Origin of the sequence: Terribacillus halophilus, from assembly GCF_900101385.1 — a bacterium.
Classification (GTDB): domain Bacteria; phylum Bacillota; class Bacilli; order Bacillales; family Amphibacillaceae; genus Terribacillus; species Terribacillus halophilus.
On sequence record NZ_FMZB01000004.1, the window covers coordinates 115,344 to 171,263 of the forward strand.

General features: G+C 39.9%; 68 protein-coding genes and 2 tRNA genes (1 of these 70 cut by a window edge). 44 read left to right on the forward strand and 26 right to left on the reverse strand.

The genetic code is table 11. From position 1 onward, the window contains the following. Positions 1-980 carry the 3' portion of an oligoendopeptidase F gene (pepF, locus tag BLQ53_RS08690; RefSeq protein ID WP_425288290.1) on the forward strand. It extends 832 nt beyond the left edge of the window, so the window shows 980 of its 1,812 coding nt (coding positions 833-1,812); its start codon lies beyond the left edge, outside the window; its stop codon occupies positions 978-980. A gap of 12 nt (positions 981-992) precedes the next feature. Here the strand turns inward: pepF and BLQ53_RS08695 are convergent, their stop codons facing one another. The 4 genes from BLQ53_RS08695 to BLQ53_RS08715 all read right to left on the reverse strand — a co-directional run bounded on the left by BLQ53_RS08695 (position 993) and on the right by BLQ53_RS08715 (position 3,983). After that, positions 993-1,178: a hypothetical protein gene (locus BLQ53_RS08695; RefSeq protein WP_093726921.1), complete on the reverse strand. Its 186-nt coding sequence runs from the start codon at positions 1,176-1,178 to the stop codon at positions 993-995. A gap of 852 nt (positions 1,179-2,030) precedes the next feature. Continuing rightward, a complete protein-coding gene (locus BLQ53_RS08705; RefSeq protein WP_093726923.1) occupies positions 2,031-2,909 on the reverse strand; it encodes a ClpXP adapter SpxH family protein in 879 nt (292 codons plus the stop codon). Next, positions 2,906-3,307, reverse strand: a complete 402-nt coding sequence (locus tag BLQ53_RS08710) for a globin domain-containing protein (RefSeq protein ID WP_093726924.1) — start codon at positions 3,305-3,307, stop codon at positions 2,906-2,908. Before BLQ53_RS08710 ends, BLQ53_RS08705 begins: the two co-directional genes overlap by 4 nt. A gap of 97 nt (positions 3,308-3,404) precedes the next feature. Beyond that, the gene (locus tag BLQ53_RS08715) at positions 3,405-3,983 is read right to left on the reverse strand and encodes a CYTH domain-containing protein (RefSeq protein WP_093726925.1); all 579 of its coding nucleotides are present in this window, start codon (positions 3,981-3,983) and stop codon (positions 3,405-3,407) included. 131 nt (positions 3,984-4,114) lie between these two features. Between BLQ53_RS08715 and yjbM the strand changes: the two genes are divergently transcribed. Genes yjbM through BLQ53_RS08730 form a run of 3 tightly spaced genes read left to right on the forward strand, consistent with a single transcriptional unit; the run spans position 4,115 to position 6,425 of the window. Beyond that, positions 4,115-4,744 (forward strand): GTP diphosphokinase, encoded by a 630-nt coding sequence (yjbM, locus tag BLQ53_RS08720; RefSeq protein WP_093726926.1) that lies wholly within the window; start codon positions 4,115-4,117, stop codon positions 4,742-4,744. Between the two features lie 14 nt (positions 4,745-4,758). Further along, the gene (locus BLQ53_RS08725) at positions 4,759-5,556 is read left to right on the forward strand and encodes an NAD kinase (protein ID WP_093726927.1); all 798 of its coding nucleotides are present in this window, start codon (positions 4,759-4,761) and stop codon (positions 5,554-5,556) included. A 5-nt stretch (positions 5,557-5,561) separates the two neighbouring features. Beyond that, positions 5,562-6,425 (forward strand): RluA family pseudouridine synthase, encoded by an 864-nt coding sequence (locus tag BLQ53_RS08730; RefSeq protein ID WP_093726928.1) that lies wholly within the window; start codon positions 5,562-5,564, stop codon positions 6,423-6,425. Here BLQ53_RS08730 and prpE read toward each other — a convergent pair. Both prpE and BLQ53_RS08740 read right to left on the reverse strand, forming a co-directional pair. Then, positions 6,414-7,151, reverse strand: a complete 738-nt coding sequence (prpE, locus tag BLQ53_RS08735) for a bis(5'-nucleosyl)-tetraphosphatase PrpE (protein WP_093726929.1) — start codon at positions 7,149-7,151, stop codon at positions 6,414-6,416. The two genes, BLQ53_RS08730 and prpE, sit on opposite strands and share 12 nt — an antisense overlap. 62 nt (positions 7,152-7,213) lie before the next feature. Continuing rightward, positions 7,214-8,392: an FtsW/RodA/SpoVE family cell cycle protein gene (locus BLQ53_RS08740; RefSeq protein ID WP_093726930.1), complete on the reverse strand. Its 1,179-nt coding sequence runs from the start codon at positions 8,390-8,392 to the stop codon at positions 7,214-7,216. Between the two features lie 229 nt (positions 8,393-8,621). Between BLQ53_RS08740 and mgtE the strand changes: the two genes are divergently transcribed. From mgtE to BLQ53_RS08755, 3 genes are all read left to right on the forward strand, one after another. Next, positions 8,622-9,989, forward strand: coding sequence for a magnesium transporter (mgtE, locus tag BLQ53_RS08745; RefSeq protein ID WP_093726931.1), 1,368 nt, complete (start codon positions 8,622-8,624; stop codon positions 9,987-9,989). 18 nt (positions 9,990-10,007) lie between these two features. Continuing rightward, positions 10,008-11,843, forward strand: a complete 1,836-nt coding sequence (locus BLQ53_RS08750; RefSeq protein WP_093726932.1) for a monovalent cation:proton antiporter family protein — start codon at positions 10,008-10,010, stop codon at positions 11,841-11,843. 99 nt (positions 11,844-11,942) lie between these two features. Then, positions 11,943-12,374, forward strand: coding sequence for a CotO family spore coat protein (locus BLQ53_RS08755; protein ID WP_093726933.1), 432 nt, complete (start codon positions 11,943-11,945; stop codon positions 12,372-12,374). Between the two features lie 41 nt (positions 12,375-12,415). Here the strand turns inward: BLQ53_RS08755 and BLQ53_RS08760 are convergent, their stop codons facing one another. Further along, complete coding sequence (locus tag BLQ53_RS08760; protein WP_093726934.1) at positions 12,416-12,913, reverse strand: CotY/CotZ family spore coat protein; 498 nt, start codon at positions 12,911-12,913, stop codon at positions 12,416-12,418. 217 nt (positions 12,914-13,130) lie between these two features. Here BLQ53_RS08760 and BLQ53_RS08765 point away from each other — a divergent pair, with 217 nt between their 5' ends. Both BLQ53_RS08765 and BLQ53_RS08770 read left to right on the forward strand, forming a co-directional pair. Beyond that, positions 13,131-13,385, forward strand: a complete 255-nt coding sequence (locus BLQ53_RS08765; protein ID WP_093726935.1) for a hypothetical protein — start codon at positions 13,131-13,133, stop codon at positions 13,383-13,385. Between the two features lie 88 nt (positions 13,386-13,473). Further along, positions 13,474-13,749, forward strand: coding sequence for a hypothetical protein (locus tag BLQ53_RS08770; protein WP_093726936.1), 276 nt, complete (start codon positions 13,474-13,476; stop codon positions 13,747-13,749). A gap of 3 nt (positions 13,750-13,752) precedes the next feature. Here the strand turns inward: BLQ53_RS08770 and BLQ53_RS08775 are convergent, their stop codons facing one another. The 8 genes from BLQ53_RS08775 to BLQ53_RS08810 all read right to left on the reverse strand — a co-directional run bounded on the left by BLQ53_RS08775 (position 13,753) and on the right by BLQ53_RS08810 (position 19,839). Beyond that, positions 13,753-14,433, reverse strand: a complete 681-nt coding sequence (locus BLQ53_RS08775) for a DUF421 domain-containing protein (protein ID WP_244499304.1) — start codon at positions 14,431-14,433, stop codon at positions 13,753-13,755. 77 nt (positions 14,434-14,510) lie between these two features. Continuing rightward, positions 14,511-14,933 carry a GNAT family N-acetyltransferase gene (locus BLQ53_RS08780; RefSeq protein WP_093726937.1) on the reverse strand — a complete coding sequence of 141 codons (423 nt, stop codon included), beginning with the start codon at positions 14,931-14,933 and terminating at the stop codon, positions 14,511-14,513. Positions 14,934-14,935: 2 nt separating this feature from the next. Further along, a complete protein-coding gene (locus tag BLQ53_RS08785; protein ID WP_170829628.1) occupies positions 14,936-15,448 on the reverse strand; it encodes a 2'-5' RNA ligase family protein in 513 nt (170 codons plus the stop codon). 98 nt (positions 15,449-15,546) lie between these two features. Next, complete coding sequence (locus BLQ53_RS08790; protein ID WP_093726939.1) at positions 15,547-16,272, reverse strand: alpha/beta hydrolase; 726 nt, start codon at positions 16,270-16,272, stop codon at positions 15,547-15,549. A gap of 94 nt (positions 16,273-16,366) precedes the next feature. After that, complete coding sequence (locus tag BLQ53_RS08795; protein ID WP_093726940.1) at positions 16,367-17,230, reverse strand: metal ABC transporter permease; 864 nt, start codon at positions 17,228-17,230, stop codon at positions 16,367-16,369. Beyond that, positions 17,227-18,135: a metal ABC transporter permease gene (locus BLQ53_RS08800; protein WP_093726941.1), complete on the reverse strand. Its 909-nt coding sequence runs from the start codon at positions 18,133-18,135 to the stop codon at positions 17,227-17,229. The genes BLQ53_RS08795 and BLQ53_RS08800 overlap by 4 nt, the downstream gene beginning before the upstream one ends. Positions 18,136-18,139: 4 nt before the next feature. Then, positions 18,140-18,886 (reverse strand): metal ABC transporter ATP-binding protein, encoded by a 747-nt coding sequence (locus BLQ53_RS08805; RefSeq protein WP_093726942.1) that lies wholly within the window; start codon positions 18,884-18,886, stop codon positions 18,140-18,142. An 11-nt stretch (positions 18,887-18,897) separates the two neighbouring features. Continuing rightward, the gene (locus BLQ53_RS08810) at positions 18,898-19,839 is read right to left on the reverse strand and encodes a metal ABC transporter solute-binding protein, Zn/Mn family (protein ID WP_093726943.1); all 942 of its coding nucleotides are present in this window, start codon (positions 19,837-19,839) and stop codon (positions 18,898-18,900) included. A gap of 200 nt (positions 19,840-20,039) precedes the next feature. Here BLQ53_RS08810 and BLQ53_RS08815 point away from each other — a divergent pair, with 200 nt between their 5' ends. Together BLQ53_RS08815 and fosX are read left to right on the forward strand one after the other, a co-directional pair. Next, positions 20,040-20,651 (forward strand): HD domain-containing protein, encoded by a 612-nt coding sequence (locus tag BLQ53_RS08815; RefSeq protein WP_093726944.1) that lies wholly within the window; start codon positions 20,040-20,042, stop codon positions 20,649-20,651. Next, positions 20,648-21,058, forward strand: coding sequence for a FosX/FosE/FosI family fosfomycin resistance hydrolase (gene fosX, locus BLQ53_RS08820; protein ID WP_093726945.1), 411 nt, complete (start codon positions 20,648-20,650; stop codon positions 21,056-21,058). The genes BLQ53_RS08815 and fosX overlap by 4 nt, the downstream gene beginning before the upstream one ends. A gap of 7 nt (positions 21,059-21,065) precedes the next feature. Here fosX and BLQ53_RS08825 read toward each other — a convergent pair whose 3' ends face one another. The 6 genes from BLQ53_RS08825 to BLQ53_RS08850 all read right to left on the reverse strand — a co-directional run bounded on the left by BLQ53_RS08825 (position 21,066) and on the right by BLQ53_RS08850 (position 26,665). Then, entirely contained in the window at positions 21,066-21,935 is an 870-nt protein-coding gene (locus BLQ53_RS08825) for a polysaccharide deacetylase family protein (protein ID WP_093726946.1), read from the reverse strand. Continuing rightward, positions 21,932-22,381: a poly-beta-1,6-N-acetyl-D-glucosamine biosynthesis protein PgaD gene (gene pgaD / locus BLQ53_RS08830; protein WP_244499305.1), complete on the reverse strand. Its 450-nt coding sequence runs from the start codon at positions 22,379-22,381 to the stop codon at positions 21,932-21,934. The genes BLQ53_RS08825 and pgaD overlap by 4 nt, the downstream gene beginning before the upstream one ends. Continuing rightward, complete coding sequence (gene pgaC, locus BLQ53_RS08835) at positions 22,342-23,592, reverse strand: poly-beta-1,6-N-acetyl-D-glucosamine synthase (protein WP_093726947.1); 1,251 nt, start codon at positions 23,590-23,592, stop codon at positions 22,342-22,344. The genes pgaD and pgaC overlap by 40 nt, the downstream gene beginning before the upstream one ends. A 227-nt stretch (positions 23,593-23,819) precedes the next feature. Continuing rightward, positions 23,820-24,251 (reverse strand): hypothetical protein, encoded by a 432-nt coding sequence (locus BLQ53_RS08840; protein ID WP_093726948.1) that lies wholly within the window; start codon positions 24,249-24,251, stop codon positions 23,820-23,822. 114 nt (positions 24,252-24,365) lie between these two features. Next, positions 24,366-25,799, reverse strand: a complete 1,434-nt coding sequence (locus BLQ53_RS08845) for an MDR family MFS transporter (RefSeq protein ID WP_093726949.1) — start codon at positions 25,797-25,799, stop codon at positions 24,366-24,368. 11 nt (positions 25,800-25,810) lie between these two features. Further along, positions 25,811-26,665, reverse strand: a complete 855-nt coding sequence (locus tag BLQ53_RS08850) for a TetR/AcrR family transcriptional regulator (protein ID WP_093726950.1) — start codon at positions 26,663-26,665, stop codon at positions 25,811-25,813. A gap of 186 nt (positions 26,666-26,851) precedes the next feature. Between BLQ53_RS08850 and BLQ53_RS08855 the strand changes: the two genes are divergently transcribed. From BLQ53_RS08855 to BLQ53_RS18920, 23 genes are all read left to right on the forward strand, one after another. Continuing rightward, positions 26,852-26,924 (forward strand) — tRNA-Val (locus BLQ53_RS08855). A gap of 121 nt (positions 26,925-27,045) precedes the next feature. Further along, entirely contained in the window at positions 27,046-27,963 is a 918-nt protein-coding gene (locus tag BLQ53_RS08860) for a tyrosine-type recombinase/integrase (RefSeq protein WP_093726951.1), read from the forward strand. A 435-nt stretch (positions 27,964-28,398) separates the two neighbouring features. Then, entirely contained in the window at positions 28,399-29,175 is a 777-nt protein-coding gene (locus BLQ53_RS08865; RefSeq protein WP_093726952.1) for a hypothetical protein, read from the forward strand. A gap of 984 nt (positions 29,176-30,159) precedes the next feature. Beyond that, positions 30,160-30,378, forward strand: a complete 219-nt coding sequence (locus BLQ53_RS08870) for a BhlA/UviB family holin-like peptide (RefSeq protein WP_093726953.1) — start codon at positions 30,160-30,162, stop codon at positions 30,376-30,378. Between the two features lie 2 nt (positions 30,379-30,380). Then, on the forward strand, positions 30,381-30,797 hold the full coding sequence (locus BLQ53_RS08875; RefSeq protein ID WP_093726954.1) for a hypothetical protein: 417 nt from the start codon (positions 30,381-30,383) through the stop codon (positions 30,795-30,797). Positions 30,798-30,805: 8 nt separating this feature from the next. Next, positions 30,806-31,252, forward strand: coding sequence for a hypothetical protein (locus BLQ53_RS08880; protein WP_093726955.1), 447 nt, complete (start codon positions 30,806-30,808; stop codon positions 31,250-31,252). Further along, entirely contained in the window at positions 31,249-31,524 is a 276-nt protein-coding gene (locus BLQ53_RS08885; RefSeq protein ID WP_093726956.1) for a hypothetical protein, read from the forward strand. Before BLQ53_RS08880 ends, BLQ53_RS08885 begins: the two co-directional genes overlap by 4 nt. 15 nt (positions 31,525-31,539) lie before the next feature. Continuing rightward, positions 31,540-31,965, forward strand: a complete 426-nt coding sequence (locus BLQ53_RS08890) for a hypothetical protein (protein WP_093726957.1) — start codon at positions 31,540-31,542, stop codon at positions 31,963-31,965. A gap of 61 nt (positions 31,966-32,026) precedes the next feature. Beyond that, on the forward strand, positions 32,027-32,896 hold the full coding sequence (locus BLQ53_RS08895; RefSeq protein WP_093726958.1) for an SU10 major capsid protein: 870 nt from the start codon (positions 32,027-32,029) through the stop codon (positions 32,894-32,896). 73 nt (positions 32,897-32,969) lie between these two features. Continuing rightward, the gene (locus tag BLQ53_RS08900) at positions 32,970-33,146 is read left to right on the forward strand and encodes a helix-turn-helix domain-containing protein (RefSeq protein ID WP_093726959.1); all 177 of its coding nucleotides are present in this window, start codon (positions 32,970-32,972) and stop codon (positions 33,144-33,146) included. A 160-nt stretch (positions 33,147-33,306) separates the two neighbouring features. Further along, positions 33,307-34,119 carry a hypothetical protein gene (locus tag BLQ53_RS08905; protein WP_093726960.1) on the forward strand — a complete coding sequence of 271 codons (813 nt, stop codon included), beginning with the start codon at positions 33,307-33,309 and terminating at the stop codon, positions 34,117-34,119. A gap of 594 nt (positions 34,120-34,713) precedes the next feature. Next, positions 34,714-35,490, forward strand: a complete 777-nt coding sequence (locus BLQ53_RS08915; RefSeq protein WP_093726962.1) for a hypothetical protein — start codon at positions 34,714-34,716, stop codon at positions 35,488-35,490. A gap of 40 nt (positions 35,491-35,530) precedes the next feature. Continuing rightward, on the forward strand, positions 35,531-35,677 hold the full coding sequence (locus BLQ53_RS18915; RefSeq protein WP_170829629.1) for a hypothetical protein: 147 nt from the start codon (positions 35,531-35,533) through the stop codon (positions 35,675-35,677). Continuing rightward, positions 35,674-36,081, forward strand: coding sequence for a hypothetical protein (locus BLQ53_RS08920; RefSeq protein ID WP_093726963.1), 408 nt, complete (start codon positions 35,674-35,676; stop codon positions 36,079-36,081). Before BLQ53_RS18915 ends, BLQ53_RS08920 begins: the two co-directional genes overlap by 4 nt. A 42-nt stretch (positions 36,082-36,123) precedes the next feature. Beyond that, positions 36,124-37,722 (forward strand): terminase large subunit domain-containing protein, encoded by a 1,599-nt coding sequence (locus tag BLQ53_RS08925; protein ID WP_093726964.1) that lies wholly within the window; start codon positions 36,124-36,126, stop codon positions 37,720-37,722. Between the two features lie 12 nt (positions 37,723-37,734). Beyond that, positions 37,735-39,090: a phage portal protein gene (locus BLQ53_RS08930; RefSeq protein WP_093726965.1), complete on the forward strand. Its 1,356-nt coding sequence runs from the start codon at positions 37,735-37,737 to the stop codon at positions 39,088-39,090. A 503-nt stretch (positions 39,091-39,593) separates the two neighbouring features. Then, positions 39,594-40,307, forward strand: a complete 714-nt coding sequence (locus BLQ53_RS08935) for a DUF4145 domain-containing protein (RefSeq protein WP_093726966.1) — start codon at positions 39,594-39,596, stop codon at positions 40,305-40,307. A gap of 62 nt (positions 40,308-40,369) precedes the next feature. Continuing rightward, positions 40,370-40,645 carry a DUF771 domain-containing protein gene (locus tag BLQ53_RS08940; protein WP_093726967.1) on the forward strand — a complete coding sequence of 92 codons (276 nt, stop codon included), beginning with the start codon at positions 40,370-40,372 and terminating at the stop codon, positions 40,643-40,645. A 77-nt stretch (positions 40,646-40,722) separates the two neighbouring features. Beyond that, the gene (locus BLQ53_RS08945) at positions 40,723-41,142 is read left to right on the forward strand and encodes a hypothetical protein (RefSeq protein WP_093726968.1); all 420 of its coding nucleotides are present in this window, start codon (positions 40,723-40,725) and stop codon (positions 41,140-41,142) included. Positions 41,143-41,144: 2 nt separating this feature from the next. Continuing rightward, entirely contained in the window at positions 41,145-41,492 is a 348-nt protein-coding gene (locus BLQ53_RS08950) for a hypothetical protein (protein ID WP_093726969.1), read from the forward strand. A gap of 47 nt (positions 41,493-41,539) precedes the next feature. Further along, the gene (locus tag BLQ53_RS08955; protein WP_093726970.1) at positions 41,540-41,884 is read left to right on the forward strand and encodes a hypothetical protein; all 345 of its coding nucleotides are present in this window, start codon (positions 41,540-41,542) and stop codon (positions 41,882-41,884) included. A gap of 14 nt (positions 41,885-41,898) precedes the next feature. Beyond that, on the forward strand, positions 41,899-42,480 hold the full coding sequence (locus BLQ53_RS08960) for a hypothetical protein (RefSeq protein ID WP_093726971.1): 582 nt from the start codon (positions 41,899-41,901) through the stop codon (positions 42,478-42,480). A gap of 101 nt (positions 42,481-42,581) precedes the next feature. After that, positions 42,582-42,654, forward strand: a tRNA-Val gene (locus BLQ53_RS18920). Positions 42,655-42,979: 325 nt separating this feature from the next. Here BLQ53_RS18920 and BLQ53_RS08965 read toward each other — a convergent pair. Beyond that, entirely contained in the window at positions 42,980-43,786 is an 807-nt protein-coding gene (locus tag BLQ53_RS08965; RefSeq protein WP_170829630.1) for a site-specific integrase, read from the reverse strand. Between the two features lie 35 nt (positions 43,787-43,821). On the opposite strand from BLQ53_RS08965, the gene BLQ53_RS08970 reads away from it, so the two are divergent. From BLQ53_RS08970 to BLQ53_RS08985, 4 genes are all read left to right on the forward strand, one after another. Continuing rightward, the gene (locus BLQ53_RS08970) at positions 43,822-44,268 is read left to right on the forward strand and encodes a peptidoglycan-binding domain-containing protein (RefSeq protein WP_093726973.1); all 447 of its coding nucleotides are present in this window, start codon (positions 43,822-43,824) and stop codon (positions 44,266-44,268) included. Positions 44,269-44,322: 54 nt separating this feature from the next. Then, complete coding sequence (locus BLQ53_RS08975; RefSeq protein WP_093726974.1) at positions 44,323-44,853, forward strand: hypothetical protein; 531 nt, start codon at positions 44,323-44,325, stop codon at positions 44,851-44,853. 813 nt (positions 44,854-45,666) lie between these two features. Further along, a complete protein-coding gene (locus BLQ53_RS19430) occupies positions 45,667-45,864 on the forward strand; it encodes a GNAT family N-acetyltransferase (protein ID WP_170829631.1) in 198 nt (65 codons plus the stop codon). Positions 45,865-45,938: 74 nt separating this feature from the next. Next, positions 45,939-46,265 carry a hypothetical protein gene (locus BLQ53_RS08985; RefSeq protein ID WP_093726976.1) on the forward strand — a complete coding sequence of 109 codons (327 nt, stop codon included), beginning with the start codon at positions 45,939-45,941 and terminating at the stop codon, positions 46,263-46,265. 205 nt (positions 46,266-46,470) lie between these two features. Here BLQ53_RS08985 and BLQ53_RS08990 read toward each other — a convergent pair whose 3' ends face one another. The 3 genes from BLQ53_RS08990 to BLQ53_RS09000 are packed head-to-tail and all read right to left on the reverse strand — an operon-like array spanning position 46,471 to position 49,247. Continuing rightward, positions 46,471-46,800, reverse strand: coding sequence for a hypothetical protein (locus BLQ53_RS08990; RefSeq protein ID WP_093726977.1), 330 nt, complete (start codon positions 46,798-46,800; stop codon positions 46,471-46,473). A gap of 3 nt (positions 46,801-46,803) precedes the next feature. Next, the gene (locus BLQ53_RS08995; RefSeq protein ID WP_093726978.1) at positions 46,804-48,633 is read right to left on the reverse strand and encodes a DUF6792 domain-containing protein; all 1,830 of its coding nucleotides are present in this window, start codon (positions 48,631-48,633) and stop codon (positions 46,804-46,806) included. Between the two features lie 5 nt (positions 48,634-48,638). Further along, entirely contained in the window at positions 48,639-49,247 is a 609-nt protein-coding gene (locus BLQ53_RS09000) for a hypothetical protein (RefSeq protein ID WP_093726979.1), read from the reverse strand. An 831-nt stretch (positions 49,248-50,078) separates the two neighbouring features. Between BLQ53_RS09000 and BLQ53_RS09005 the strand changes: the two genes are divergently transcribed. From BLQ53_RS09005 to BLQ53_RS09020, 4 genes are all read left to right on the forward strand, one after another. Then, a complete protein-coding gene (locus tag BLQ53_RS09005) occupies positions 50,079-50,531 on the forward strand; it encodes a Type 1 glutamine amidotransferase-like domain-containing protein (protein ID WP_170829632.1) in 453 nt (150 codons plus the stop codon). 168 nt (positions 50,532-50,699) lie between these two features. After that, positions 50,700-51,308, forward strand: coding sequence for a TetR/AcrR family transcriptional regulator (locus BLQ53_RS09010; protein WP_244499307.1), 609 nt, complete (start codon positions 50,700-50,702; stop codon positions 51,306-51,308). Positions 51,309-51,380: 72 nt separating this feature from the next. Then, positions 51,381-51,728 (forward strand): DMT family transporter, encoded by a 348-nt coding sequence (locus BLQ53_RS09015; RefSeq protein ID WP_093726981.1) that lies wholly within the window; start codon positions 51,381-51,383, stop codon positions 51,726-51,728. Between the two features lie 2 nt (positions 51,729-51,730). Then, positions 51,731-52,045 carry a DMT family transporter gene (locus BLQ53_RS09020; protein ID WP_093726982.1) on the forward strand — a complete coding sequence of 105 codons (315 nt, stop codon included), beginning with the start codon at positions 51,731-51,733 and terminating at the stop codon, positions 52,043-52,045. Positions 52,046-52,290: 245 nt separating this feature from the next. Here BLQ53_RS09020 and BLQ53_RS09025 read toward each other — a convergent pair whose 3' ends face one another. Continuing rightward, positions 52,291-53,196, reverse strand: a complete 906-nt coding sequence (locus tag BLQ53_RS09025; RefSeq protein ID WP_170829633.1) for a DMT family transporter — start codon at positions 53,194-53,196, stop codon at positions 52,291-52,293. A gap of 116 nt (positions 53,197-53,312) precedes the next feature. Here BLQ53_RS09025 and pdxR point away from each other — a divergent pair, with 116 nt between their 5' ends. Then, positions 53,313-54,704 carry a MocR-like pyridoxine biosynthesis transcription factor PdxR gene (gene pdxR, locus BLQ53_RS09030; RefSeq protein WP_093726984.1) on the forward strand — a complete coding sequence of 464 codons (1,392 nt, stop codon included), beginning with the start codon at positions 53,313-53,315 and terminating at the stop codon, positions 54,702-54,704. A 219-nt stretch (positions 54,705-54,923) separates the two neighbouring features. After that, positions 54,924-55,592: a Type 1 glutamine amidotransferase-like domain-containing protein gene (locus BLQ53_RS09035; RefSeq protein WP_093726985.1), complete on the forward strand. Its 669-nt coding sequence runs from the start codon at positions 54,924-54,926 to the stop codon at positions 55,590-55,592. Positions 55,593-55,920: the final 328 nt, after the last annotated feature.

Sequence of the window (55,920 nt, forward strand, 5' to 3'; positions counted from 1 at the left end):
AAGCCGTGAATGAACGTCTGCCTTTATTGCATCGCTATGTGGCATTGCGCAAGAAAGTACTTGGTCTTGATGATTTGCATATGTATGATCTTTATACACCGCTTGTTAAAGACGTGGATATGAAAGTGTCCTATGAAGAGGCGAAGGAGCTCGTCCTTAAGGGACTCAAGCCTTTAGGTGAAGATTATCAGTCCATCCTGAAAGAAGGCTTTGACAACCGTTGGGTCGACGTGGAAGAAAATAAAGGTAAACGCAGTGGTGCCTATTCTTCTGGAGCATATGGAACGAATCCATATATCCTGATGAACTGGCAGGATAACGTGAATAATCTTTTCACATTGGCTCATGAATTCGGACATTCGGTGCATAGTTACTACACTCGGAATAACCAGCCATATCGCTACGGCAACTATTCCATTTTTGTTGCAGAGGTTGCATCTACTTGTAATGAAGCTTTGCTGAATGAATATATGATCAATAACGTGGATGACGAGCAAGAGAAGCTTTACTTGCTGAATCACTTCCTGGAAGGGTTCCGCGGTACTGTCTTCCGCCAGACGATGTTTGCTGAATTCGAGCATATGATCCATAAGCATCAGCAGGATGGAGAAGTGCTTACAGCAGAGAAGCTGACATCCATGTATTATGATTTGAATAAAAAATACTTTGGCGATGGTTTGACAATCGACGAAGAAATCGGCTTGGAATGGGCACGTATTCCTCACTTCTATTACAATTATTATGTTTATCAATATGCTACAGGCTACGCGGCTGCTACTGCATTATCCGCTAAAATCCTGGAGGAAGGGCAGCCTGCTGTCGAGAAATACGTCGGCTTTTTGAAAGCCGGAAGCAGTGACTACCCAATCGAGGTATTGAAATCAGCAGGGGTGGATATGACGGATAAACAGACCATCCTATCCGCACTCGATGTATTCGAAGCAAAATTGAATGAAATGGAAAAGCTCTTGCAGAAATAAGGGAAACCGACGCTATCGCGTCGGTTTTTTCATGCCTTTATATGTTCTTTTTCTGGTAAAGAAATAGACAGCAACAAACAACGACAAGAATAACACAGGCAGCGTAATCACCATGGAAACGAGGTGAAGCATGCCAAGAATGTTGAAACATAAAGCGAAAATGACCCAGGCGATCAATAGGATACCGATTCCTTTCATGGTAACACCTCCGACTATCAACACTTTATGCGGCCATGCAAAGGACTAGACTAAGCAAGCTTGTGACTTTTTTGTGAAAATGTGCACAAAGTAGTTGCTATTCCGTCTTATATTTGGTACATTATATTTGTGAGAAACATCACAAACAAGTCCCCTTTGTTTGGATTATTGTTCTCCCATCCCCTCAGTAGAAGTTATACAAGCAAAAAGGTCTGCCATTAGGCAGGCCTTTTTGTTATGGATTCTAATTTTATTTGGTGAACGGAAGTTGTGAAGTTGTTCGAATCCTCAAAATGGATGGAATGTCCGCAGTCAGCGAAATGTTCTGCTTCCACTTCAGATAAAGGCTGCTTCATTTCTTCCCATACTTCTTCTGACAAGATAGGGGAGTGGGAACCGCGCATGATCAATGTCGGACAAGTTACGTTATGGTACGTATAATCGCCATTCAGGTAATCCTAGGATGCTTTGATACCATGGGTATCAAAGAGGAGCCGCCAGCCTTCTTCGGCTTCATAGGCCTCTCAGGAGTATTATGGGTTCGATAGTGTTGCAAGCGTATTTGGCGGCTGCTGTAACTGCAGTGTGTGCACTTTAGCCATGACCTCTCAAATCATCCGTTTGTTTTGTTCATAAATGGTTTATAGAGAATCGCACGTGCGAATAAGCCATTAGGACGTGACTGGATCTGACGTGTTTGTCCTAATAAGCCAACTGTAAGCCGTTTGAATCGAAATGAAGTTGTTTCAACTATTTCAATCTCCTCTGTACAGTTTCTTCGATTCCCGATTCCAGGCAATGAAAAACAGCCGCACAGGAAGTGCGGCTGTCAGGGATGAGTGCAGCAAAATGTTATTCAGCTTTTGAAGTGATATTATATCTCCAGAAAGTATCATGTTTGATAGGAATGCGTTCTACCATCTGTTTCAGTTGAAGCTTTTTCATTTCTTTTTCCGTCTGTGCAGTCGTCCAGTCATATATCAATGAAATTTCCCTGCTGGCCACAAATTTATAGCTGGAGAGGAACTCTTCCACAGGAGGTTTCTCTGCCGGCTGCGGGTCTCTTTGCAGCATCTGGTGCAGGACGTTGACATACACATCGTAACCATACAAACCGGAAATCCTGATACCGGAATCTTCCTCGGATTCATTGAAGAATACGATAGAAGGGGATTCGTCGATTTCCAATTCTTTCGCGAGCTTCACATCGCATTGGAATGCTTTTTTCGCTGAAGCGGAGTACATATCCTCATGAAACTCCTCCAAATCGAGATTGGCGATTTTAGCACATTCGATGAGAATTTCATCCGCTGTGATATCTTGTTTATTCAAGAACAATGCTTCCTGGATTGTTCGCAGGAAGCGGGTCCCGGCTTTTCTTCCTTGCAGTTCCGCTGCTTTGATCGCAAGTGAAGTCCGCCATGGAAAAGAGACGGCGTTGTTCAATAAAATATTATCTGGCTGCAGGACAGCTTTTGGATACGTGCATTCGCTACGTTCTCGTACAAGCGGCTGATAATCCCCGGTCAATATTGGGCGCAAAGTGAAGTATTGCCCATATTCCATTGTTAGTTTCTTGAGAAAAGGCTCGAGTGACCAGCAATCTTCGCAAAGCGGATCGATAAAAACGTAAATCTCCACGGGTTTCTTTGAGGAAGGAAACAGCCCGCAAAATCCGCCACAGTCATCCTCAAGCCTTTGCTGTTTTGAATTAGAAGATTCCCAGCTCATATCGATTCTCCTTTCTCTTCATCTGGTGTGTTCATCATATGATGTGCGGTAAGCGCAAGTCGTTCAAATATTATGCTTTTATAAGGTTCCTCTATGTCAGTTTCCGCGAGGGCAGCTGCCATGCAGGAAAGCCATGCATCCTTACGCGTAGGTGTGATTTTGAAAGGGAGGTGCCGATATCTTAGCTTCGGGTGACCATGCTCTTCTGTGTAAAGCGGTGGTCCGCCGAAGAATTGTGTCAGGAACTGCTGTTGCTTGCGGCGAGTCTCCGTCAAATCTTCCGGAAAAATCGGCTTTAAATCGGGATGCTCCGCCACTCGTCGGTAGAAGGCATCCACCAGCCGTTCCAATGTGGCCTGTCCGCCAATACCATCGTACAATGTTTCAGCTTGATTCATGATTCTTCCTTTCTTATGCAAAGAGCAATCAACATAACATCTGCCCTATGGAGTTGACTGTAACTTATTTTATCAGGCTGCCATTGGGTTGGGCAACTTATCTGTTTTGGAGGCTGTCATAGAAGCGCTGGATCTTGTTTGGAGTCTTGCGCTTCCCTATGTCATGTTCGGAAAGAAGAGATAGGAAAACATTCTCTCCATGCTTATAGCTGCGGGCTTCCAGCTCCAACTCGTAATCGACAGTGTCTCCATAGATGCTTTGATCCAGGACAATCGTAGTATCATTATATGATTTCTCCCGGCGGATAGTCTCCAATGAACCTCCATAAATCAACTCACCTGCTGAGATGCCTAAGTCTTTGAGCTGTTCGCCGATTTCAGGACCAAGCGTAATTTGCCCCTGCAGCCAAGCTTTGGCTTGCTGCTCCGTCAAAGCATCGTGCGTTTCCAGCAGCCCATCACCTTGCGGCTGTTTCAAAGTGGCTTGAAACTTCCCGTTTTTTTCTCTGATTCGCAGGGCAGCTCCATGTTGTTTCAGCTGAAAGTCCTTTGTTTCAAAGTAGTGGTTCACCTGCTGGATAGCGGGTGAACTGTTCATTTCAAATGCATAATATAGTTTCTCAAATTCCGCTTCTGTGAGCAGATTCTTAAATTCGATTTCGATTTCTTGCGGCATGCTGATACCCCCTGTGCGAACATCTGTGTTTTCGATTGTTATGCCAAGCTGCTTTTATGATACACTGAAAGCAGATAGAATGCATCTGGAACAACTAGACGCTGCTGGGAAGAAAAGGGGCTATGTAGAGCATGAACTGGGAAGTATTTTTAGCACCATATGTACAGGTAGTAGAAGAACTGAAAGTGAAGCTGAAGGGGATGCGTGCTCAATTCGAAAATGAATCACGCCATTCTCCCATCGAGTTCATCACCGGACGGGTGAAGCCGATACGAAGCATTCTCCAAAAAGCAGCAAATAAGCAAGTCACTGTCGATGAGCTGCATAAGGAAATCCAGGATATTGCAGGATTGCGGATCGTGACACAGTTCGTCGATGACATTTATACGGTTGTGGGCATGCTAAAAGTACGCAATGATTTCACCATTGTCAATGAGATTGATTATATCGTGGAAACAAAGGAAAGCGGATATCGCTCGTATCATATGATCATTGAATACCCAGTTGAAACGATCCATGGAGAAAAGAAAGTACTTGCCGAAATCCAAATCCGCACACTAGCGATGAACTTCTGGGCTACAAATGAGCATTCCCTAAATTATAAATACGATGGCCAGATACCTTCAGAATTGAAGACAAGATTGAAAACAGCGGCTGAAGCAGCATTCCGGCTGGATGAGGAAATGTCCAAAATTCGGGATGAAGTGCAGGAAGCACAGCGGATTTATCATGACCAGCAGCAAATCAAAAAGCATAAATAGGGGTGTTAGCAGGGATGAAGTATACGGTTCTTTCACGGGGAGATGAGAAGTCGGACCGCATCAAAGAAACGATTATCGAACATTTGGCTCATTTCAATTTTGAGCACGATGAAAAGGAGCCCGATCTTGCGATATCCGTCGGTGGGGACGGCACATTCCTTGAGAATTTCCATACATATGTCCATCGGCTGGACAGCACGGCATTCATTGGTATCCATACCGGTCATTTGGGGTTTTATGCAGACTGGGTACCAGAAGAATTGGAAAAACTGCTTCTGCAGATCGCCAATAAGCCGTATCATATCGTGGAATATCCGCTGCTCGATATTTCCATTACCCACAAAGACGGCAGAGTGGACGAGCACCTGGCATTGAATGAATGTTCCGTCAAGACACCAGATGGTTCGGTTGTCCTTGATGTATCGATCAAAGGGGAGCATTTTGAAACATTCCGGGGGGATGGTCTTGTCATATCGACACCTTCTGGAAGTACGGCGTACAATAAAGCGCTTAATGGTGCCATCATCCATCCTTCTTTGGCATCAATTCAAGTAACGGAGCTTGCCTCCATCAATAATCGCGTGTTCCGGACGATTGGTTCTCCGCTTATTTTGCCGAGCCATCATCCTTGCACGCTCCGGCCGACATTGGATAAAAGTTTCTTGATTGCCATCGATCATATGACCGAGAATCATTCAGATATCGAGTCCATTACTTGCTCAGTCGCGAAGCAGCGTGTTCGTTTTGCCCGCTTTAGGCCATTTCCCTTCTGGAAACGGGTGCATGACTCATTCATTGCAGATAAGAGGTAGAATATATGAAATTAAGCTGGACCTTGCCCGAGGAGATCATCATCAAGGATTTCCTGAAGTCGCAAGGAGTTTCAAGAAGATTATTCAAAACATTCAAGGAGGAGCCAAAGCTGGTGATGCTCAATCAGCAGTCGGCGCCTCTTTGGCATGTTGGTAAAACAGGCGATCGCCTGGAAGTGGAGCTGCCGGAGGAAGAAGCAGGCGCTTATATGGAGGCAGAGCGGCTTGAATTGCCGATTGTCTATGAAGATGATCATGTAATCGTATTGGATAAGCGGCCTCATGTTGCGGTGATTCCATCAATGAACCAGCCAACAGGTACGATTGCTAATGGCCTGCTGTGGCATTACAAGGAGCAAGGACTTCCATATACAGTCCATATCCTGACAAGACTGGATCGTGATACGTCGGGATTGATGCTGGTAGCAAAACATCGTTATGCTCATTCACTCTTAGCTGCTGATCAAAAGCAAGGGAAAATCCAGCGCTCCTATATGGCCCTGGTCGAGGGTGCGATGACAGAATCCACCGGGACCATAAACCAGCCGATCGGCAGGAAAGAAGGCTCAATCATCGAACGGGAAGTAAGAACCGATGGACAAATGGCAGTCACATACTTCCGCCGGCAGACAACCTTCGCCGGCCACACACTGGTGGAAGTGAAGCTTGCCACTGGGAGGACACATCAAATCCGGGTCCATATGGCATTTATTGGTCACCCGCTTGCAGGCGATACCCTTTATGGTGGGAAAACAGATGTCATCAATAGGCAGGCTTTGCATTCTCAGCAGCTGCGCTTTGTCCATCCATTTACGAAGCGTCTGCTCACTTTCCATTCTCCGGTTCCAGTTGATTTCTTAATCGAATGAACGGAATTTCTCATCAACGAAGGGCTGCTGGGAGGGAACACTATGCAGACTGCGTTCCGGAAAGCGACAGGCAGTCAGCTTGTTGCCGAAAACACACCCGGTATCGATATTGATTGTATGATGGATGACGCGGGCGTTCAAAACTGGCGTATGACCATAGATGATCCAGTCTTCCCCGTGGTAATGCTTGGCCCAATCCAATCTGACTGGACGGCCCAGCTCGTCCATCTCCCCAGTCGTATCTCCATAAAGAACAAAGCTTTTCACTTTTTTCCCTTCTTTGCCGATAAGGGATTCTTTGATTCCAGCATGCGCGGCAATAGCTCCAAGCTCGGGGATCCGCTTGTAAAGCGGAGCCTTTTTATAAAGCTGCATAAACATATTGGATAGTTTCCGCCGTTGATTCGGCGAACTGTTCTGCAGTTCGGCTACCGTAGTTTCCAAGCCATGCTTGATTTGAACATTGTTGCCGAGTAAATATCGGTAAAGCTTATCACAATGGTTGCCTGGTACATAATAGCCGATTCCCTCTTCGACCAGTCGATAGACGAGTTCGATCACACCTAATGAATCGGGGCCGCGATCAGTCAAGTCACCAATAAAAAACGGCCGCCGTTTTTCAGGATGAACAAAAAGTCCGTTTTCCATCTTATAACCCAGTTCATTAAAAAGCTCCAGCAGCTCTGGCAAGCAGCCATGGACATCTCCGATAAAATCTATTTTCATCTATATCACTCCTCTATACAAAAAAGGGAAAGCTTCAGATAGCTTTCCCTTTTATGTAAGGCTTATTTCTGTGTTTCGAACATGAATGTCCGTGTCCTGGAATGAATATTGAGCACAATGCCGATAGCGATCATATAGGCAAGCGTCGAGCTTCCTCCATAACTCAGGAATGGAAGCGGAAGTCCGGTAATCGGAACCAGTCCCACCGACATCCCGATATTTTGGAATATTTGGTAGGTGAACATCCCGATGAACCCGGCTGCGAGATAACTTCCAAACGGTTCATTGCTTTCCAATCCTACTTGAATCATCCGATAGATGAGGATGAAGAATAGGAAAAGGACTAGTGCCGATCCAATGAACCCAAACTGTTCAGCGACAGCGGAGAAGATATAATCCGTATGCCGTTCCGGAATGGATACTTCGAAATTGGACGCGCCTTTGCCGAATAGTATTCCAGATCCGATCGCCATCAATCCCAAACGATACTGATAGCTGGAATCCGGATATTTCTCGGGATACAGCCAACCCAGGAAGCGACTTTCGACGTGTTTAAAGATTGTCTCCTGCAAGAATGAACCGATTTGATCCGGGAAGATGTACGACAGAATGGCAACAAATACAGCAACACCTAGTATGATTCCAAGTATCATCGACAAGAGCCGCCAGCTTATCCCGGAGACCAGAATAGTTGCCCCTAGGATGGCAGCCAATACTAAGAAACCACCAAGGTCAGGCTGTGACGCAACCAATAACATGGGCGGAAGGGCGACTGCAAGCAGTTTCCCTAGCAGGAACAAGTCCGATTTATTCGTACGGATCGTGTTTTTTTCATTGTGTGACATGATTACATGTGCCAAAGCAATGACGACAAATACTTTAACGAATTCAGAAGGCTGCATCGAACCGATACCAGGCAGGATGAACCAGCTCGTCGCTCCATTCGCAGTGTTGATGATAGCTGATGGGAACCGGAAGAAGAGCATTAGGAGCATAACCATACCGATACCATAAAAAATCCATACAAGCTGACGGAGTCTGTCGTAGTCGATCAGCATCATGACAGCAATGACAACAGCTCCCACAATGTACCACATAATCTGACGCGGCATATATTGGGTCTGGGCTGCAATACCGGATAGTGTCGGCTGCAACTCATATAGCGTGAATGAAGAGACGATACCAAGCAGTATCAAAACTAATATAATTGTTAGATCTAACCGAAATTTGTTAGAATTCATACACAAAACCTTTCTTTCGTTCCTTCCGCATCTCTAGCTGCTATAAAAGCGATTAGATTTTGCAAATGAGTGGAATATAATCTTGTTACAGTTTACAACAAAATGACGGATAAATTAAGTGAACTCTATTAAAGTTTCTTAAACCTTTCTTGGATCGGTCGATTTTCCGTTGACAAACAGCCACACGTTACTTACTATTGAAATTTCTTGCAAGCGAGGAGGCAGGCGTATGGATCATTTAGAAAACCAAGAGATTTTACTATACCAAAATAAAATCAGGGAAGCACTAGCCAACCAGCAAATCGATCAATTTCGTGCAGAATACCTAGAACTGCACCCGTACGATCAAGCAGCTGTTTTCGAGGAAGAGCCCGAAGAGATCCGCAAACAGATTTATTCCTATCTCTCACCGGATGAAACGGCAGAAATTATGGAAAACGTCGATCAGGAAAACGCGGACATTTATTTCACAGAGATGTACTCGCGTTATGCAGCGCAAGTACTGGCTGAAATGTCAGCCGACGATGCGGTGGATATCTTGAAAGAAATGGACAAAAATAAAGTTGCAAGCTTCATTACGATCATGGAAAAAGATGCAGCTGATGAAATCAAGCATTTGCTTCACTATGAAGATAAGACAGCCGGGAGTATCATGACGACGGAATTCGTCAGTGTCAGCGCGGCTGATACAGTGCGGGAAGCGATGCTGCATCTTCGAGCGGAAGCACCAGATGCTGAAACGATTTACTATACGTATGTCGTCGATCAAGATAAAAAATTGGTCGGCGTCATTTCCTTGCGTAATCTGATCATAGCCGAGAAGGACTGGCTCATTTCTGAAGTGATGAGTGACAGGATCGTCAGTGTCTCTGTCGGGGATGATCAGGAGCATGTCGCCCAAATGGTGCGCGATTATGACTTCCTGGCGCTGCCGGTCGTTGACTTCCAGAACCATATTCTTGGCATCATCACCGTCGATGATATCCTGGATGTCATGGAAGAAGAAGCAGATGAGGATTACAGTCGCTTAGCCGGTGTCAGTGACACCGAAAGAGGGGAGGACAGTGCCTTCGTTTCTGCCCGTAAACGGCTGCCTTGGCTCATTGCACTTCTATTCCTTGGTATGATAACGGCAAGTATGATAAGTCAGTTTGAAGATACACTCAGCAAAGTTGCGATTCTTGCCAGTTTCATTCCAGTTATCGGGGGGATGGGCGGTAATACAGGTACACAAGCACTAGCTGTTGCAGTACGAGGCATGGCGACGGGAGATGTAGCAAGACGAGGAAAAATGCGCATGGTGATCAGAGAGGGTTTGACAGGCATCATTAACGGCGTCACCTGTGGCATTATCATTACCTTGGTAGTAATCATATGGCAAAAAAGTTTTTACCTGGGGCTGCTTATCGGGTTATCTATCCTATCAACCTTAATAGTAGCAACTTTAGCTGGGGCTGTTATTCCGCTCATTATGCATAAGCTGAAGATCGACCCGGCTGTCGCTTCGGGTCCTTTTATCACGACGATAAATGATATCATTTCAATCTTGATTTATTTCGGGCTGGCAACAGCCTTCATGGGATTTTTACCACAATAGAAAAAAGGAGGGACCGGCATGGAGCATGAATCCATCATATCCTTAGTCGTTGTCATTTTGGCAGCATTCCTTACACCAATTCTCATGAACCGTCTGAAGCTCCGTGCGCTCCCTGTAGTTGTAGCGGAAATAATCGTCGGTCTCATCATCGGCCAAAGCGGTTTAGATCTAGTTGATCAAAGCACTTGGCTCGATACATTGTCCACACTCGGTTTCATCTTCCTGATGTTTTTAAGTGGACTTGAAATTGATTTTTCAATTTTTGCTGGGAAGGATAAACGAAAAAGCGATAAACAGCCAGCTCAATCTCCGTTTATCATCTCGGTTATTGTATTCCTTGGTATCCTCGTATTATCGGTTGGATTGTCATATGCATTCGTTCTGGCTGGCTTTATAGATAATGTCTTCCTCATGACGCTGATCATCTCGACCATTTCATTGGGGGTAGTGGTGCCGACGTTAAAGGAAGCACAAATGATGAAGTCGACATTTGGACAAACCATCCTTATGATCGCAGTCATTGCAGATTTGGCAACGATGATTCTCTTGGCAGTGTTTGCTTCCATTTATGGTGACGAAGGCGGCAATATGTGGCTTTTACTTATACTATTTGGAGTCGGTGTTCTTTTGTACTTGGTTGGCAAGATATTCCAAAAACGCTCCTTCATCGAAACAATGTCGAAGGGAACAATCCAGATAGGTACGCGAGCAGTCTTCACGCTCATCATTGTACTTGTCGCCGTATCCGAGTCTGTCGGGGCGGAGAATATCCTGGGGGCGTTCCTGGCTGGGACACTCGTTTCGCTGCTGTCGCCGAATCAGGAGCTTGTGCATCAGCTGGACAGCTTCGGCTATGGTTTCCTTATTCCCATCTTCTTCGTAATGGTAGGGGTGGAAATGGATTTGCGCGCATTGCTGACAGATCCGCAAATTCTGATCCTTATCCCATTACTCCTGATTGCACTGCTTATTTCGAAGCTCGTACCAATCCTCTATTTACGCAGATGGTATGACTGGCGTTCAGTGATCAGTGCAGGGACCATCCTGACATCTACGCTTTCATTGGTCATTGCAGCTGCTGCGATCGGGGAGCGGATCGGTGTCATTGATGCCAAAATGGAGGGGGCATTGATCCTTGTAGCTGTTATCAGCTGTATCATTACCCCTTGGTTCTTTAAGCGGTTCTATGTACGTTATGCGGATACAGACCGGAAGTACGATGTTGGTTTCATTGGTGCAAACCAGCTGACGATGCCGGCAGTGCGGAACTTGGACGGGCGCTATTATCAGACGCATCTGTATCATACAAGGCAGGACAAAATCGATGAAAGTCTTGCGCATTCAGAGTTCGATATCCAGGAACTGGAGAACTATGAACCTGCTCAGCTGGAGGTGCTGGGTGTATTTAATGTAGATATACTCGTCGTATCCACCGGTGATGAAGCCCAAAATAAAGAAATTGCTCTTTATGCGAAGGAATTGGGAGTCGAACGCGTCATCGCTCGAATTGAACAGCCTGCTTTAAGCGATGAATTAAAGGATAAAGGCGTGGAAGCATTCTCGGTTATCTTGTCTACCAATGCGTTGCTGAAAGCTCTTATAGAAGCACCGAGTGTGATGAATATCCTGACGAATCAAGATAATGCCCTCTATCAAGTATCGATGCAGAATGCTGCATATGAGGGCGTTTCGTTACGACAGTTTCCTTTTCATGGTGATTTGATCATCGTACGGATTTTCCGAGGCGAAGATTCCATCGTCCCGCACGGCGATACAGTATTGCGGATGGATGATCGACTCATCGTGACCGGATCAGGGGAATATGTCGGAGATTTACGTGAGTTGCTGGAATGAAGACTGTCTGCGGACAGTCTTTTTCTTTATGTATCTTGGGCACGCTCATCGGCTGCCTGCATATACTGGGTAAGAAACCTATGCAGAGGAGGACATCGCATGTCCAAAGAAAAGGTACGGCGCCAGCAGCCACTGCTGTTCATCGCACAGCCGAAGCTTGATCTGCCAAAAGCAGAAATGCAGCAGGCTTTTCGTACGACAAGGGATAAGAAGAAAGAGGTAAAAACAGACGATGTTAAACCGAAACCGGCTGGTGTATCTGTTGAAGAAGTGGTAGTGAAAGAAGGTGTCAAGAAATCCAAAAAGGGGGATTTCAAGGATCTTAGTATCACAGAAAAGACTAGTTACTTGTTAAATCTTCCATCTCAAATTCCTCGAATGAAATGTGAGGTAATAACGGAGGAAAATAGCTTTATTGGAACTATATCAGGGATAGAAGAAGATGTGATACAGTTCAAATCTATCAGACGCCCATTTAAACGGGAAATTAAGTTATCCAGTGTGAAGGATATTAAGTTACTTGGATTCTAAAAAAAAGTTCAATCTTGTTTTCCAAGATTGAACTTCTTTTTTTAGATAGTTGGAGCTCCCGGTGTGCCGGTAGTTCCGTTAAAAGCAGAGATGGCAGGAAGCGTTGTGATATGGCAGAAGCAGTGTAAATCGACAGTGAAGCAAAGCCCGGTTGCAGTTAAGTTTGCCACAGCTTGAACATCGATGTTATCTGGTGTCAAGTTTAAATCCGCTGGATCGCGTAGCAATTCTAGAACCGCACAATCGTCTTCATATACAGTCTTTACACGGAAATAGTAGCTTGCTGCAAGTGGTCCAAGAGTTCCTGGTGTAGCTCCCGGTACAACTCCTAATCCTCTGAAAGGTATACCGTTCTCGGTATAGATTATGAAAGGTACTGTATCGAAACCAGTAGATCCTCCCCAGTTGCCAAGAAGATCATTGATGGATTGTTCCGCACTTGTAGCACAGCATTCCGTGTAGATATCCTTTTGTGCATTAGCGATTTCTTTAAGGATGTCCTTGACGCAGCCTGTGCCTTTTTCACATCCACAGCTCATGATGTTTAACCCCTCTCGAATTGATAAAGTGATGACGTATCGTCTTTAATAAGATATGAGATGCCCTATGTTGTGTGTGGGCGAATTACATCTTTAACGAATAATTCGTGGGTGTATGTGGAAGGAAAAAAATTCAATATAGGCAAAAGCTGAACACCATAACATTAATGGAACATAAACTATCTCAGAATTGAGTTTATGAAAAAGGAGTGATATTGTGTCTGAAGAAAAAAAGGTTATCCATGTTAAAAACCTCATCATCAAAGCTGACAAAGTGGTATTGGATACTGATGATATAGAAAAAGATAAGCATGATCATGACAGAAAAAATCGTGACTTTGATTTTGATCCGATCTTCGGCCCACGCCGTAAGAGAAATGATGATCATGATGACAAACGCGATGATGACAAACATGATGATGACAAGAAAGACGACGATAAGGGCCAAGGGCGCCGAAATTTCTGGTTCTGATCAAAGCAGCTTCGGCTGCTTTTTTATATGGTTAAAAAAGGATAAAAAGAGGGAAAGAAAGAATAAGGATATAAAGGGAGGAGAGACCATGAGCTGGATAACACCTGTACCCGCTTATCAATATATGGACTATCAAAACAGGATCATCGGAGTGAAAAAGAACAGATACACGATCGAGAAGACAAATCCACTAGTGTTGGACAGGAAACAAGATACATTCGAGCAGCGAGTCCAGGAACGAATGGACGATCAAGCATCGATGCCGGATCAGGAAAGAAAACAATCAGGTAATAAAGCGCCCTTTGACAGTCATACATTCGGTCTCCTGACTGGAAAAGGGCGTTATATAGATACTCTGTGTTAGTTTTCAATGATAGGCTCGGGTAAACAATCCTTTTGAGGGTGTCCATTCTGCGTATGCAACATCTGCTGCGGCATCGAATCCTTGTTTTTTGATTTCCTGTTTCAGCCAATCAAGTGTTTTTCCGCTATTGATGACGTTATCTTCAATGATTTCTCCATCAAGGATAAAGGATACTGGAAGCGGATTGGGCTGTTCCTGCAGCTTCAGATCATCTCGCGTCGGTGTCTGATAGGCGCTTTTCTTCAATACGCTCAAACTGCCGTCCGCTTCGATGATGGCATAATCAACTTCTGATAAGGAAAAGACATTGTTGGCCCGAAGCTGATGCATCAATTGGTTAAAGTCCATTTTATTCACTTTCATGTCCTTATATTGAATTTCACCTCGTGAAATGATGACAGAGGGCTTACCTTCCAGAAGACCGCGTGTTCGTTTGAATTTTTGTGTCAATTTTTCAATGACCAGCATGAGAATTCCCCATGTAATGATGGCAACAGCAATGTGAGGGATGCCGGCTTCGGGGTCGAACAATGCATTCCCGAACAGTTCACCTGCTGCAACTGCAGCGATGAAATCGAATGGCGTAATTTGGTTCATTTGCGTCTTTCCAAGTATTTTCGTCAATACGAAAAGACCAACAAAACCAAAAATCACTTCCAAGACTATCTCTAAATAAATTCCCACGTTCGTTCACACCCCTTCAAGAGAAGCATGCCCAAGGTTGCGCGACCTATACGAAAAAGACTCCCATCAAGGGAGCCTCATAGTTGTTTTGTCATTGTCTTATGCGGAATGCCAGCATCCATGAACTCTTCGGAAACGACTGTATAACCTAATCGTTCATAGAAAGGGATTGCGCGGGTCTGTGCATTCAGCTTTGCTTTTTGCATACCGTGCTTTTTGGCTTCTTCTTCCATGGCCCACATCAGCTTATGTCCGAATTGCTTGCCTCGGAATTCCTTCCGTATACATATGCGTTCCATTTTGGCATAGCCATCGACAAGTCGCATTCTGCCTGCTGCACCAGGAACATCGTCCTCATATCCGACGAAATGGATACTTTCATTCTCCAGCTCATCAATTTCAAGGTCTGCAGGTACTTTTTGTTCCTCAACGAATACTAGTGTTCTTACTTGGAAAGCATCTTGTTGTTGGATGCTGTTTTCTGCTACGATTATGTCCATTTTTATTCTTCACCTAATGTAAAAGTTTCTTTCACAATCCATTTCTCGTCTTCTTGCTGCTCGAGCAAATGAAATTGTGCAGCTTGTTCTTCATATTGGAATTGCTTCAGCTTCAACGTTCCATACAAGTCAGCGTATTCCCCATTTGATAGATTCTGTGCAATCGTAATATGGGGGATGAATGCATATTCTTTTTCACCATCGAAAAACCCGTGGTATAACTTCTCGTGCAATGTTTTAAGCTGCTCGGAAGGAGACACCTTGAAGTAAAGTGTATTGTGAGCGGGTGCAAACGTACTTACTTTCTCTATTTTGTAAGAAAAAGGAGCTGTTTCGCGTGCAATCCGTTTCAGCTCACTCACTGCGTCGATCAGTTCTTCTGCATCCAATGTAAATGGCTGTCTCACCTTCATATGCGGTTTGATGAGAGCGTAAGCGGAATCGAATCTTTTGCGGTACGAATTGGCCTCTTGCTGAACTTGATTAGATGGGAAAATAGCTATCGTGTAGTTCATCTTAAAGTACCTCCAATTAAGAATGAATAGCATGCGTATCGTTTGCTTTCTGTCCTTTATTATACCAGAGATAGTGCGAACTGTATGCGTCCGGCATATCAGCCGAAAACGTCTGTCAATACCCGTTTCATATCACGCTGCCAATACTTCCACGTATGGTCCGCATCCTCCAATTCCCGGTACGTATAGTCCATAGTCTTTGATTGGAAGTATTCCTGTAAGCTGCGATTCGGTTCCACAAAATCCATCTCTTTACCGAAGGAAGTAGGAACAGAAGTCTCATTCGTTCCAATCGTGTGATAAATGGACAGACTATCCAGCTGCTTGGCATCACGTACTTCACGCATGACAGTTTCATCCACCAATGGGGACTGCATCACAACGCCGCCAAAAGTATGGGGAAAACGAAGGGCGGCAACTAAAGAGAGAGTGCCAGCGAGGGAATCGCCCATCAATGTCCTGGTCGCACCCATATGTAATGTCGGCAGATCATCTTCCAGTACTGGCAGTACTTCATGCAATAAGAACTGCAGAAACGCTTCATGTTTCTTCCCATCAGGATGATATTTATCAATCCGGTCATAACGATCGCGGTAGTGAATTCCGGCAAAAACCGTATTTTTAATCTGACTGTCACTATGCAGCTGATCACTTAATGTCGCTATGCGCCCCATTTGGAAATAGTCATTTCCATCCTGCATGATGCATAGCTGATATTTATACAGGGGAGAGAAGGACTCCGGCTTATACCAGCGCAATTCCAGACGCTCATCCAAATAGATGCTGTCGATCATGGCGCTTTCCATCTTACCATTTCGTTTCATCTGCTAAACCTCGCTTTTTGAAAGGGTTGTGATGTCATTTTAACATGAATGGAAGGAAGCGGAAGAAAAAAAGCAAATGGCAGCAGCCATTTGCTTAGGAGGCAGTGATGAGGAATCGGCGCAATAAACTATAACGCGGTGAAAAAATCCAAGTCAGCAAAAACAGAATACCGCTTGCTGTACTCATGGAGCCGGCAATCGAAACATCGAACAAGAGCGCTCCATAATAACCTATTATGGCACTTGATATCCCGAACAAGCAGCTGTAAAGAAGCATCATCGACAAGCGATCGGTCAGCAAGTAAGCACAAGAGCCTGGCACCACGAGCATACTGACGACAAGGATGGCGCCGACAGCGTCAAATGAACCGACGGCTGTGATGGAAACAAGTCCCATCAGCAAATAATGAATCAAGGTGACCGGCAGGCCGAGCGTCAATGCAAGTGCTGCATCGAAGGAAGTAAGTTTCAATTCCTTATAGAAAAGCAGGATGATGAGCAAAGCAAAGATAGTGATGCATAATAACATTGCTGTCGCTTTCGGTATCTCGAAACCAAGTATGTTTTGCGTATTCCATGGAATGAAGGCGATCTCTCCCATGAGCGCATGCTCGACATCCAAATGGACATCCCTTGCAAATAACGAAATAAGGATGACGCCGATAGCAAAGAAGGTCGTGAACACGATCCCGATACTGGCATCTTCCTGGACCCCGGCGTTATGAAGGGATTGGATGGCGAATGTTGTGACGAAACCGATGACTGTTGCACCGATCAGCATGTATATACCGTTAAGACTGTTAGCGATAAGAAAAGCGAGCACTATTCCGAGCAGTATGCTATGACTGATTGCATCGGCAAGCATCGTCATCCGACGGACAATAAGGAAGCAGCCAACCATGCCGCAGCTGATGCCGACGAGACAAGCAGTCAGCAAAATCCAGCCTTCGTAAGTCATATCCCTTCCCCCTTTAAGCGTTCCGTGCGAATGCGATGTGCCGTCAGTTTTTGGATAAGTCCGCGCTTTATGCCAAAAGTGAAAGATACGACAAAACAGCCGGCCGCGGTTACAACGATTAGCGGGCCAGTTGCCAAGCCGGTGCTGATCGTACTGATCAGAGCACCGGCAATGCCCGAGCAAGCCCCGATTCCACCAGCAATGATCACCATCAAGCTGAGGCGATCTGTCCAATACCTGGCACTGATCGCGGGAATGATGAGCAAAGCTGCCATAAGGATCACACCGACAGCCTGGATGCCGATCACGACTGTTACGACAAGCAGGGTGGAAAAGAGCGTCTCGAGCATGCCGACTGGCAATCCGCTGTTTTTAGCGAAGTCGGGATCGAATATCAGCAGCTTCCATTCTTTGAATAGAAGGAATGCAATAAGGATCAAGCCTCCCGCCACACCAGCCATCGTATACACATCATTTCGTGTCATGGCAGCTGCCTGACCGAAAATGAAGTTATCCAGACCGCTCTTATTGCCATCTGCCTGCCGAGTGATCCGAGTCAGCAGGACAATGCCCATTCCGAAGAAAACACTCAGTACCATACAAATGGCCGCATCTTTTTTTATCCGCGTCGTTGCGGTGATCAACTGAATCAAATAAGTTGCCAAAAGACCAGTAGCCGTAGCGCCTATCAAGAGGATCAGGAGCTGCTTTTCGCCTATGAACAGATAGGCGATACAGATGCCCGGCAGTGCTGCATGCGCTACTGCGTCACCAATCAGGCTTTGTTTTTTTAGCAGGGCGAAGCTTCCAAGGACGCCGCTGGCAATCCCAAGCAGCATCGTGCTGAGGACGACCCACTGGGTATTGGGCTGATGCAGCAGACTACTCCACATTTCCTGTATCATGTCATCACCCGCTTCTCTGTTCGCCGGGAGCTGTGAAGAATGCCAGCGTACCGCCATATGTTTTTTGCAGCAATTCTTTAGTAAAAACTTCCTCGGTCGGACCGTTCGCAATGACGGTCCGATTTAGAAGAAGTGTGTGGTCGAAGTATTCCGGAACCGTTTGAAGATCGTGGTGGACGACAATGACAGTCTTGCCTTTTTGCTTCAATTCCCGAAGCAAATCAATAATCGCTTTTTCGGTCTTGGCATCCACTCCGACGAATGGTTCATCCATGAAATAAACCTCCGCATCCTGGACGAGGGCCCGCGCCAGGAATACGCGCTGCTGCTGCCCGCCGGAAAGCTGCCGGATCTGTCTGTCCGCATATTCTTCCATGCCAAGCTTTTGCAGTGCTTCTTTCGCCATCGCGATATCTTGCTTGGATGGCCGCTTGAACCAGCCGATGTGGCCATAACGCCCCATCAAGATGACATCCAGCGCATTCGTGGGAAAGTCCCAATCAACCGATCCTCGCTGCGGTACATAGCCTACAATCCGATTTTTCGGATTATAAGGCTTTCCAAGTATAGAGATCTCTCCGGAAGAACGTTTCAGCATACCGAGTACAGCCTTGATCAAAGTTGATTTTCCGGCACCGTTCGGACCGACAATGGCCGTCAGGCTTTCCTTGGGAATGGTCATATCAACCTGTTCCAGTACGGCTTTCCTATCATAAGCGACATGTAGATTCCTTACTTCCAGTGCATCCATTTGATATCCTCCTACTTCAAAGCTTCTACAATGGTGTCGACATTGTGTCGGTACATACCGACATAGGTACCTTCTTCTGTTCCTTCCTCTCCCATGGCATCAGAATAGAGTTCGCCGCCGATTTTGACATCATGGCCAGCTTCTTTGGCGCCATCAATCACAGCATTGATCGATTTTTCGGATACACTCGACTCCACAAACACAGCACCGACTTTTCGCTCCGTCAACGTATCAACCAATCTCTGAATGTCTGCTAAACCGAATTCAGAGTCGGTTGATAATCCTTGCAATCCCATTACTTCCATATCATAAGCCTCGCCGAAGTAACTAAAGGCGTCATGTGCAGTCACAAGGACGCGCTGTTCTTCCGGAATGGAAGTCATTTGCTTCTCAGCATAGCTCTCCAGCTCATCCAGCTTCTCGAAATAAGCGGCTTCATTCGCTTCGTAATCTGCTTTATTATTTGGATCTTCTTTTATGAAAGTATCCGTAATATTACCGATGGCATCTTTCCAGATGGCGATATCAAACCAAATATGAGGGTCTGAAAGGCTGGCATCCTCAGCATCTGACAACAGCAGGGAACTATCAACAGCGTCACCGATTGCTACCGTAGGTGTTTCTTTTTGCATATTTTCAAAGACTTCAAGCATCTGACCTTCCAAGTGCAGTCCGTTGTAAAAGATTACATCCGCATCCTGCAGTTTTTTGATATCACTCTGCGTTGCTTCGTACAAATGGGGATCGATACCCGGCCCCATCAGACTTTCAACTTCCACGTGATCGCCGCCAATCTGTACCGCAGCATCCGCAATTTGAGCGATTGTCGTTGTAACTTGTAATGTATCCCCCTCAGTACCGGAACCAGAACCAGAAGCAGAATCGGAAGCACCGCAGCCAGCCAGCAAAAACACAACTAACAAGGGAGAAACGAAAGAAAATAGATTTTTCATGTAAGACACTCCTTTTCGGTAAATTAAAATACTTAGGCAAATACATATGTTTTTCCTTAGTGCAAAATTATAGTATGTGCGTGGGAAAGTCAAGTGCATATCAGCAAAAAATAATCGTTAGAGAAAGTAATTTTACCCAGGGCAAAAAACGACATATTTCACATGAAAAATATGGTAAAATGGTGGAGGGGGTGATATCAATGGAAAATTTGAATGGAATCATGCAAGTTTTGAAGCTTGCCGAGAAGCTTAAATATGAGATGAGGCACAGCTGGATGTCCACTGGCAGACAGGAGAGTGTCGCAGAGCATACGTGGCGTGTAGGTTTGATGGCTGTACTGTTGGAACCATACATAGAAGAAAAATTAGAGATGTCAAAATTGCTGAAGATGATCATGATCCACGATCTTGTCGAAGCAGAGGCAAAAGACATACCGGCATTTGATACGCTTTACGACGCAGAAAGAAAAGAACAGAAGCGTCTGGCAGAGGAAAAAGCAATGCATAATATCCGAGCGATGCTGGCAGAAGGGCCGGGGAAAGAACTGCAGGCACTTTGGCTCGAATTCGAAGCGAAAGAAACATTCGAAGCAAAAGTAGCCAATGCCTTGGATAAGCTGGAAGCGCAGCTGCAGCATAACGAAGCATCGATGGATACATGGCTAGAAATAGAAAAGGAAATGATCTATTTGTTAAAACCGCATACCGAATTCCATCCAGTACTTGAGGAGCTGCGGCAAATGATCGTTGCAGAGGCAGAAGATAAATTGAGAGCGAATGGTTTTGGCCAAACTGCAGGGCTTACAAAGTGATCAAGGGGATAAGCCATATCACTTTTGTTGTCAGGGATCTCAAGCGAACTTCTGACCTTTTCAAAGAAGTCTTGGATGCAGAAGAAGTATACGACAGCGGCGATGAAAGCCATTCCTTATATCCTGAGAAATTCTTCCTGATTGGTGGACAATGGATTGCTGTCATGCAAGCAGAGGAAATTGTGAAACGGACATATCACCATGTTGCATTTGAAGTGAATGTTGCAGATTTTGAAATGTACAAAGATAGGATAGAAAAAGCAGGTCTGGAAATAAGGCCATCACGCACCCGGATTTCCGGTGAAGGGATGTCCATTTACTTTTATGATTATGATCATAATCTTTTTGAACTGCATGCGGGAACATTGCAAGAACGGCTGAAATCATACCAAAAGGGTGAAGCTTGATTTAGCTTCACCCTTTTTCCTGATTCTCCAAGTAAGGCAATATAATAGTTTCAAATGTGTCTGGATTGGTGACAATCCGATTCACATAATAGGCATCATCTTTCGGTGTGATGGACTGCGGTGCAAGAATGGCAGCTTGTTCAAAGCCAGCATCTTTGACAATTTTAGCAACCTTGTCGTTCGTATTTCCATACGGATAAGCGAAAGTGACAGGATCGATAGCCAAATGTTCTTTGATAGCGGTTTTGCTTTTTTCTAAGTCCTTGGCGAAATCATCCACATTATCATCATTCAGGAACAAAGGCTTGTCTGCTTCCAGTCGATGCATATCATAGGTATGTGAACCGATTGTCGCCAGGCCGCTATCCACCATTTCCTGCAGCTGCGGCCAGGTGGCCATCTGCAAATTCTGGAAGTCCCTATCACCGACATGTCCAGCTATAACATACAACGTAAAAGGTACATTTTCTCTTTCCAAAATCGGAAAAGCATTCTCATACACTGTGCGATCAATATCATCAAAATTGATCCACACGCAACGATACGGAAAAGTGCCTTCTTTTTGATAGCGGGTGATATCATCAGGTGTAACGAAGGTTGCATCCAAGCTTATCAGCTTTTTGAGCTGTGCTTCAAAGTCATCTGTATAGACGCTGTAGCGTGTTAATTCGTCGGAACGAGTGACGAAAGATACGGTTTTATTAAAAAGAGTCGGCCGCCTGATTCGATGGTAGTTCAGCCCAAGGCAGCCATCTTTGTTCAAGGCATGATCGACTTTTGTTTCTTCTGCCACATCAGCCTCGAATAAGTGAATGGCGCGGAATGTTATCAATCCTACAATCACCAAACCGACTAGAATCAGCAGAATCCTTCTCATTTTTCCAGATCCCTTACTGGATTTTTTTCGAATTCAATGTAATTACTCATTTGCAGCTTCTTGATCGTTTCGATAGGGATGAGATCGAGCATTTCCAAATCTTCCACGGTGGCAGGCTTGGGCTGCTTGCGGCGTGTCTTGCTACCGAAACGTTTTTTATTATACGTCCTCCAGAATATGAGGTAGAGGAGGAAGAATAGGAAAATGCATACGCCGGTCAGCATGAACGTCCGAACCTCGTTATTCGATGTTTTGAAGGCGATTTTTAAGATGCCGCTATATCGATCGTTCGTATCGAATAAAGCAGCAGCAAAAAACCAGACAACAAACAGACTATAAATCCAAATTAGCAATGTGAATAGAAGGCTGACGATAAAACGCGGCAAGGGCTGTTTTTCCAGGATGATTACTTGTTTCTGCCGATTCCGCGGTCTGGGCTTTTCCATGTCGCATAGCCTCCTTTATAACGTGATGCAATGGCGCGTGGAAATGCACGCATGACAACACTGGTATTGACGATCCAATAAATAGCCGGATACCAGGATGCCCACAAATAAAATCGTTTTACTTGGTCGTATTTTGAATCGATCTGTAATGAAATGAACAACTGAATCAGACTCATGAATACAAGCGCAAACGAAGTGAATGTAATCCAGATGAGCATTTCCTGGAAAGCTTCTGCAGTCAGCAGAAGTGTGACCGTGACAAACAGCCAAGCAAACGCCCAGAATGTACTGATCCATTGCTCTAAGTAAACGATCCAGATGCGGCGCTGATTCCAGTGGAACAATACGCGCCAATGCCTAAGCATGACTTCCTGACCGCCCTGCGCCCAGCGGACGCGCTGCTTCCAAATTCCCTTCAGACTCTCCGGTACAAGCATCCAGCACAGCGCTCGCGGCTCATAGCGAATATCCCAGAAACGCTGCTGCAGCTTCCAGCTGACAGCGATATCCTCGGTGATCATATCCCGGTCCCATAAACCGACATCCAAAAGCGCTCGCTTACGGTAGGCCACAACAACCCCCGAAACGGTCATAACTTTCCCGAGGATTCGCTGTGTCCGTTTAATCGCACCAATAATGGAAGAGTACTCCACAAGCTGCATCCGGCTCAGCAGTGTATTGCGGTTCCGGATGCGCGGATTACCGGTAACTGCACCAAGACGCTCTCCCTTATGCAGAAAATGATGGATCAAATAGTAAGGGGCATCATTATCAAGAATCGCATCCGAGTCCAAACAAAGCAAGAACTCGCCCCGGGCAGCATGTGCGCCAAGATGCAGCGCATTCGCTTTTCCCCGGTTCTCATATGACTGGATCACCCGAATGCTCAGATGTTCCCGGCTGAGCCGTTTCAGTATGGCAGCCGTATCGTCCTTGCTGCCATCATTTATCAAAATGATCTCTTTCTTTGGATAATCCAGCCTCAGCAGATTATCCAATGTTTCTTCAATTGTATCTTGCTCATTATAACAAGGGACCAAAAAACTGATCAGAGGCCAATCGACCTTTTCAAAATCAATTTTTTGGTCTTTATCACGAAACCAAATATAGACAAGCGTACCAGCAATCCAAAACAGCGACATGATAAACGGGTACCAAAAGACGAAACTAGCGATGCCGTTCAGCCATGATACGAAAACTTCATCAAACATGTACTTGCCCACCTTAATGTATTTTGCGCTATCAAAGTATAATAGATTGCTTGAAAAAAGGCACGAGGAATTTCGTGGTTAAATATTGGGGATTTTACTACAGATAGGCAATTAAAGCAGCTATTTATTATTGAATCTGCAGAACGGGAATAGAGAGGTAGTCAATAGGATTTGTAACATAAAAACAAATCGCCCGGCAGCTGCCGGGCGATCGCTTTCTTAGATAACTAAGGATGTGTAATCTCAATTGCATCATTTTCAGGAGTCAAAAAGTTATCTTTTGCTGAGGCCATGCCGTAATCGAGTTTAACCTTAGCATATTCAAAAGAGCCGTCTTCTTTCACAACTACTAAGAGCTCTATATCATCCCTCAACGACATATCCACTGGGTCATGAAACTTTACGCCAAGTTTTTTCTTCATATCTGCTTCATCTGAATAAGGATGGAAGAAATAAGCTCTTTTCCAGTTATATGTAATAAGATCTCCTAAGGATATGGAATTACTGTGGGCTTCCTTTATTTTTTCATTCAAGCTGACTTCCAGATTATTATCATGTTTGACATAGAAGTAGGGCTGGAAAACATAAACAAGAATTCCCGCAATGAGAAGAATCCCCCCGATGATAACGATAATTTTCCTTTTCTTAACGATAAACATCAACCTCTCTTTTACAGAATCTTCCTATTATAGCAAAAACATATGGATTTTTGTCAAAAAAACAGAACACACCATAACCATTGGCATGTTCTGTCTAATTTTATATGCTACTTTTTAATTTTCCATACCGAGCTTTTTGGCTGTCGCTCTTTTGCTGCCGGTATCATTTTTCCTTCTCAAGAAAAAGGCCATGATCAAACCAATTGCTGATAGAATGACTGCTGCAAGGAACGCAGCGTCCATACCAGTCACCTGCGCATCGGCAGGATTTGTGAAATCACCATATTTGATCGTATTCGTCATGACGGTGATCAAAATTGCTGTACCGATCGAACCACCGACTTGGCGGAATGTGTTGTTCATCGCCGTCGCGTGCGGGATCAAGTGGTTTGGTAAAGCATTGATTCCGGCGGTCGTGAGCGGCATCATGACGAGCGCTGTACCGGCCATACGCAGTGCATAGATAATCACGATGAAGGAGAGGGACGTATCCAGTTCAAGGAAAGCAAACGGGATAGTCGTCACTGTCATCAAGAAGAAACCGACGATGGCAAGCAGCTTCGCGCCTATTTTATCAAATATCGCCCCGACGAATGGTGACAAGATACCCATCACAATCGCCCCTGGCAGCAGCATCAATCCGGAATGGAATGCACTCACATCACGCAGGTTTTGCGTATACAACGGCAGGATCGTTTCTGTCCCGATCATCAATCCGAAGACGAGCATTCCCATGATTGTCGTAATCGTGAAGGTGAAGTTCTTGAACACACGGAATTCCAGCAATGGTTTTTCGAGCTGAAGCTGTCTGATGATGAACATAATCAGTGACAGCGCACCCACGCCGAGTGTGCCCATGACTTCCCAATTGACCCAGCCGTTCGTACCAGCGGAGCTGAAGCCATATAAAATACCACCGAAACCGATTGAAGAGTAAACAACGGAAAGCACATCGATTTTGGATTCCTTCAATGTCGTGACATTTTTCAAAATGAAGATAGCCAAAACCAAATCGATCACAGCAACAGGGAAGACAATATAGAACAAGTAATGCCAAGAGAAACTGTCGACAATCCAGCCGCTAAGCGTAGGGCCGATTGCTGGAGCAAACGCGATGACAAGACCGAACATCCCCATCGCTGTGCCACGCTTTTCGGGCGGGAAGATCGTCAAAAAGACAGTCTGCATGAGCGGCATCATGATACCTGCTCCGATTGCCTGGATGATACGGGCTACAAGCAAAAGGCTGAACGTAGGTGCAACTGCTGCAACCAATGTCCCGATGCTGAAGGTTGCCATCGCGAACAGGAACAGCCTCCGCGTTGTATATTTCTCTATCAAGAATGCCGTTATTGGAATAAGAATCCCGTTTGTAAGCATGAATGCAGTTGTCAGCCATTGCCCTTGGTCAGCTGTGATATCGAAATCATTCATAATATGGGGCAAAGCTGTAACCAGTAATGTCTGGTTCAAAATCGTCACGAAAGCTCCGATGATGAAAATCGACACCGTCGCTTTTCGATTGATCTGAGCAGTTTGATTAGCCATTATAATCCTCCTTATAGCAGCAACCGAATGGCTCGGATACTTTCTTTTAATATGTTGTGTTGATCTAAATAAGTAAGCAGTGCATCAATCAGATAGGAAGCAGGTTCCTCTTTTGCTAGTTCCTTCCCTAGATGATCTACAGCCTCTGTCAGCGAACTATCCTGTAGATCGTTTGCTGTTATCTCATGGATTTGCAGCAAAATCGTATGCAGCAGCTTCTCTTTTCCCGGAGCTTCGGGCAAATCTGCGTGAAAATGAAGCTGGATGTGCTTCTCATTCAATAGAGGAGGGCGTGTCAGCTTATCAGCGATAATAACATCCATCACCAGCTTGATCTCGTGCGCAACTTCAGCCGGCTCACGCAAGATTGCACCATCTGCCATCATTTTTAGATACGGATTCAGCACCCCAAGCAGATTGAGCGTCATATCCCATTTGAAAGGTTCTATCTTCTTTCCATAAAGATTTAAAAGCATGTCCTGATGCCATTTAATAAGGATGCCGCGAACATTGTTCATATGCTGATAAAGACCTGACGATTCCTTGAATGGAGGAGAGAACATCAGCATTTGGATCAAATGCTTGTTTTCTCTGAAAGAATCAATCTCCATCACAATCTTCCGCTCAAAACGAATATCCGGGGTCAAGCTTTTATCTGCCTCAATCAAAGCAGCCTTATTCCTCAATTGCTCATGATTGTTTTTGATGAGCTCATTCAAAAGCTCCTCCTTGGAGCTGAACAGTTTGTAAATGGAAGCCTTCGATATCTTACAATCCTCCGCAATCGACTGCATCGACACCTGCTGGAATCCAAACTCCGCAAACTTCCGCTTCGCAACCATTAAAATTTCCGTTTTCCGATCCATCACATTCCCTCACTTAGAAAAACTAATGAGTTTTATAAAAACCCTCGGGTTACCTTTGCTACTATACGCCCCTTAAAATGGAAAGTCAATACACCTGTTTTATGTTACCCAAAATAACTTTACTTAAAAGCGTTGACAAACTTTATGTTATTTAATAGAATAATACAAGACGTTACATTACATATTGATTCCGTAGCTCAGCTGGGAGAGCACTACCTTGACAGGGTAGGGGTCGCTGGTTCAAGTCCAGTCGGAATCACTAACCGCTTTATATCAACGTTTGTTGGTACAAATTGAATGAATGAAGGGTAGTGGTTGTAGTAACAATCGCTATCAAAAATTAAGACCATTTCACAAATTCCATTGTGAGGTGGTCTTTTTTGTTGCTCAAATTTGCTTTACAGGAGTTTTATGATGACAGGGATTATAAGAATATCTCTCAAAACACCATTGATAACTACAAAGAAATACTCAAGCAGTTTGAAACATACTGCTTTGAGCATGAAATTGTTGATGTAAACGATATTTCTAAGTCAACTGTCATGGGATATTTAACAGAATGTAAAAGGAAAGGCAATAACGCAACTACCACTAATAGCAAGTTGCAGAGGATACGTGCCTTTCTAAATTATCTTGTGGAAGAAGAGATTATTAAAGACAATCCTTCCAACAAGATTAAGAAAGCACAAGAGGATATAAAAATAGAAGTGTTTTCTGATTATCACATCAAACAGATGCTTAATTATTATAGAAGGTTGAAGCAAAGGGATAAGTCCTTCTACGCCTATCGGGACTATACAATGATCGTTACTTTCCTCTCTAGTGGTATCAGGCGTACTGAATTAACCAATTTAAAATGGTCTGATTTTGACGTTACAAATGCCCGACTTAGAATCTTTGGCAAATCAAGAAAGCATGAAGTAATTCCAATTACAGACAAATTGATCAGAGAATTATCTTCTTACAAATTATACTGTCAGCAAAATTTTGGTGAGCATAACTTGAACGAATATATCTTCACTAATAGAGAAAACAAGAAACTAACTACTAACGCTGTACAGAATATCTTTAAACGACTGGCTAAAGTAATGAATTTCAAAGATGTAAGGGTAAGCAGCCATACTTTTCGGCATACGTTCTGCCAGAAGTGTATACAGGCCGGTATGTCTACATTTGCTATTCAGAAATTAATGAGACACAGCAGTATCTCCGTAACAGAAAGATACGCTGCAATGTGGGGCAATGATCTGAAGGAGCAGAACGATAAATTTAATCCTATCAATAGTATTGATGTTTAAGGATTAAGACGTATTAGAAACCTTCAAATAATCTAGTGATAACAAGGGTTGCAGAATTTTTGAGTAAAGCGGGATAGGTGAAAGGGTATGTCCAAGTTTAGAAAACTTCAACTAATCCAGTATTGACAAGGGATACAGAATTTTAGTGTTCGAGTGAATATGTGGTAGAGAAGTATTTTTAGAATTCTTACCAACCTCTAACCCCTAGATTTCCTTGTTGTAAAGGGAGTTACAAAAGATTAGCGTTCAAATGAATATGTGATAAAAAATATAAAATCAAAAAGAAAAAGCCGAGCATAAGGGACTGCAATCCCTGCTCGACTTGTGGCGTACTAAGCCAGTCAAATGTTACGTATATCATAGCCGAATTTTAAAAAATAGGCAAGTGATAGGCTTATTTAAGTGCGCCCTTTTTTCTAAAAGGGAGAATCTAATATGCAGCAAAGCAACCTTACTAATTTCAAAAGTTATAGCCAGTTTAAAACGCTAAAACAATTTAACTCATCGAATGAACAATATTTTGTTGATATAATAAAGGATAAGTTGCTTTCTAAATCGGAGATCATTGCATTAAAGGCACTCATACGCCATTGTGCAACTGTGTTTGGTGTGTCTAATGCTAGACAATGCAAGATTGTCTCAAGCACTCATAAGGACGGTATAGGCATATCTCTATCTACTTTTAAACGTGCTATCAATAAAGCAAAGAAGATAGGTATGCTAAATGTACATGCTCTTTCACGTAAAAATGGCAGTCAATCATCCAACTTGTACGTTTTCAATCCGTATCCTCAAAAACAAAAAGAACGAGTCAACAAAAGAAAGTTGACCTACCAAAATAATACTAATAATCTTTTAAATCTATCAAACTTAAAAGATAAAAAACGTAACCAACCTATTTTGCTAGCAGCATTAATTAGTGATCGAGTACCAAGAGAATTTGCCAACTTAGCCAAATCATTTTTTACAGATGGTAAGTACATCGAATGTCTATGGTCAAAAGTTGAGGTAGCAGCATATAGAAATTTATTTGAAGAAGATAGGAATATACAACTCCAAACGTCCTTATCTGCCCTTAAACAAGCAGTAAGAGGGAAGAAATTAGGTTTTATTAAGACTACATTTGTTCAATATTTTTATGGAGTATTGGAGAAGAAGTTCAATGAATTGGCTGTCCTTGAACAGTTGAGGATTTATAATTTAGGAAAATAGAAAACGCATTAAACTCCTACAAAATTAACATTCTTCATAAATTTCAAAAACACATAATTGCTGTAAGTGTTGATATTACTGGATAAATGAGTGATTTTCCTTAATGCTCGTTAAAGGAAGAATAAGAGTAGAAAAAATGAAACGCTTTGGAATTGCTATAAACCTTGATAAATCAACATTCTCTAATAAATTTCAAATTAAGGGAAGTCTTATATTCATTGATTTGAAGCCATTTATAACACTTTTTCCTTAATACTCGTTAAAGGAAGAAAAGTGAGAGCAAGACAAAATGACGGTTTTTAAATCTCCTATAACCATTGGTACTATGTAATATTTATACCAATGAGTCCGTTTTTGTAAGAGGAAGATGATACTAGCGGTTTAGAAACAACCTTAATTCCAATAGCAATAAGGCTTACAGTGTTTTTGCGTTCAATTGAATATGTGATAGATATTTATAAGCACAAAAATGACTAAATAAACACTAGCGGTTTAGACAAATTCTACAACCCTTGATACTATGTGATTTTTTGACCACCTTATCCGTTTTTGTATATGGAAAGATATAATTAGGAAAGCAGAGACACCTTATAAAACTAACTGGGACAAGGGATACAGCATTTGACCGTTCAATTGAATATATGATAAAGAAACGTGGACACAAAAATAAGATAAAAAAAGGCTATGCAATAACAATTTTGGATTATCGAGTCCGATTTTGTACATGGAAGAAGATGAAATAAATATCGTCATAAAGCATGAGCATCTTTCAAATACAGTAACAGCAAGGTATTTGAGGAATTAGCGTTTAAATGAATATATGATAGAGAGTTATCAGTCGTTTTAATCATCTGATCAAACAGGTTATTAAAAGGGTTGATAAACCCATCTTGACTTCTATTTTTCGGTGTAGTCCTAGTGGCTACTCTATTTTTTTGCTCATAATTATTAATTTATATAATTCCATAAAGGGAGGTGATTAAAATGGATTTAACGACTATTCCATTGGATACGTGGGTTGGACAAGGTATTTTCTGTGTCCTATTTGTTTGGATGCTGATGACTACAATGAAGGAATCCCGTCAACGAGAGGATAAATTGCTGAATCAAATCGAGAAACAAAATGCTGCACAAGAGAAGATAGTCAGTTCATTGGAAAGATTAGAGTTGCAGATACAGGATATTAAGAATGGAGGGAATTAATATTGGCTCAGATTAAAGATGTGGCATACCAAGATTTAAGAAAGTACATACAAAATAACTGGAAATACATAGCATTGCAAAATGAGAATGGTACAGAAGTTATCAGATTATCTCCAACGGATAATAGGGTGCAATGGATACATGATGTAACAACTGGCGAACCAGAATATGACGATTATGACAATCCCATCCCTGGCACTGGCACAACGATCATTACAACTAACATTTTAAAACTGCAAATTGTTTTGAGTGGATCTGATTCGGAAATCAATAATGGTACAACAGTTGCGCAAACTGCTATCTATAATGTTGCGGTTGGTGGAGAACCATTCACTCAAGAAGTGTTTGAACCATTTACCTTCGGAAGTGACCAAGACAAACTGACAGTTGTGCATGAAATCCTTGTACCTACCTTGTAGGTGATTGTATGGAGAGTATAAGAACAGTATCCTCGTTTGCAAATGTTATTAGTGTAAGTGTTCAATTAATTACACCGAAACTTCCCCAAAACACTCCAATAACGGCTAGTTCCACTGTATTACGTATTCATGGCAATACATCAAACAAAAAGGTATTAAATAAGGTTGTTCAAACAAGTATAGTCAACATTACATCAAATGTTAGAGCAATTCCTCTTAAGTTAAATGACGGTGCTAAAAGTATAACATCTTCCCTAAATAGCATTTCTTCAAGTATAAGAATGACTAAAACAAAAGGAATAAATGTAGAAAGTTATATAAACGTCATAGAGGGGTCTGCGAGGGTGGATGTTTACCAGAGGATAAATCCCCTTAGGGTAGAGTTGGAATCCATCCAGAATGTCTCTATGGCTTTCATTGTGGTTGGGAGTAGTTATGTGGAGGTGATGGAATGATTCAGGGGGACACTATTAGATTAAAAGTTCATTTTAAGGATTTTAATAATAAGTCAGTTGATCCATCATCTGTACTTCTTAGTATCTATGATACTAATAAAAAACAAATAGAACAAATACCTATTGAGGACACGAACAGAGAAGATGTTGGTGTCTTTTTCTATGATTACGCACCTGCCACTGAATTGACTGGATTCTTTTTTGAGTTTAGTGGCAGGCACAATAATATGCCGATTCTCGCAAGAGATGAAGTGAAAATTAACTTTAATTAAAAGGAGAGATTTGATTTGTCTGAAGCAACTTTTACGCAAGAACAGGTTAACGAAGCAGTACAGAATGCAAAGCAAGAATGGGTTGAGCAAGAATTTAATCCAATCGTTACAGAAAGAGATGAATTGTTGCAGTATAAGCCAAAAGACCTCACTGACGATGAGAAAGCAATCCAACAAAAGCAGCAAGACCTGTTCCAGAAAGAGATTAATCTTGAACTTAAAGAGAATGGATTAGAGCAATTTACTTCCATAATCAAGGTTGAAGATACCGATCAGTTGAAAGAGGTTGTTAAGTCTCTAAAACAGATTACCAATGACATCAAGATTGCAAATGGTTATATTCCGAAAGACCATGCTGCAGACGATGAATATACAAAGTTTACTAAAGAAAAGAACACTACTGGAATGATCGGTAGTAAACTAGCAAACCTATTTAAATAATTTATGGCAAAGCCATTTAATTATACATAAAAAAACTAAAACAATTTAAGGGAGAATGATTATGTTTAAATCCACTAACTTTACAGCAGCAGAACAAATTTCTTTGGCGCAGGAGATTGCTCTTATTGGAGTGCAAGCAACACCATTTACATCTATGCTAATGGCAAAAGGCAACATTGAGAAAGCACTAAGCACTGTCTACACTTGGAGAGAAACCGCACTATCACATGACGAAGATATTTCAGCGGTTGAAGGTGCTGATACAACAGAATTCCAAGAATCTGCTCGTAGAGAATTGCAAAATATGCTTGAAATCTTCAAAAAGGGTGCTTCTCTATCTGGTACTGCGGCTGCAATGAAATCTACAGAATTCGCTGAAGAGATTAATTCTCGCCTTCTTGAATTGAAGATTAATATGGAGAAGAAACTTATCAATGGTCTTAAAGCCGATGGTTCTACTGCTCCATTCAAACGCCAACTTAGTGGTCTAATTGAATTTGCTGATGATGCAAATGCTGTGGCTGCAACTGGTGCGGTAACTGAAGACACTATTAAAGAAGCGATGAGAAACCTTTGGAATCAAGACCTTTCTGAAGGTACTGTATATGCGTTTGTTAATGCTGACCTTAAAGAACAAATTGATGGTATCTATAAGGATCGTTATAACTACAACCACGCTACAACAAACTTTGGTCTACTCGTAGACAGCATTAATACTAATTACGGCACAGTACAATTTGTACTTTCCAAGCATGTACCTGCAGACAAAGTTGTGTTCTTCAATGATTCTTATGTAGACCTTGCTTACCTTCGTGAGCCACACTTTGAGCCATTGGCTAAAACTGGCGATAGCGTTAAAGGCCAGGTTATTGCAGAAGCAACACTTAAGGTCGGTTCTCCTAAAGCAGTTGCAGTTGTAACAGTAGCATAATCCATACATAACTAAAGTGGGTATCGCCTTAATTGGCGGTATCCTCTTTTTATATTCTAAAAGGAGAAAAAGGATGTTTGATGAGAAACAATTATATCTTCTGAAAAGAAGACAAAAGAAAATAAAGCACAGGCAACTGGCAGAATATCTGAAGTGCAGCCAATCACTTATCAGCAGGTATGAAACAGGTGATTGCAGTATGTCTGATTCAAAGATAGAGAAATATAAAGAGTTTATAGATAGATACTAATTAAAAAAATTAATCGAAAAGTAGAGGTGAAGATGTAGGAGTAATAAATTCGTCATGACCACTTTCCTTCTTTAGATGAGGAATGAGGAATGATGATTAGACGATTGTTTAGATGATGATTATAGAAGTTTGGTGGCAGAGTTAATCTTCTGCTGCAATTATGGACAAAAAGTTAAAAAGTCAGTTCCCGGAATGGTGTTTCAGTAATGAAAATGGACAATTTCAAACAGTTTTAACGGATGATTTAGATAGTTTGGTGGGTTGTGCCATTGAGAGTAAGGTTAGAGGAAATGAAATAAATCATTTCTACAACTTTAATCGCCTATTCATTGGGGATAAAACTGATACTAGGAAGTTATTAGGCATTGATTTAGCCCTTCATAGAGGAAGATCATGGTGTAATCACGTTGTTAGGATTGGGAGAAATGATTACGTAAATCCTCTTACAGCGAACATCAATGCCATATTTAATATTTACAGCGGTAATTACTTTCAAAAGTATGCTCTTTCCACAGCGTTACTAATGTGGTCATTTTATGATTTACCGTTACCTGAAACTAAAGAAGGTAAGATGCTGTTACTGTCTATTGATTCTGGTTTCTTAGGACACTATGACCAACGGTTTAAATCTGTGCATAACAAGTATTTACGCTTATTAGGATTTGAAGAATTAATTGATCTTCTCAATAACACAACAAAAAATGACTATTTTGTACTGCAATCTAAGTATCAAACAAAGGCAAAAATAAGGCTTGATGACTCTGGTAATCTGAAGAGTAACTTACCTTTAAATGAAATCAGCCAACTGATCGGCTTACCATTACAACTTCCTAGTATTCAATTTACGTTAAGGAATAGATGGAAAGAGAAATCAGATTACACGTACAGCACACCAACTAAAAGCAAGTTAGGGGATAATATTATATCCTTTGCATTAACAGGCAGAAACCGATTTAAATACACGTACAAATAAGGAGATAATGCATTGAGAGAAATTACAAATCATGATTTATTTTATTGCTATAGCCGTAAACTATCTGACTACATCTACGATCACTCCAAAATCCTTCCTCTTACAATTGCCATCAATCCTAAGAGCAACAATCCATTTAGCCTATATGCAAAAAGCGAGAAACTGCAGAAGGCTCTTGATGATTATAAATTACAATCTGTGACCAAATAGGGATAGGGAAATCTATAAAAACTCACTTTTTGTGACCATTCAGGGATAAGGGGGAATGAGAGATAAATGGCTTTATATCAACGATTATAAGGGTTTATTAGAAAAACTACTTTCGTTTTCGTGACCAAATAGGGTTGTGGAGATTAATGACTCGTGACCATATAGGGATATAAGTAATATAAAATAATAAATTATAATAAATAAAAAATAATAAATTCCAACCTGCAAAGTCGTAAACAACTTTTGCGGTTATGGATTATTTTAAATCTAAAATCTTAAGTTCAAAACCTTAAGTTCAAATTCAGGAGAAGGTGTGTGTTATTCATCTTCTCTTTTTTCTATTTCTAATTTTAAAATATTAATTTAAAAAGGGGCAATTTGCCAATGGAAAAGTTTTCATTAGATAGTATGAAGATTAAATCAAGTTGGTTCACAGGTGGTAAACAATCAATGTTTCAGAAGATGGGTAAAGACGAGGGTTTAAATTTATATCTTCAATTATTCCGTTTTAGAGTACATCAAGGAGATATTAATGAACATAATTTCATCTTTAGTGTATCTGAACTAAGACAATATTCAAAAGTAAATATGACTAAGAAACTAAGTCACAAACAAATCTTAGATATGCTTATTAAGATGGAGAAGTTAGGTATCATCAAGAATCATAAAGCAAAATGGGCAACCTATACTGATAGTGATGGGAAGGTATTGGCTGATAAGATAATTAAATTAGAAGCGACTGACGTTCCTAAAACTAAACGTGTTGAAGAAAAGGATATGCCGATCACTGAAGATGATATATACATAAGCATAGAGTTTGCAATGGTTGAACATATTTATGGTAACGGCTTGTTTTCAAAAGACTTATCTATCTTCTATCTGATTCGTAGATTATCTAATAGTAGTGAAAGAAAAGCATGGATGAATATTAATACTATGGAGTCCTGGCTAGGTTATGGTGATGAATCAATCACTAAGTCTCTTGTCGCTCTAAACAAATTAGGTATAGTGGCGACTAGAGTACGCAAAAACGGCTTACAAGATAAGTATGAGCATTACCCTGTGTTCGGTGGAGTTCGTGGTATTTCCGAACACGTAAAGATGATGGGAAGTAGTCAGAAATCATTTTTAAAGCGTCACAAGTCTAAGCAATCTGCTTAGGCTTTTTATATTAATTTAAAAAACAAGGAGAGACTTTTACATGAATAAATCTAATCAAGAAATCCTAAAAGATATTGAACAAAAAATGATTGCAAACCTATTATTAACAAAGGGAATTATTAATAAAATGAAATCCTTTAACGACAAATATAGTAAGAAGTATGTAGAAAGCGGTGCTGCTGAATGACAATTTACGATGCGTTAAAAACAATCAATTGGCAGAAGGCAGAATACTTCAAGTTTAAGTTTCCTGATTTAAGATTCGATCAGTCCAAGCCACTTAAATCAGAAGATGACTTTATGAAAACAGTTAATCGTAAGTCTATGAATGCTTTTACTAAGTGGGAAAAAACAAGTGAATACAAATATCTCATACAACTGTATCTTGATACTAAGATTGCTGATGATTATGAGGAAATTTATAAGATTGTGGCAGAGAAGGCAAAGGGAGGGGAAGAGAAATCAATTCGACTCTTCCTTACTCTTCAGAAGGATATACAGCAAAATAGCAAAATGGCTGCTAAATCACTGGAGCAGTCGGAAGATGATAATGAAACAGAAGAAGAGGATAGTGATTTAGATTTGAGTTAGTCATTCCCTAAATGGAGTGGCTTTTTTAATGGGGGTGAATAGATGGTGATAAAGAAAACAAGCAAAGGACTGCAAAAGGTACTATCTGATTTTAGATTGTTTGCAAAGAACTTCATTAAGATAATTGATAATAACGGTGATCAGATTCCATTTGTAATGAACCCAGAACAGGAACAATTTAATAACGAGATGGTTAAGTATAATATCATTCTAAAAGGGCGACAAATCGGCTTTACAACGTGGTCATTGGCTTACATGATTTATTCTGCAATGACTAAGCCAGATACATCTTATTTAATGATGACACATCATAACAAGGTAACACAGTCATTGCTTAGACGTATCAATAAGATGTATCAGTCGTTACCGCATGAAAAATATCCCGATGTGTTTCCGAAAAAGGTAATCAGTAACCGAGATGAGATTTATTTTGAGAATGGGTCAAGGATCCAAGTGGCAACTGCAGGTGGCGATGATAGTATTTCAGGAAATACGTTCCAACTTATTCACTTGTCTGAGATGGCTAAATATCCAACAGAACAGCAAGAGGAAATCATTGCAACTAGTATTCCTGCACTGGCCAAGAACCCGAACAGTAAGATCATTATTGAGTCAACGGCTATGGGGTTTAATGCTTATCAGGAGATGTTTCTGAAGGCTTATAGAGGTAAAGAAAGTGTATGGAAAGCACACTTTTATTCTTGGCTTGCTAAGGCTTATAGCAGCCAGTTTAAGCATAGTTTTGATGAAGCGGAAGAATGGTATAAGTTACATAATCAAGGGCGTAGGATGTCCTCTAAGGACTTAGAGCACGATGAAAAAGAGTTATATAAGAAGTACGGTGCAACCTTCCGTCAGTTGATGTATAGGCGGTACTATATTGAAACAAACTCATTGGAAAAGTTTCAGCGAGAGTTTCCTACAACCCCTGATGAAGCGTTTCAGACCTCAAATATTAGTGTGTTTGATACCCAGAAGATTATCCATCGTCTGCAGAATGTATTTCCTCCATTACCTTCGAAAGATTTAGAAGAAATCCCCGAAATATTGAAACCTTACCTTAATAAGAGTTTATTCATTTACCATTTACCAAAATCAAAAGAAAAGCATTATGGCGGTGTCGATGTAGCCAGTGGTACAGGTGGAAACAATGATAACAGTACAATGGCTATCTATAATGCTGATGGACAGCAGGTTGCTTCCTTCTATACAAATGATGTACCAGTTTATGAGTTTGCAAAAATAGTGAACAGTTTAGGCAGGTTTTATAACTATGCCTTTATTTGCGTGGAAAGAAACAGTTACGGCTTACCATTGTTAGAAAAGTTGAGGAAAGAATACAACTACATGAACCTATTAAAGCAGAAAGTATTCGATCAGAAGGGTAAGAAGAAACTCCAATTAGGATTTATGACAACTAATACAACTAAGCCGATCCTTATTAATGATTTTAAAGAAAGTTTTGAGTTGGGTTTTATCAATATAGAGTGCGTAGATACGTTGGAAGAAATGAAAATATATCAAGAAACAAACGGTAAAATGGGCAATAAAAAGGGTGCAAACCTGCATGATGACCTTGTTATAGCGAATGCGATGTGCGTACAAGCAATCAAACAAAGTAAATACTACGTTGATATTTAAAGGAGTGATGGCATGACAGAATTGCATGAGTATATTGCAGGAAAGTATGAGAGTAGCAAAACATGGTTTGTTGAAGAAGTAGGCAGCATACAGAATCAGCAGCGTTTACTCGATATTAATGAGAAGAAGGACTATTTAGATGGTCAGCATAAGATTATCTATAAACCTTCATACAAATATAATGGGAAAGATTTTGAGCCAAGAAAGATTGTACTTCAATATGCAAAAACATTACTGAATTTTCAGAAGGCTTTCTTGCTGCAGAAACCAATCACCTTTACAGGTAATGAGCATGTAGTGAAGAAGTATCAGAGCATTAATAAGAAGGGGAAATATAACCGATTCGATCAGAAGGTGCTTGATAAGATTCTGAAGTATGGCGAATGTGCAGAGTATGTTTATATGGAGAATAAGGTTATTAAATCTAAGTTGATTCCTGCCGATCAAGGCTTTCCTGTTTATGATGAGAATAATGACCTTATCGCTTTTATCGAAGCGTTTATTTATGATGCTATATCTTATTACATAGTGTATGAGAAAGACTTTGTAACTAAGTACGATAACAATGGTGGAGATATTAGGTTAGTTGAGAGAAGAGCCAACCTATCAGGTCTGCCGATTGTATATAGTACAGATAATGAGTTAGATGATACAAAGGGTAGAAGTGAGTTAGATGATTGGTTGAGTATCCTTGATAGTATGGAGGACTTAATAAGTAAGTATGCTGATTCCTTCTATAAGTTTATGAATCCTATTCCAGTTGTTATTGGTCAACAGTTAAAAGGGGAAGCAATGCCAAGTCATATTGTTGGTGGTGGACTACAATTAGATGATGGATCAGAGTTTAAGATGGAGAGTAATGGACTTGATTATAAATCATTTGAATCATTGTATAAGACATTACTGCAATCATTGCTTGATACTTCCCAAACACCTGCCGTATCAATGAATAAGACGGATATTAGTAACTTGTCAGAGGTTAGTATTAAGTTGCTATTCCAGTTGGCAGAGATTAAAGCGGGTATCAATGAACAATATATGCGTGAAGGATTTGAACAGCGATTCGATAAGATTAGGACATTGTTAGAGTTACAAGGGGAGCCAATCAGTGATGAGGAATATGAATCCCTTGATATTGTGTTCCAGTTTGCAACTCCACAGAATGATAAAGAGATCATCGAGAATATTGCTCAATTGAGAGAGTTAGGTGGCATGAGTTTAGAAAGTTTGTTGGAGAAATCTCCATATACTTCTGATGTACGCTTTGAGATGGAACGGCTGCAGGTTGAGGGTAAAGGCAAAGAGGAAAAGGACAAGAGTGTAAATAATAATCAGAATGTGAATGAAAAGGATTATCAGTTAGGTTAGGTTACTGAAAAGGTGATAAGAATGGGAATAGTATAGGTAAAGTATATATCGTCTGACTCGCACCTGTTACTTAATAGGCAGAGTGTTAAAAATGACACAAGAGCCATGCTATTCCTGTTCCTATTGCTTATATATGGCTAATTTTATGCACTATTTTATGCATTAAAACGTTGATTTTATCGTATGATTTATCCATTATTTATGTAAAATCCGTCCTAAATAGCCGTATGTATAAAATGCTGCATAAAAAGTATGTGAATTGGCTGATATAAGGATACATAATGTTAGTGACAATACTGATGTAGAGCCATTATCGTTGGTATATCAGTATGTGAAGGGAAACTACTTCCTATAATCTTAATTATGTAAACACTATAAATATACATCGATTTTGTAGATGAACGATACCCCTAATTGACGAGTTTCTTCCATAAACATACCTAATTACACACCCAGGAAAAAATGTAGTAGAATGTATTTAACAATTACTGGATGGTGATATTATGTCTTTATTTGAGAGGAAGATATTTTGTTCAAAGTGTAATCTTGATACAAACCATGAGATTATACACACCTATAAACGGAGTACTTCTGAATTCGATGATATTCAATGGTTTCATGAGTTTCATATCACAGAATGCGCTGGTTGTGAGACTGTAGCCTTTATTGATCATTATGGCGATGAAGAAATGTGGGAATATAATTATGACGGTGAACGGGAGTATATATATGACACTAAAGTGTATCCTCCTAAGCCTATCGTCGAAAAAGAAGTTTTTTATGCTCGCGTTGAAGCAATAGACTTTAAGTTTGCTTCCGAATCTGTTAAAGAACTATATTTACAGGTAGTGAACGCATATAACAGCGGGTTCTTATTGCTAGCAACAATAGGTTTAAGAACGCTTATTGAAAAAATTTGTATAGACATTAATGTGAAAAAAGGTTTTAAGTTCGATGATAATCAAGTGAAAATTCCTGATGATGATGGTACTCCTAGAAAGAAAGAAACTATAGAAGGAAAAATTAATGAACTTTGGGAAAAACAATATATTATATGGGATCAGGCACGTATTCTTCAAAAAATAAGAAAAATTGCTAACAGTGCAGTCCATGGGGCAGAAGAGCCTACAACTCAAGCATTTAGAAGCGCTATCAATATTGTAGAGCAACTAGTGATAAATGTTTATGAGTTAAAGAATCATAAATTATTAAAATAGGTATAAGAACAATTACCTTTTCACATACTTAAAGATAGATTCAATTTGGAGTGGTGATCTTTTTGTTTGAGATAAAGGTAAATGAAGAAGAGTTAAAGGAACTATATCTTAAAATATTACGTGAACACATTGAGAAAATTGAGCAGGAAACAACCTTTTGGGATTCAAAGGATTTAAGGAAGAATGTGAGGTTATCTTGGAATACTATACAAGATCAATTCTTCTTTGATGAAAGATTTCCTAAAATTCGTGTAGGTAAGAAGTGGCTTTTTCACGCTGCTAAAACAAGAGAATTTCTCGATGAATGGTTTGAAGAACAAAGGATGAGCAAAAAGTAGCGGTGGTTTATGTAAATAATAAAGGTAAATAGTCTTATCTGTCGAATACATCTTCTTAGAAAGGAGGTGTATTTTTAATGTCCATTGTTGGTGCTACTATCATTCTTATTGTAATAGTTGGCTTTATTTTTCTCTTAATGTGGTACGCAATGAAATCCGAGAAAAAAATGAAAAGTCAGGAAGTACAAGAAAACCATACACCGTCTCGTGTAACTGAAAAGGTGGAGTACATAGAAGGTAATCCGATAGCAACTTTACTCATGGTAGTAGGAGTTGTAACAATGGTGGTGGGAATTGTTATTGGATTTATTTCGTCAATACCTGATTCTTACTTAGATGAATTTAAGATTGTCCCACTTCTAATTTGGTCATTTGCAGGTATTTCATCTGGAGCAATTTTTGTAGGACTAAGTGAGATAATTAAGTTGATAGATAGGATAAGGATTAATTTACTAGACGGCTCTGTTAAAGATAAAGCAGTCAAATTAGGAGGATGAAATTGAATAGGTATACTAAATACTCATCAAGATATTTTAAGGATCAATTTTCAAGTAACAAAATCTGGGCTAGTGTCATGGGTAAAGAAGGAATCGAAATGAAATTTAACGCCTCAGAGAATTTAATTGATTACATGTTAAAAAAATACCGCCCTCATAAGTTACACCGAGAAGATTTTGAAGAACTAGAAATTAGTTTGGCCGAAGTTGAAATTGCTTTAAACAAATTAAACTCTCTACCTGAAAGATTTGAGGTAACCGATGAGGAAAAGGCTGCTTTTATTAAAAAGTATGAAGAGTTATGTGAAAGAGTCGAACGCGCTAACCTACAAAGAATAAGTTGGAATTGAAGTCACTCCATAGGGTGGCTTTTTTCTTTATATAAGGAGGAATAGAAATGAATAACCTACAACGTCTACAATTGGAAACTAAAGGTATCAAGTTAGAACAAAAGGAATTAATCATCTACCTTAATGAAAATGGATTGCAGCCATTTGAACAATATAATGCAGAATCTGCCACAAGTAAGAAAAGCATCTATCAAGCAGCATTGGCAGCATTGGAATCTATTGCAAATAATCCCTCTAAATTTGCTAATAAGAAGCATGAGGATATGGATGTATCTGACTTTGCAGTAAATCTGCAGAATCGAATTGATCAGTTAGAGCGTAAGATTAGAACGCTTAAAACAGACAACCAAATTAAAAATGACACTAACTTCTTCATGTTGTTTGGTGACTGAAAGGGAGTGGATTTATGATAAGTGAAGCATTTACAGAGTTATTGAATGAGTTTGGGGTAGAAGTGTACTTTAATGATGAAAATAAGCCTAGAAACGTAATCATTACATCAAAAGGAATCAATTTGAATGAATTTGATGATAAAGTAATACATTCTGACGTTCCTTTGAAGCGTGGTGATATTGTTAAGTATGGTGTTACCTATTACATAGTTTTCAGTGATGTTCAATCAAAGCGTGTATACGAGTATAAGGCGGTTATCCGTCCTGCTACAAATACTATTCCTATACATGTGCAGGAGGAACAAGTAACTGATCCAGAGTACGATGAATATGATAATCCAATTCCAGGAACAGGTGAAGTAATTCCTGCAGTTATAGAAGATGTGCCTTGTATTGTTTACCAACAATCATTTAGTATCATTGCGGGACAAATTACAGTAGCAGAATCAGAGATAAATATACTAATGGCTGACAATGAGAAGTCTCAAAAGGTAGAAATTAATGATGAGTACATAATACAAAATGTTACTTACAGGATAAGTGATATTAATTTGCTTAAAACAGGTCTACGAATATTTATAGCAAATAGAGTATAACCACTTTACATAATTTCTCAACCACTTTATAATGAAATTGAAAATATTCAATTGTGAAATGGTCACATTTAATTTATACATAACTAACGTTGATAATATAAGATTCTATGGGGAACAGGCGTTTGCACTACCTTGACAGGGTAGGGGTCGCTGGTTCAAGTCCAGTCGGAATCACTAAATAAAACCCTAGAGCCGCAATGGTTCTAGGGTTTTTCTATGTTCCTGTAGAAATACGAACACTAATAAAATGTTGACCGTTTGTCGACCAATTTAAGATGGTTTGTATTTTTGTAACTGGTTTATAGTTTTCTCCCGTCTCTTTTTAGAAATATGACCATACACATCAGCAGTAAATTTTGAGCTTGTGTGACGAGCTTGTTTAGAGATAGATAAAAGGTTTACGTCGTCTTCTTCCATAAGAAGGGCTACCATTGTATGCCGAAAATCGTGTAACTTGTTTTTCTTTACATTATGCTTTGCTCTAATTTTCCTCCACTTCTTAGAAGGGCTGTAGGGTAGAGGTGATTGCCAAACCCATCATGGTAAAGGTATTCTTTATCCCACCTGGCCAGAGGTCTCCAGCCAGCATCCTCTCTATCAACCAATGACGTCTGTATTCTTTCAACATATCAGTAACAAACTTTGGAATTGAGATTGTTGCAGCTGAAGCTTCGGATTTTGGGTTCTTCAAAACAATTCCCGTTGTCCCGTCATCGCGAATTCCTATAACTAGATTATCCTGTATCGTAATCTCGACTTCTTCTAAATTAATATGGGACCATTGGAGCGCAACGTTTTCTCCGCGGCGTAATCCGGCGAAAATTGCCAATACAAAATAGACCTTCCACATTATTTCTTGCTCATAGAGAATTTCCATTATAACAGGCATATCTTCTCCAGAATAATAACCCATTTCTTTCTTTTTCAATGAAGGGGGCTTTACTCCATCCATCGGGTTTTCTTTTATAACCTTCCAATCGACAGCTACACCGAACATATGCTTTAAGATTCTGTACATATATTTAACTGTGGCGGGTGACAAAGTCTTATTAGGATCGTTTTGACTTTTCTCGTTTAACTTGCTATCTAAGAATGCTGTTATCTGGATGGTATTAATTTTGGATATTTTCTTACTCCCGAAGTGGGGGAGTATGTGTATCTGAAGATATCGATAGAAAGTTTCTTGTGTAGAAGGGGAAAGTGCTTTTGGCGCGTGTCTTTCTTTCCATATATCTTTAAACTCTTCAAAAGAAGATTTGGCTGGATCCACATACTCACCATTGCGTATTTCAGTTTCGAACTTCAACAATTCCTCCTCTAGATGACGTTTCAAAGAAGGTATTGCATAAGGGAAGCAAAGGAGAAGCGGTAGAAGATCTACAGGAAAAACTTATTTCCAAAGGGTTCTCACTCCCTAAATACGGAGCTGACGGAGATTATGGTGATGAGACTGTATCAGCTGTCAAAGCATTGCAGAGAGCGGCTGGTATCACTGTAGATGGAAAATATGGACCTGCATCTGCTAAAGCTCTTAATGCATATAAGAAGCCAGCTGCAAAGGAAACAACTAGCAAAGCATCTGGTTCTGCCATCGTTCCTTATCCAGGTAAACTAATCAAGAAAGGTTCAAAGGGTAAGGATGTCGAGCGAATCCAGCGAGCCGTCAACGTTACTGCTGATGGTATATTCGGAAGTGGCACTGAAGCGGTTGTAAAAGCTTATCAGAAGAGAAAAGGCTTGTCTACTGATGGTATTGTCGGTCTAGCTACTTGGAATGTAATGTTTTAATAAATAACCCCTCCTATTATGGTAAAATATCACTTAATAGGAGGGGGATTTGCAATGAAAGACATAATTTTAAATATATTAACTACTACACTAGTTTCAGGTATAATCACCGCTATAGTCACTTATTTTCTTGATAAAAGAAAGGCAAAGGCAGCTAATGCTCACACTAAAAGTCTTCAGGTCGATAGTTTTGTAAGAAGTTCAAGCGGAGAAGAAATGCGAAGTATTTTAGATGACTGGCGTTCATTTTTGTTTGATATTGGTACTCCTCTTTATGCTAAGAAGTTACAGGATCCTGACTACATGAGGAGTCTGATTAATAGAGCATTTATGTATTCTTCTGCTGAAACGATACGTCGGCTTGCAACATATCAAAATTTTAACTATAGAAGTATTGATCCAAGTAAAATGTCTAATGATGATAAATATAGAATGATTGTTATGGTTGCCGGTATTATCGTTTCATTAAAAAAGGATTTCTCAGATGAAAATGTTGATGTTAGATCAATTTTAAAATTAAAACTTACTGATTTTGATAAGAACTCTCATATTATTGATAAGCACATATCTGATTTAAATTATTGAAAGCCCCTCCTTAATTGGAAACCACTGAAAACTAGCACTTTAATTTTTCAAATGTAAGAAATGATAAAGAAAAGGGGGTCTGTTCGTTCAATTCTAAACGAACAGACCCCCTTTTTCCTTGGTTTTATTCTTTTGGTTCTTTCATTAGTTTCATTACCCGTTTTAGGTTTACTGTGAATATGGCCATTGCTCCTTGCATTTGCATGCCAACGAGACCCGAGGAAGATGCCACATCATACCCGTGTCTATGTTTTAATTCACTATTTTTCATCCAATCGGAATCACTAACTTAAAAAAGCTTGAAACCATTGGTAGATAAGGGTTTCAGGCTTTTTTGTTTTTCTGGTACAGAGTGTTCCAAGGGCGGTAAAGGGGCAGATGCTAACATTTTGCTAACATAAACATATCAATTGTTATCAATAAAATAAAACGAACCTGTAAAAATGAAGTAATTAAAGTGTAACGGGAGTTCGGATGTTATTCTCAAGGGAAACAAGCAAGACAGATCGAAGATGATATTAATCAGCGGTATGTATAGGCAAATAGTGTTTAGTAAGCAAATATAGAGCATATCAGTATGATTAGGGAATTTATGTTAAAATCTAATATGCAAAGAATTACTCCATTGTACAAGTAGTGTAGCAGTAGAGATGACTAAAGATTAATTTTAGGGGGGTGATGAAAACAAGGCAGATTAAGAAGATAGACCGGAATGATTACGTAAAATTTTGTGCTCTTGTAAAATCATCATTTGAGGGTCTAAACGCTGACCAATAGCTTCAAAACCACATTGAAGAAACAACAAAAGAAAATTTGTACGGTGTTTTTGAAGATGAGGAAATTTTAGCAGGAATGAGAGTTTTTGATTTTGAAATGAAATATTCCTCTACTCCTATTAATATAGGGGGAGTCGGTATGTTGGCTGTTGATATGTTACATAAGAAAGAAAAAAATGCTTATAACTTATTGCAGTATTTTTTTAATCTAAGTCGTAGAAGATTATTTTTTTAAATAAATAATAGCGATTGGAAATAATAGTCGGTTTTTTGCATCAGTAATTTATTTAGCTTTATGGAGGAATCTATATGGGGTTATTCGATAGATTTATCGTGCAATCTGTAGTAATTGAAGGGGAAGACTATGGCTTGAATGAGGTATTCAAATCCATAGATGATGGAATACAAAAATTAGAATATATTGCAGATGGGATACTTTTGGGGATGTTCCTAATGGGATCAATTACGATTTTAGCTGCGGGATTATTGACTTTTATAATTTGTTTCCTAGCTATGTTTCCTTTTAAATCAAAGGAGGAGAAGAAGTCTTTTTGGAAGACACAGGGGTTTGTTATGTTAGGCTTTGTAATTGTTGCTGCTTTGCTATTTGGTATTCCATATGCCATCCTTGCGTAAAGGAGGAGCTGCATTTTTCCAAGCAAAAAGCCTCTGAAGAGACTGATTGACCCTTTAGTTTCCATTTCAGGATTAAAAATTCAATTAAGGAAAAGTGCTAAAGAGACCATAAGAGAAGCAAAATCGAAGTAAAGGAGACATTTATAATTTTAAAAAACAGCAAAGTTGTTTCATACGGGAAACAGTTGCTGTTTTAATGAGGCATTTATTTTATTTTTGCGCTTTCTTTGTACCTAATAACTATCTTCTGCTGTTTGTTACTCTCTACTTGCTCGCTGAAATTTCCTACGACTTGAATTATCTTTAAAGCAAGGTATAAATCCTGTTCTTTCTGCTTGCGGAGCATCGTGGCAACACCCATCTGTCCCGCTATTTTACCTTTTTGGCCTTCTCCTTCAATCGCACTCTTCACTAATGTATAAAACCTTTCGTCTTGGCTCTGGATATCATCAGCGAGGTTCTTCAGCATCCTTATTTTATGGCTGTGATCATCTTTCGGAATTATTTGAGTCATTTCATAGTCCGTGAATTCCATCCATTAGATCCCCCTTACCAAATCAAACATTTGAGATAACTTTTCCTCTTCCGCAAATAAATCTTCTACTGCTTTTCTATAGTCTTCTATGAGCTTATAGCCGCTATCTACACTCGACTTCATTTCATATACCTGTTCATCCAAATCAGCTCTTTCCAATGGGTATACATTATCCATCACATTTAGCGATTCGACTTCGTAAAGGGGATATCTGTGCATCCAACCGCGACTATACGCATACCCTTTGGGATTGCTTTCGATGTGATATATTTCGTCGAATACTTTTTTTCGTTCTTCCTTGAAAGCTAACTGTATCTCTTCGTGAACGGCCTTCTCCAGCTTAGCTATCGCAGACATTTTGTCTTCAAATATTAACGCACCTTCGCGGTATAACCTTAAAGCAGCTGACATATTTACTTCAATGGGTTCTCCGCCGGCACCAGTAGTTGTATAGATTAAGTCTTTCCCAGAATAGCTTTTATTGCCACCGGTTAAAGCATTAAGCATCTCCTCAATACTGTGACTCCCTTTAATGGATTCCAGACTTTCTAAAATTCCACTGTTTAGAATATTTTCAATTGAACCCGTAAATGAACCCTTAAGTTTCTGAAATGCTTTATACAAGCGATAGTCACCGTACAGTGACAACTCATTAAGATTTTCGTTTATGTCTGCATTTTCATAAATAGCAGCATACGCCTCGGATAAATCTTTTTCTAAGTTGGCAACTTCTTTTATCATTATATTTTTTTGGTCTTCTGTTATATATCCTTCTTCATAAAGCCGGCCGAATATAGTGTCAGCATTTTGGGTTATGACACTTACCTTTTCTAATAATGGAGGTAAGTTATCTTTTAATGACTTTATTGTCTCATCAAATTCATCGTGATCGAATGCGTACCATTGTAAAACGTCCATACCACCTTTAATTCCTTCGAGGTATTCCAACTTCACTCCAAGAAGCTGAGAAGCAACTTCATTTACGCCGCCATTATTATCAGCAACTGAATAATCAATCGCTAGGTCTCGGAAGCTTGCGATTACATCATCCGGGATATCATCAACGAGATTTTTAATTCCGTCAACTTCCGGATTCGTATCTATCATTTCTACATCGCCAAATGTAACCAATCCGGCTTTCTCTGTAACAGCAAACAGCGGATCATCCGTGGAGATTTTTTGATGAATTTTTACTGGAGAATCTTTGTAATAGTCTTTTGTAAATTCGGCGAGTTTATTAGAAGGTATTTTAGTTACATCATCAGGATTTTTAATACCGAAGTGTTGATTAACCGCTTCAAAAAAAGTTGGGTCATAATCATATACTTCGAGTGGAGGTAGTTGAAGCCCGTTAACTCCATATATTTCATCAAATGTATCATCTACAATACCAGTGATTGTACTGTTATGGTTTCCCAGTGAATGACCAAAAGAAACAACTTCTGTATCATCTTCTATGCCAAAGTGATTCTTAGAATCATCTACAAAAACTTTTGTTGCTTCAGCCTGTTTTGTGGATTTTCCTGCAAACGGCCCTTTTATATTTTCACGCCAATCAGCTCCATCTACAGAACCTTGGTTTATCACATATAACTTTTCTTCTCCACCTTCAGATATTAAAAGTGAGGTGCCATCATAACCCGACTCAAGATTAGCTGTATTTTTTGAGTCAGATGAATGATAAATTTTGACCTCTCCCTCAAAAAGTTCGCCTGTTTCTTCTAAATAAATAGATTTAAATTTCACCTCTAATTCATCAGGTTTCAGATTGTCGTACTCTGTATTTGTAAGTCGCATCCACACATTACTTGATGTGATTTTATCCAATGACATAAAAATCACTCACCTTCATTCTGCGTCAACTTTATGGATTGGAATATATTTAATACCCTTTCTTTTTCATCCTCTACTAATTTTGAGCACTCATCTGAAGAAAGGTTATCACCACAGATCATACTAGTGAATATCTGTATGTTCTCGTTATTATCATTCCAAATCAATGTTGCAAATCCAGGGTTGATTCCATCAGTATAATCAGCAACTTCAATGTTCTGTCCCTCAAATTCAATGTTTTTTGACTGAAATTGAAGTTCTTCATTTCTCTTAGCGGACAGTCCATCCTTAGTTGACTCCACGTCACTCATAAAACCATAGTATTTTAATTGTATATTGGTGAATACGTCAAGGCTTTCATCGGTATGAGATATAGTGAGAAATTCACTGTCATTCTTTGAGGATTTATTATAACTTCTCTCAACTATATTCATATCTCCTGGGAAATCCATTGTAAATTTCCCGGACTTTGCTTCAAACGGGTAATATCCTTCACGAACCGGTTCTGTTGATGTAAGAAAATCACGAGTAAATTCATTTTGAAATGCCGGTACATCCGGTAAATCTTGTGGATCCATCTCGGAAGGTGAAGCAGATCCTTTTCCATTTGACATACTACATCCTCCTAACACAAACGCAGTTAATAATATTAGTATTAGAAATTTAGTTTTCACAGAGTAATACCTCCGCTCTTATGATGCTTACTGCATAAAATTATACAAAAACAGATACTAGAATCACAGGGATATAGTGGATATTTACAAAAAACCGTTCTTTTGTCTTGGGTATAATTACCATTGAGTATGAAGATGTGAGGATACGACATTGCAAGAATACGTTTTATAAATGGTCATAAGAAGCATATGACAAATTAATCTTCAAATAGTGAAGCCTGCATTTGCAATATGTATTGAATCATAGTAGAAGAAGACTAGACTTATTGAGGATAACTGTATTAGTTCTGTTTTTCTTATTTCACTAAGACAGATAGATGAATGGCCATTTGCTAACATAATTAATTTTTTGAGCAGATTTTAACGGAATTAATGGACTATAGACTATATGGACAGAAAAACCCCTTAAAATACGTTATTTGCATCCGCAACAATTCTGCCAGGGGAGGGGGTTGTTTGTTCGAGTCCACTCGGGATCACTACAATAAAAAGCTCTATATCCTTTGTCTATAAGGTTTCGAGCTATTTTGCTTTTTACTTACAGAAGGATAAAAGGAGGGAAAAGGATAAATGCCAACATAAATATATCAATTGTAACCGATAAAATTTAACGGATCCGTACAAAACGTAGCAATAGAGTGCAGAGGAATATTGAGTGTTTTATTCTTGAAGGAAATAAACAAGACAGGAGATATTAGTAAGTAACAGTGTTTATAGGAAAAGCGTGTTTATGGATCAGAAATAAGGCATATCATTATGTGGAGGTGCTGCATGGGCAAATTATTTCTATCAGGGGGCGGAAGTGAAGATCAAACGATTGCTATAGATAGAATATTTGTAAGTGGGATAATGGAAAGTAAGTTTGATGAAGTTTTAAAGGGTTATGTAGATGGTGGAGGGGTCGTATATGGTGGAAGTGCGGGAGCGATTATCTTTGGCAATAATATACTGACTAGTGCCCATTTAGATATTAACACAGTTGAAGTAGAAGATTTTAAAGGTATGGGGATGATAGGGAATTACTCTGTCTGGTGTCATTTTAAGAAGAATAATGATCGCTTAATTAATAGGTTTGTGGCGGAATATGATTCTTCAGTAATTGCGTTGCCTGAAGAAACGGCTATCTTTATTGATGGTTCCGAAAAAAAGGTGATTGGAACTGAGCCTGCCTATATTTTTACGAATAAAGGAATAAAATCTATTACTGGTAACTTTTCATTATAAAAGCGACAAATATATACTCCAAGAAATAAAAGGATGAGATTTTAACATTTTATTCACTAAGGAACATTTGATTTAGTTAATAACCTTGAATAGCATTAGTATACTCCCTATTTATGACCAACCTGAGATTGACCTTTACTAAATAATGAGCTACGATATAAAATATGAATGACAGTCAGTCATATTTTGGAGGTGCTTGCACTGGATAAGAAAGAGAAGATCACAAAGGCTGCTATCGAAGTCTTTATGGAAAAAGGCATAAATAAGGCCACTATTTCAGACATTGTAAAAAAGGCTGGGATCGCACAGGGAACATTTTATCTATACTTCCCCTCCAAGTTAGATGTTATGCCGTCCATTGCACAAGTCATGCTAAATGTAATTTTAGACTCATTAAATGAACGGGCTAATTCTTCGGAAATAGATATACTGATTAAAGAAATGGTGGAAGTTGTCTTCGATGTCACGAATGAATATAGAGAGCTCTCAAAACTCATTTATTCTGGTCTGACCCAAACACAGCATATCGAAAACTGGGAAGATATATATGAACCATTATACGACTGGATTGAGAATAAATTAATGCAAGGTCAAAAGAACGGTTATGTAAGACAATTCAACAACACGAGGTCAGTAGCAAAAATTTTAATAGGTACTATAGAATCATCAGCTGAACAACTTTTCATGTACAATGATTCGGATTCAAACTTAAAGGTTCATAAAGAGGAATTGATAGACTTTTTATGCATTGCAATAAAAAATAACCCTACGCATTAGGGTTATTCTTTAACCTAAAAAATGACTGATGTTCATTCATTTTGAGAATTGGATAAAAGGATGGTATTTGATATGAACAAATCACTAATATTTTTAGTTCTAACATGTTTGTTTGAGTTACTTTGGGTATTCGGGTTTAATGTTGCTTATTCGCCATGGCACTGGATAGTAATTGGGGGAGTCATCCTATTGGATTTCTACTTCTTATCTAAGGCTTGTGAGTCTCTACCGACTGGCACGGTGTATGCTATCTTTGCTGGAGCAGGTACCATAGGGTCTGCCTTGATGGATATTTATATATTTGATGGAAGTTTCAATGTAATGAAGGCACTATTTATGCTTCTTATAGTTGCAGGAGTTATCATGCTAAAACTGTCTGATAATAAAGATGCAAAACAAAAACAGAAAGGAGCAGCATAATTATGGGGTGGTTATTTGTTCTTATCGCATCTTGTTTTGAAATGGTCGGAGTTATAGGGCTTAAGAAATTCAGTAGTAATAAAAATGTATGGAATGCTGCTATTTACTTCGGCGGGTTTATTTGCTCGTTCATTCTGTTATACCAATCCTTTCATTATTTACAGCTAAGTGTGGCGTATGCAGTTTGGACGGGTATAGGAACAGCAGGAGCAGTCCTTCTAAATATGCTTCTATTTAATGAATCAAAGAGTATGGGAAGAGTTCTAAGTGTTCTTATTATTATCGCAGGAGTTGTCGGATTGAAAATTGTATCTTGAGGTATTTATAATCGAGTGTTGCCGTACAGGACACGAACCTGGACAGTCTAGGGAAGCTGGTTTGAGTGAAATCGGAAACATCACTTCGAAAAGCCTATAATCATAATGGTTATAGGCTTTTTTGTGTTTATTTCTTCCAAACTAAATAATTATGACGACCATCCTAACAATAACTTAATGATGTTCAGGGGGCACTATTCGCTCTTTTAAGTTGATGGATTTGTTGCTTGTTGGCTTATTCTTCTTCATGAAGTTCTTGCTTCTGTCTTTTCGACTCTTGAAGCTAGAATAATGGATGAACAGACACATAGTAATCCTACAAAGTGATGAAACTTTAGAGATTCTTCCAGGATAAATGAAGCTAAAGTGATTGTGCTTAGTGGCACCATGCTGGTTAGAATGCCTGTCTGGTACGCGGGCAGCACGGAGGCACCTTGATACATTAGGAGGAAGGCTGCAACAGTGACGATGATAGCCGAATAGCCTACTAATGCCAAGTCTGTAGTTGAGTGAAATTGATAGCCAGAAGTCATAGTTTGATAAATTGCCGGCGGGAAAAAGAGAATGGTTCCAAAAAAAGAAACCGATGTGCTGATAGCAAGTGGACTGACTTTACTTGAAGCATATTTTCCAATGATGATAAATATTGCTTCTGCAATAACTGAACAAACAATAAGCACATTCCCTAAAATTTGAAGAAGCTGGAATTCCTGATTTGCTTGGGAATCAGTAAGTTGTAAACACAGTATGCCTCCTATACTTAAGAAAACAGCGATAATCTTTATTCGTGACAACTTTTCTTTTAATATTATATATCCTAAGACGGCAATAAACGCAGGAAGAATACTGGATATGATTCCAGCTTCTGAAGCAGTGGTCCATTTTAATCCGTATAAAAGAAAGATGTTATATAGAAATACTCCTGCCAAGGATAGTAAAAAGAGAATTCGAACCAATCGGAAAGAAAAAACAGGTATACCTTCTTTCCAGATTAATAGGGGCAGAAATATGAGTGTGCTAATGAAAAACCGCATTTCAGCCGCAAGAAATACAGGCATACTTTCTACTAATAATTTTCCGCTTACTACAGCGCTGCCGACAATAATCATTGCAGCTGATACTTTTATAAAAGCAATTCTTTCCTTTGACACAGAAATACCTCCAATTATGGTTATGGTTTCCTGTAGAATATACATTGTAATATTGGTTTTAGGTAGAGCCAATTAAGGACGAAATTGAAAACCAATTTTTAAGGAGGAGATGCGTTGTGTGGTTTGAGATAGAAAGAGATCATTCACTTCCCTTATCTTGGCAGCTTCATTTGCAATTGAAAGAGAAAATATTAAAAGGCATGATTGTTGGCGGGCAGCGACTCCCCTCAACTAGATCAATGGCTGAACAACTTGGGATTTCCCGAAATACAGTGGTTGAAGTATATGAGCAAATGACTGCAGAAGGATATCTCCAAACGAAGCTTGGAGCTGGAACCTTTGTGACAGATGGGATTCTCTTGGATAATTTTCGTTTAGAGAAGTCTGTCATGACTTGTAATCGTAAAGAAGAAAAAAGTGATTATATCGATTTTCGTTCTGGGTTTCCTGCTCTTGCCTCTTTTCCGAGGATGGTATGGTCTAAGGTGGCGAAGGATGTATATGAATCAAGTGCTGCCGATTTATTTGGCTATCAGGAACCACAGGGTAGCGAGGAACTTCGCCAGGTAATTGCGGCATATCTTTACAGGATACGAGGCATAGAATGCGACCCAGCCAGCATCATCATCACTTCAGGAGCGACACAAGCATTTCAATTGGTTGCAAAAGCTATCATAGAGCCTGGGAGAGTGGTGTATGTAGAAGATCCAATCACAAAAGAGATACGGGAAATTTTAAGTGGTACAGGAGGTAGCATACATCCAATTGCAGTTGATAAGGATGGTTTGACAACAAACTCGCTTCCAAGAAATATTCAGCATACTATCTTATCTGTTACCCCTTCACATCATTTTCCACTTGGAGCGATATTGCCAGCTCAAAGAAGAATAGAACTGATTCAATTTGCGGAAGAAACAGACAGCATAATATTGGAAGATGATTACGACAGCGAATTTCGTTATAACGGAATACCTTTCAGTACTCTTTACAGTTTGGCTCCTCACAGAGTAGTTTATATTGGTACGTTTAGTAAAATATTATCTCCTGCACTTCGTATCGGGTACGTTATCATGCCAAAACATTTGATTAATAATGCCATTCAGGTCAAACGATATCTTGATTATCATTCACCCATATTGAATCAAGTGATCCTCGCTCGATTTATCGCGAAGGGGCATCTAGAAAAGCATGTGAATAAAATGAGAAAGCTGTATAAGGGAAATAGGGAGTGCCTGATAAGGAATCTGCAAAAGAATTTTCCCGAAATAAGAATAATCGGATCTTCATCCGGATTACATATTGTAGCCGCTTTTCCTGGTATTGAATTCAATGAGAAACTGTTAAAAGTAATAAAAGAAAATGGAATATTAATCCAAGGGGTTGAGAGGCACGCAATAAATAAAGGAAAGTATGCGAATCAGCTTATTTTTGGATATGGGAATTGTAATGAGCTTGAAATAATAAGAGGGGTCGCTTTGATAAAGAAGATACTGGAAGGTAAAATGTAAAAAAATAAGCAACTCTCGCTAACCTTTACAAAAGTTGGGCGGTGATTCAAATCGGAATCACTTCATATTAATTGCATTTGAGTGAAAATGCTAACATTCTGATAACGATTATGAACGAGGAATCAGGAACGGACGTAATTAAATGTAGCTGGAAAGACAGAAAATAACAATTGGTTATCGTGTTTAACATTAAACGATTATAGTGAGAAGGGGTGCTTTATGGGGACTTTATTTCTATCAGGAGGAGGAAATGAGAAACAAACAATAATCTTGGATAGAATGTTTGTAAATGAAATCGACAAAGAAAAACCCTTGTTGTATATACCTATTGCAATGGATGAAGCAGATTACAATGACTGTTTTAATTGGATAAGAAGAGTGTTTATTCCACTGGGCATTGAGAATATTGTTTTATGGAGCAGTGTGAATAATAAGTGTATGGAAGATCTTAATGATTTTTCAGCTATATATATTGGCGGTGGAAATACTTTTATGTTATTAAAGAAGATGAAGGATAGTAAGTTTTACCGACTATTAAGGCGATATATAAATAACGGAGGTATTGTATACGGTGGAAGTGCCGGTGCAATTATTTTTGGTGAAAATATTATGACTTGTGCTCATTTAGATAGAAACACAGCTAATGTAAGTGACTTTCAGGGTATGGCGATGATCGGGAAATATTCTGTTTGGTGTCATTTTAGGAAGAATGATGAGATTTTAATTAATAAGTTCATGGAAGACTTTGATTCCCCAGTAATTGCATTGCCTGAGGAAACTGCTATCTTTATTAAGGATCGTGAAACAAAGGTAGTTGGAACTGAACCTGCGTATATCTTTACAAATAATGGATTGGAAATTATTTCTACCGGTAGCTTCACTTTATAAAAGTACATAAATGAAGGATAAAAAGGATGGGTTAAAAACTCCATCCTATAGTATCTATTTTCTACCGAAAATCTGATTAGTTATCTTTCACGCTTACTACTGAATAAAATGTCTACTGCCAGTTCGTCGCAAAAATTGGCTACGATCGTGAAGAAGCGAACGTTGCACGGCATAAAGAATTTAGTTTTAGAAACTTATCGAAATCAAACCGATGGAGATTTTGCGAAGTTGAAAGGCATGGATAACGTAATTGCTAAGACAACGGATCATACAGTTCGTTTTTATAACATGAATCCAGGAGAATGCATTCCCAACTTGCTGTTTTGGG

Excerpts from the sequence above, each read along its gene's own strand:
- BLQ53_RS08840 (WP_093726948.1), bottom strand. The coding sequence starts at position 24,251 with ATGTTTATCGTTAAGAAAAGGAAAATTATCGTTATCATCGGGGGGATT.
- BLQ53_RS08725 (WP_093726927.1), top strand. The coding sequence starts at position 4,759 with ATGAAGTATACGGTTCTTTCACGGGGAGATGAGAAGTCGGACCGCATC.
- BLQ53_RS08925 (WP_093726964.1), top strand. The coding sequence starts at position 36,124 with ATGGTGATAAAGAAAACAAGCAAAGGACTGCAAAAGGTACTATCTGAT.
- pgaD (WP_244499305.1), bottom strand. The coding sequence starts at position 22,381 with ATGGAAAAGCCCAGACCGCGGAATCGGCAGAAACAAGTAATCATCCTG.
- BLQ53_RS08695 (WP_093726921.1), bottom strand. The coding sequence starts at position 1,178 with ATGAAAGGAATCGGTATCCTATTGATCGCCTGGGTCATTTTCGCTTTA.
- prpE (WP_093726929.1), bottom strand. The coding sequence starts at position 7,151 with ATGAAAATAGATTTTATCGGAGATGTCCATGGCTGCTTGCCAGAGCTG.
- BLQ53_RS08805 (WP_093726942.1), bottom strand. The coding sequence starts at position 18,886 with ATGGATGCACTGGAAGTAAGGAATCTACATGTCGCTTATGATAGGAAA.
- BLQ53_RS08995 (WP_093726978.1), bottom strand. The coding sequence starts at position 48,633 with ATGTCATTGGATAAAATCACATCAAGTAATGTGTGGATGCGACTTACA.
- BLQ53_RS08730 (WP_093726928.1), top strand. The coding sequence starts at position 5,562 with ATGAAATTAAGCTGGACCTTGCCCGAGGAGATCATCATCAAGGATTTC.
- BLQ53_RS08900 (WP_093726959.1), top strand. The coding sequence starts at position 32,970 with ATGTTTGATGAGAAACAATTATATCTTCTGAAAAGAAGACAAAAGAAA.
- BLQ53_RS08895 (WP_093726958.1), top strand. The coding sequence starts at position 32,027 with ATGTTTAAATCCACTAACTTTACAGCAGCAGAACAAATTTCTTTGGCG.
- BLQ53_RS08880 (WP_093726955.1), top strand. The coding sequence starts at position 30,806 with ATGGAGAGTATAAGAACAGTATCCTCGTTTGCAAATGTTATTAGTGTA.
- BLQ53_RS08905 (WP_093726960.1), top strand. The coding sequence starts at position 33,307 with ATGGACAAAAAGTTAAAAAGTCAGTTCCCGGAATGGTGTTTCAGTAAT.
- BLQ53_RS18915 (WP_170829629.1), top strand. The coding sequence starts at position 35,531 with ATGAATAAATCTAATCAAGAAATCCTAAAAGATATTGAACAAAAAATG.
- BLQ53_RS08975 (WP_093726974.1), top strand. The coding sequence starts at position 44,323 with ATGAAAGACATAATTTTAAATATATTAACTACTACACTAGTTTCAGGT.
- BLQ53_RS08915 (WP_093726962.1), top strand. The coding sequence starts at position 34,714 with ATGGAAAAGTTTTCATTAGATAGTATGAAGATTAAATCAAGTTGGTTC.
- BLQ53_RS08780 (WP_093726937.1), bottom strand. The coding sequence starts at position 14,933 with ATGGACATAATCGTAGCAGAAAACAGCATCCAACAACAAGATGCTTTC.
- BLQ53_RS08865 (WP_093726952.1), top strand. The coding sequence starts at position 28,399 with ATGCAGCAAAGCAACCTTACTAATTTCAAAAGTTATAGCCAGTTTAAA.
- BLQ53_RS08740 (WP_093726930.1), bottom strand. The coding sequence starts at position 8,392 with ATGAATTCTAACAAATTTCGGTTAGATCTAACAATTATATTAGTTTTG.
- BLQ53_RS08710 (WP_093726924.1), bottom strand. The coding sequence starts at position 3,307 with ATGAATCAAGCTGAAACATTGTACGATGGTATTGGCGGACAGGCCACA.
- BLQ53_RS08955 (WP_093726970.1), top strand. The coding sequence starts at position 41,540 with ATGAATAACCTACAACGTCTACAATTGGAAACTAAAGGTATCAAGTTA.
- BLQ53_RS08945 (WP_093726968.1), top strand. The coding sequence starts at position 40,723 with ATGTCCATTGTTGGTGCTACTATCATTCTTATTGTAATAGTTGGCTTT.
- BLQ53_RS08795 (WP_093726940.1), bottom strand. The coding sequence starts at position 17,230 with ATGACTTACGAAGGCTGGATTTTGCTGACTGCTTGTCTCGTCGGCATC.
- BLQ53_RS08825 (WP_093726946.1), bottom strand. The coding sequence starts at position 21,935 with ATGAGAAGGATTCTGCTGATTCTAGTCGGTTTGGTGATTGTAGGATTG.
- BLQ53_RS08845 (WP_093726949.1), bottom strand. The coding sequence starts at position 25,799 with ATGGCTAATCAAACTGCTCAGATCAATCGAAAAGCGACGGTGTCGATT.
- BLQ53_RS08715 (WP_093726925.1), bottom strand. The coding sequence starts at position 3,983 with ATGCCGCAAGAAATCGAAATCGAATTTAAGAATCTGCTCACAGAAGCG.
- BLQ53_RS08790 (WP_093726939.1), bottom strand. The coding sequence starts at position 16,272 with ATGAAACGAAATGGTAAGATGGAAAGCGCCATGATCGACAGCATCTAT.
- BLQ53_RS08960 (WP_093726971.1), top strand. The coding sequence starts at position 41,899 with ATGATAAGTGAAGCATTTACAGAGTTATTGAATGAGTTTGGGGTAGAA.
- BLQ53_RS08985 (WP_093726976.1), top strand. The coding sequence starts at position 45,939 with ATGGGGTTATTCGATAGATTTATCGTGCAATCTGTAGTAATTGAAGGG.
- BLQ53_RS08785 (WP_170829628.1), bottom strand. The coding sequence starts at position 15,448 with ATGAACTACACGATAGCTATTTTCCCATCTAATCAAGTTCAGCAAGAG.
- BLQ53_RS08815 (WP_093726944.1), top strand. The coding sequence starts at position 20,040 with ATGGAAAATTTGAATGGAATCATGCAAGTTTTGAAGCTTGCCGAGAAG.
- BLQ53_RS09035 (WP_093726985.1), top strand. The coding sequence starts at position 54,924 with ATGGGGACTTTATTTCTATCAGGAGGAGGAAATGAGAAACAAACAATA.
- BLQ53_RS09020 (WP_093726982.1), top strand. The coding sequence starts at position 51,731 with ATGGGGTGGTTATTTGTTCTTATCGCATCTTGTTTTGAAATGGTCGGA.
- BLQ53_RS09005 (WP_170829632.1), top strand. The coding sequence starts at position 50,079 with ATGGGCAAATTATTTCTATCAGGGGGCGGAAGTGAAGATCAAACGATT.
- BLQ53_RS08920 (WP_093726963.1), top strand. The coding sequence starts at position 35,674 with ATGACAATTTACGATGCGTTAAAAACAATCAATTGGCAGAAGGCAGAA.
- BLQ53_RS08930 (WP_093726965.1), top strand. The coding sequence starts at position 37,735 with ATGACAGAATTGCATGAGTATATTGCAGGAAAGTATGAGAGTAGCAAA.
- BLQ53_RS08885 (WP_093726956.1), top strand. The coding sequence starts at position 31,249 with ATGATTCAGGGGGACACTATTAGATTAAAAGTTCATTTTAAGGATTTT.
- BLQ53_RS08870 (WP_093726953.1), top strand. The coding sequence starts at position 30,160 with ATGGATTTAACGACTATTCCATTGGATACGTGGGTTGGACAAGGTATT.
- pgaC (WP_093726947.1), bottom strand. The coding sequence starts at position 23,592 with ATGTTTGATGAAGTTTTCGTATCATGGCTGAACGGCATCGCTAGTTTC.
- mgtE (WP_093726931.1), top strand. The coding sequence starts at position 8,622 with ATGGATCATTTAGAAAACCAAGAGATTTTACTATACCAAAATAAAATC.
- BLQ53_RS08800 (WP_093726941.1), bottom strand. The coding sequence starts at position 18,135 with ATGATACAGGAAATGTGGAGTAGTCTGCTGCATCAGCCCAATACCCAG.
- BLQ53_RS08750 (WP_093726932.1), top strand. The coding sequence starts at position 10,008 with ATGGAGCATGAATCCATCATATCCTTAGTCGTTGTCATTTTGGCAGCA.
- BLQ53_RS09015 (WP_093726981.1), top strand. The coding sequence starts at position 51,381 with ATGAACAAATCACTAATATTTTTAGTTCTAACATGTTTGTTTGAGTTA.
- BLQ53_RS08760 (WP_093726934.1), bottom strand. The coding sequence starts at position 12,913 with ATGAGCTGTGGATGTGAAAAAGGCACAGGCTGCGTCAAGGACATCCTT.
- BLQ53_RS08810 (WP_093726943.1), bottom strand. The coding sequence starts at position 19,839 with ATGAAAAATCTATTTTCTTTCGTTTCTCCCTTGTTAGTTGTGTTTTTG.
- BLQ53_RS08755 (WP_093726933.1), top strand. The coding sequence starts at position 11,943 with ATGTCCAAAGAAAAGGTACGGCGCCAGCAGCCACTGCTGTTCATCGCA.
- BLQ53_RS08990 (WP_093726977.1), bottom strand. The coding sequence starts at position 46,800 with ATGGAATTCACGGACTATGAAATGACTCAAATAATTCCGAAAGATGAT.
- BLQ53_RS08850 (WP_093726950.1), bottom strand. The coding sequence starts at position 26,665 with ATGGATCGGAAAACGGAAATTTTAATGGTTGCGAAGCGGAAGTTTGCG.
- BLQ53_RS08770 (WP_093726936.1), top strand. The coding sequence starts at position 13,474 with ATGAGCTGGATAACACCTGTACCCGCTTATCAATATATGGACTATCAA.
- BLQ53_RS09010 (WP_244499307.1), top strand. The coding sequence starts at position 50,700 with ATGACAGTCAGTCATATTTTGGAGGTGCTTGCACTGGATAAGAAAGAG.
- BLQ53_RS09000 (WP_093726979.1), bottom strand. The coding sequence starts at position 49,247 with ATGTCAAATGGAAAAGGATCTGCTTCACCTTCCGAGATGGATCCACAA.
- yjbM (WP_093726926.1), top strand. The coding sequence starts at position 4,115 with ATGAACTGGGAAGTATTTTTAGCACCATATGTACAGGTAGTAGAAGAA.
- BLQ53_RS08705 (WP_093726923.1), bottom strand. The coding sequence starts at position 2,909 with ATGAGCTGGGAATCTTCTAATTCAAAACAGCAAAGGCTTGAGGATGAC.
- BLQ53_RS08935 (WP_093726966.1), top strand. The coding sequence starts at position 39,594 with ATGTCTTTATTTGAGAGGAAGATATTTTGTTCAAAGTGTAATCTTGAT.